56 protein-coding genes and 1 tRNA gene (2 of these 57 running past the window's edge) are annotated in these 55,473 nt (G+C 64.5%); 30 read left to right on the top strand and 27 right to left on the bottom strand.

The genetic code is table 11. From position 1 onward, the window contains the following. A protein-coding gene (locus AB7531_RS38750; protein WP_038935626.1) for a GFA family protein crosses the window boundary here: on the top strand, positions 1-171 show its final stretch. It extends 240 nt beyond the left edge of the window; 171 of the gene's 411 nt are visible here — the last part of the coding sequence; its start codon lies off the left edge, out of view; the stop codon is at positions 169-171. Positions 172-174: 3 nt separating this feature from the next. Here AB7531_RS38750 and AB7531_RS38745 read toward each other — a convergent pair whose 3' ends face one another. Beyond that, entirely contained in the window at positions 175-927 is a 753-nt protein-coding gene (locus AB7531_RS38745; RefSeq protein ID WP_028148087.1) for a sulfite exporter TauE/SafE family protein, read from the bottom strand. A gap of 92 nt (positions 928-1,019) precedes the next feature. Here AB7531_RS38745 and AB7531_RS38740 point away from each other — a divergent pair, with 92 nt between their 5' ends. Next, positions 1,020-1,910 (top strand): LysR substrate-binding domain-containing protein, encoded by an 891-nt coding sequence (locus AB7531_RS38740; protein WP_063986722.1) that lies wholly within the window; start codon positions 1,020-1,022, stop codon positions 1,908-1,910. Positions 1,911-2,130: 220 nt separating this feature from the next. On the opposite strand, the gene AB7531_RS38735 is transcribed toward AB7531_RS38740, so the two are convergent. From AB7531_RS38735 to AB7531_RS38725, 3 genes are all read right to left on the bottom strand, one after another. Next, positions 2,131-3,096, bottom strand: coding sequence for a Bug family tripartite tricarboxylate transporter substrate binding protein (locus AB7531_RS38735; RefSeq protein ID WP_441280258.1), 966 nt, complete (start codon positions 3,094-3,096; stop codon positions 2,131-2,133). A 33-nt stretch (positions 3,097-3,129) separates the two neighbouring features. Next, complete coding sequence (gene hisN, locus AB7531_RS38730; protein ID WP_014491808.1) at positions 3,130-3,912, bottom strand: histidinol-phosphatase; 783 nt, start codon at positions 3,910-3,912, stop codon at positions 3,130-3,132. Between the two features lie 547 nt (positions 3,913-4,459). After that, the gene (locus AB7531_RS38725; RefSeq protein WP_014491809.1) at positions 4,460-5,350 is read right to left on the bottom strand and encodes an N-formylglutamate amidohydrolase; all 891 of its coding nucleotides are present in this window, start codon (positions 5,348-5,350) and stop codon (positions 4,460-4,462) included. Positions 5,351-5,679: 329 nt separating this feature from the next. Here AB7531_RS38725 and cpdR point away from each other — a divergent pair, with 329 nt between their 5' ends. Together cpdR and AB7531_RS38715 are read left to right on the top strand one after the other, a co-directional pair. Further along, positions 5,680-6,039 carry a cell cycle two-component system response regulator CpdR gene (gene cpdR, locus AB7531_RS38720; RefSeq protein ID WP_007597092.1) on the top strand — a complete coding sequence of 120 codons (360 nt, stop codon included), beginning with the start codon at positions 5,680-5,682 and terminating at the stop codon, positions 6,037-6,039. A gap of 73 nt (positions 6,040-6,112) precedes the next feature. Then, positions 6,113-6,187 (top strand) — tRNA-Val (locus AB7531_RS38715). Between the two features lie 201 nt (positions 6,188-6,388). Here the strand turns inward: AB7531_RS38715 and AB7531_RS38710 are convergent. Together AB7531_RS38710 and AB7531_RS38705 are read right to left on the bottom strand one after the other, a co-directional pair. After that, entirely contained in the window at positions 6,389-6,913 is a 525-nt protein-coding gene (locus AB7531_RS38710) for a DUF4440 domain-containing protein (RefSeq protein ID WP_084795403.1), read from the bottom strand. Positions 6,914-7,072: 159 nt separating this feature from the next. Next, positions 7,073-8,371, bottom strand: a complete 1,299-nt coding sequence (locus AB7531_RS38705; RefSeq protein WP_063985693.1) for a heme-binding protein — start codon at positions 8,369-8,371, stop codon at positions 7,073-7,075. 472 nt (positions 8,372-8,843) lie between these two features. Between AB7531_RS38705 and AB7531_RS38700 the strand changes: the two genes are divergently transcribed. Further along, positions 8,844-9,329, top strand: a complete 486-nt coding sequence (locus tag AB7531_RS38700) for an L-2-amino-thiazoline-4-carboxylic acid hydrolase (RefSeq protein ID WP_063986719.1) — start codon at positions 8,844-8,846, stop codon at positions 9,327-9,329. Positions 9,330-9,340: 11 nt separating this feature from the next. Further along, positions 9,341-9,586, top strand: coding sequence for a hypothetical protein (locus AB7531_RS38695; RefSeq protein ID WP_063986720.1), 246 nt, complete (start codon positions 9,341-9,343; stop codon positions 9,584-9,586). A gap of 126 nt (positions 9,587-9,712) precedes the next feature. Here the strand turns inward: AB7531_RS38695 and AB7531_RS38690 are convergent, their stop codons facing one another. Beyond that, the gene (locus AB7531_RS38690) at positions 9,713-10,192 is read right to left on the bottom strand and encodes a tautomerase family protein (protein ID WP_071909434.1); all 480 of its coding nucleotides are present in this window, start codon (positions 10,190-10,192) and stop codon (positions 9,713-9,715) included. A gap of 343 nt (positions 10,193-10,535) precedes the next feature. Here AB7531_RS38690 and AB7531_RS38685 point away from each other — a divergent pair, with 343 nt between their 5' ends. After that, positions 10,536-10,778: a hypothetical protein gene (locus AB7531_RS38685; RefSeq protein ID WP_063985692.1), complete on the top strand. Its 243-nt coding sequence runs from the start codon at positions 10,536-10,538 to the stop codon at positions 10,776-10,778. Positions 10,779-10,802: 24 nt separating this feature from the next. On the opposite strand, the gene AB7531_RS38680 is transcribed toward AB7531_RS38685, so the two are convergent. Continuing rightward, entirely contained in the window at positions 10,803-11,276 is a 474-nt protein-coding gene (locus AB7531_RS38680) for an NUDIX hydrolase (protein WP_063985691.1), read from the bottom strand. Between the two features lie 231 nt (positions 11,277-11,507). Here AB7531_RS38680 and AB7531_RS38675 point away from each other — a divergent pair, with 231 nt between their 5' ends. Further along, the gene (locus AB7531_RS38675; RefSeq protein WP_063985690.1) at positions 11,508-11,930 is read left to right on the top strand and encodes a RidA family protein; all 423 of its coding nucleotides are present in this window, start codon (positions 11,508-11,510) and stop codon (positions 11,928-11,930) included. 12 nt (positions 11,931-11,942) lie between these two features. Here the strand turns inward: AB7531_RS38675 and AB7531_RS38670 are convergent, their stop codons facing one another. Beyond that, positions 11,943-13,031, bottom strand: coding sequence for an enolase C-terminal domain-like protein (locus AB7531_RS38670; RefSeq protein WP_231143652.1), 1,089 nt, complete (start codon positions 13,029-13,031; stop codon positions 11,943-11,945). A gap of 195 nt (positions 13,032-13,226) precedes the next feature. On the opposite strand from AB7531_RS38670, the gene AB7531_RS38665 reads away from it, so the two are divergent. Beyond that, on the top strand, positions 13,227-14,789 hold the full coding sequence (locus AB7531_RS38665; protein ID WP_063985689.1) for an adenylate/guanylate cyclase domain-containing protein: 1,563 nt from the start codon (positions 13,227-13,229) through the stop codon (positions 14,787-14,789). Between the two features lie 271 nt (positions 14,790-15,060). On the opposite strand, the gene AB7531_RS38660 is transcribed toward AB7531_RS38665, so the two are convergent. The 5 genes from AB7531_RS38660 to AB7531_RS38640 all read right to left on the bottom strand — a co-directional run bounded on the left by AB7531_RS38660 (position 15,061) and on the right by AB7531_RS38640 (position 20,801). Next, positions 15,061-16,284, bottom strand: coding sequence for an ABC transporter substrate-binding protein (locus AB7531_RS38660; RefSeq protein WP_166083309.1), 1,224 nt, complete (start codon positions 16,282-16,284; stop codon positions 15,061-15,063). Between the two features lie 385 nt (positions 16,285-16,669). Continuing rightward, positions 16,670-17,602, bottom strand: coding sequence for an alpha/beta hydrolase (locus tag AB7531_RS38655; RefSeq protein ID WP_063985688.1), 933 nt, complete (start codon positions 17,600-17,602; stop codon positions 16,670-16,672). Between the two features lie 143 nt (positions 17,603-17,745). After that, positions 17,746-18,261, bottom strand: coding sequence for a hypothetical protein (locus AB7531_RS38650; protein ID WP_063986717.1), 516 nt, complete (start codon positions 18,259-18,261; stop codon positions 17,746-17,748). 20 nt (positions 18,262-18,281) lie between these two features. Further along, positions 18,282-19,904: a flavin monoamine oxidase family protein gene (locus AB7531_RS38645; protein WP_441280257.1), complete on the bottom strand. Its 1,623-nt coding sequence runs from the start codon at positions 19,902-19,904 to the stop codon at positions 18,282-18,284. Between the two features lie 327 nt (positions 19,905-20,231). Next, positions 20,232-20,801, bottom strand: coding sequence for an alpha-ketoglutarate-dependent dioxygenase AlkB (locus AB7531_RS38640; protein WP_441280256.1), 570 nt, complete (start codon positions 20,799-20,801; stop codon positions 20,232-20,234). Positions 20,802-20,880: 79 nt separating this feature from the next. Here AB7531_RS38640 and AB7531_RS38635 point away from each other — a divergent pair, with 79 nt between their 5' ends. After that, a complete protein-coding gene (locus AB7531_RS38635; protein WP_007597071.1) occupies positions 20,881-21,021 on the top strand; it encodes a hypothetical protein in 141 nt (46 codons plus the stop codon). Here the strand turns inward: AB7531_RS38635 and AB7531_RS38630 are convergent. Genes AB7531_RS38630 through AB7531_RS38620 form a run of 3 tightly spaced genes read right to left on the bottom strand, consistent with a single transcriptional unit; the run spans position 21,018 to position 24,818 of the window. Beyond that, positions 21,018-22,604: an ATP-binding protein gene (locus AB7531_RS38630; RefSeq protein WP_231143651.1), complete on the bottom strand. Its 1,587-nt coding sequence runs from the start codon at positions 22,602-22,604 to the stop codon at positions 21,018-21,020. The genes AB7531_RS38635 and AB7531_RS38630 overlap by 4 nt on opposite strands. Further along, positions 22,601-23,305 (bottom strand): response regulator, encoded by a 705-nt coding sequence (locus AB7531_RS38625; RefSeq protein ID WP_063985684.1) that lies wholly within the window; start codon positions 23,303-23,305, stop codon positions 22,601-22,603. Before AB7531_RS38625 ends, AB7531_RS38630 begins: the two co-directional genes overlap by 4 nt. A gap of 16 nt (positions 23,306-23,321) precedes the next feature. Next, positions 23,322-24,818, bottom strand: coding sequence for a DUF4153 domain-containing protein (locus tag AB7531_RS38620; RefSeq protein ID WP_063985683.1), 1,497 nt, complete (start codon positions 24,816-24,818; stop codon positions 23,322-23,324). 189 nt (positions 24,819-25,007) lie between these two features. Here AB7531_RS38620 and AB7531_RS38615 point away from each other — a divergent pair, with 189 nt between their 5' ends. Further along, positions 25,008-26,351 (top strand): glycoside hydrolase family 3 N-terminal domain-containing protein, encoded by a 1,344-nt coding sequence (locus tag AB7531_RS38615; RefSeq protein ID WP_063985682.1) that lies wholly within the window; start codon positions 25,008-25,010, stop codon positions 26,349-26,351. Here AB7531_RS38615 and AB7531_RS38610 read toward each other — a convergent pair. Together AB7531_RS38610 and AB7531_RS38605 are read right to left on the bottom strand one after the other, a co-directional pair. Beyond that, complete coding sequence (locus AB7531_RS38610) at positions 26,348-27,970, bottom strand: ABC transporter substrate-binding protein (RefSeq protein ID WP_063985681.1); 1,623 nt, start codon at positions 27,968-27,970, stop codon at positions 26,348-26,350. The two genes, AB7531_RS38615 and AB7531_RS38610, sit on opposite strands and share 4 nt — an antisense overlap. A gap of 82 nt (positions 27,971-28,052) precedes the next feature. Continuing rightward, positions 28,053-28,934, bottom strand: coding sequence for a LysR family transcriptional regulator (locus tag AB7531_RS38605; protein ID WP_063985680.1), 882 nt, complete (start codon positions 28,932-28,934; stop codon positions 28,053-28,055). Between the two features lie 97 nt (positions 28,935-29,031). Here AB7531_RS38605 and AB7531_RS38600 point away from each other — a divergent pair, with 97 nt between their 5' ends. Then, on the top strand, positions 29,032-29,709 hold the full coding sequence (locus tag AB7531_RS38600) for a peroxiredoxin-like family protein (protein ID WP_063986716.1): 678 nt from the start codon (positions 29,032-29,034) through the stop codon (positions 29,707-29,709). Between the two features lie 104 nt (positions 29,710-29,813). Beyond that, entirely contained in the window at positions 29,814-30,563 is a 750-nt protein-coding gene (locus AB7531_RS38595) for an SDR family NAD(P)-dependent oxidoreductase (RefSeq protein ID WP_063985679.1), read from the top strand. A gap of 7 nt (positions 30,564-30,570) precedes the next feature. Here the strand turns inward: AB7531_RS38595 and hydA are convergent, their stop codons facing one another. Further along, the gene (gene hydA, locus AB7531_RS38590; RefSeq protein WP_063985678.1) at positions 30,571-32,025 is read right to left on the bottom strand and encodes a dihydropyrimidinase; all 1,455 of its coding nucleotides are present in this window, start codon (positions 32,023-32,025) and stop codon (positions 30,571-30,573) included. 102 nt (positions 32,026-32,127) lie between these two features. Continuing rightward, positions 32,128-32,736, bottom strand: a complete 609-nt coding sequence (locus tag AB7531_RS38585) for a TetR/AcrR family transcriptional regulator (RefSeq protein ID WP_084795310.1) — start codon at positions 32,734-32,736, stop codon at positions 32,128-32,130. A gap of 103 nt (positions 32,737-32,839) precedes the next feature. On the opposite strand from AB7531_RS38585, the gene AB7531_RS38580 reads away from it, so the two are divergent. The 6 genes from AB7531_RS38580 (at position 32,840) to AB7531_RS38555 (ending at position 37,072) form a co-directional block, all read left to right on the top strand. After that, a complete protein-coding gene (locus AB7531_RS38580; protein WP_063985677.1) occupies positions 32,840-33,535 on the top strand; it encodes a PspA/IM30 family protein in 696 nt (231 codons plus the stop codon). A gap of 39 nt (positions 33,536-33,574) precedes the next feature. Further along, positions 33,575-33,850: a YiaA/YiaB family inner membrane protein gene (locus AB7531_RS38575; RefSeq protein WP_014491840.1), complete on the top strand. Its 276-nt coding sequence runs from the start codon at positions 33,575-33,577 to the stop codon at positions 33,848-33,850. Positions 33,851-34,111: 261 nt separating this feature from the next. Continuing rightward, a complete protein-coding gene (locus AB7531_RS38570) occupies positions 34,112-35,173 on the top strand; it encodes an amidohydrolase family protein (protein ID WP_063985676.1) in 1,062 nt (353 codons plus the stop codon). 71 nt (positions 35,174-35,244) lie between these two features. Continuing rightward, complete coding sequence (locus tag AB7531_RS38565) at positions 35,245-36,357, top strand: amidohydrolase family protein (protein ID WP_063986714.1); 1,113 nt, start codon at positions 35,245-35,247, stop codon at positions 36,355-36,357. A gap of 21 nt (positions 36,358-36,378) precedes the next feature. Then, positions 36,379-36,792 (top strand): Rieske (2Fe-2S) protein, encoded by a 414-nt coding sequence (locus AB7531_RS38560; protein WP_014491843.1) that lies wholly within the window; start codon positions 36,379-36,381, stop codon positions 36,790-36,792. Between the two features lie 73 nt (positions 36,793-36,865). Continuing rightward, positions 36,866-37,072 carry a hypothetical protein gene (locus AB7531_RS38555; RefSeq protein ID WP_014491844.1) on the top strand — a complete coding sequence of 69 codons (207 nt, stop codon included), beginning with the start codon at positions 36,866-36,868 and terminating at the stop codon, positions 37,070-37,072. Between the two features lie 162 nt (positions 37,073-37,234). Here the strand turns inward: AB7531_RS38555 and AB7531_RS38550 are convergent, their stop codons facing one another. Continuing rightward, positions 37,235-38,080 (bottom strand): SDR family NAD(P)-dependent oxidoreductase, encoded by an 846-nt coding sequence (locus AB7531_RS38550; RefSeq protein WP_231143649.1) that lies wholly within the window; start codon positions 38,078-38,080, stop codon positions 37,235-37,237. 184 nt (positions 38,081-38,264) lie between these two features. Between AB7531_RS38550 and AB7531_RS38545 the strand changes: the two genes are divergently transcribed. The 3 genes from AB7531_RS38545 (at position 38,265) to AB7531_RS38535 (ending at position 41,741) form a co-directional block, all read left to right on the top strand. After that, positions 38,265-39,761, top strand: a complete 1,497-nt coding sequence (locus AB7531_RS38545; protein WP_063985674.1) for an aldehyde dehydrogenase family protein — start codon at positions 38,265-38,267, stop codon at positions 39,759-39,761. A gap of 119 nt (positions 39,762-39,880) precedes the next feature. Continuing rightward, positions 39,881-41,008, top strand: coding sequence for an alkene reductase (locus AB7531_RS38540; protein ID WP_063985673.1), 1,128 nt, complete (start codon positions 39,881-39,883; stop codon positions 41,006-41,008). Positions 41,009-41,234: 226 nt separating this feature from the next. Continuing rightward, entirely contained in the window at positions 41,235-41,741 is a 507-nt protein-coding gene (locus AB7531_RS38535) for a GFA family protein (protein WP_231143646.1), read from the top strand. Here AB7531_RS38535 and AB7531_RS38530 read toward each other — a convergent pair. Then, the gene (locus AB7531_RS38530) at positions 41,695-42,126 is read right to left on the bottom strand and encodes a TfoX/Sxy family protein (RefSeq protein WP_063985672.1); all 432 of its coding nucleotides are present in this window, start codon (positions 42,124-42,126) and stop codon (positions 41,695-41,697) included. The two genes, AB7531_RS38535 and AB7531_RS38530, sit on opposite strands and share 47 nt — an antisense overlap. A 151-nt stretch (positions 42,127-42,277) precedes the next feature. On the opposite strand from AB7531_RS38530, the gene AB7531_RS38525 reads away from it, so the two are divergent. After that, entirely contained in the window at positions 42,278-43,939 is a 1,662-nt protein-coding gene (locus AB7531_RS38525; protein WP_063985671.1) for a thiamine pyrophosphate-binding protein, read from the top strand. 226 nt (positions 43,940-44,165) lie between these two features. Here the strand turns inward: AB7531_RS38525 and AB7531_RS38520 are convergent, their stop codons facing one another. After that, positions 44,166-45,545: an LLM class flavin-dependent oxidoreductase gene (locus AB7531_RS38520; RefSeq protein ID WP_063985670.1), complete on the bottom strand. Its 1,380-nt coding sequence runs from the start codon at positions 45,543-45,545 to the stop codon at positions 44,166-44,168. Positions 45,546-45,841: 296 nt separating this feature from the next. Here AB7531_RS38520 and AB7531_RS38515 point away from each other — a divergent pair, with 296 nt between their 5' ends. The 6 genes from AB7531_RS38515 to AB7531_RS38490 all read left to right on the top strand — a co-directional run bounded on the left by AB7531_RS38515 (position 45,842) and on the right by AB7531_RS38490 (position 51,723). Beyond that, entirely contained in the window at positions 45,842-47,227 is a 1,386-nt protein-coding gene (locus AB7531_RS38515) for a M20 family metallopeptidase (protein ID WP_063985669.1), read from the top strand. 100 nt (positions 47,228-47,327) lie between these two features. Beyond that, positions 47,328-48,239: an amino acid ABC transporter substrate-binding protein gene (locus AB7531_RS38510; RefSeq protein ID WP_063985668.1), complete on the top strand. Its 912-nt coding sequence runs from the start codon at positions 47,328-47,330 to the stop codon at positions 48,237-48,239. Between the two features lie 245 nt (positions 48,240-48,484). Beyond that, positions 48,485-49,216 carry an amino acid ABC transporter permease gene (locus AB7531_RS38505; RefSeq protein ID WP_063985667.1) on the top strand — a complete coding sequence of 244 codons (732 nt, stop codon included), beginning with the start codon at positions 48,485-48,487 and terminating at the stop codon, positions 49,214-49,216. A 4-nt stretch (positions 49,217-49,220) separates the two neighbouring features. After that, positions 49,221-49,913, top strand: coding sequence for an amino acid ABC transporter permease (locus AB7531_RS38500; protein WP_063985666.1), 693 nt, complete (start codon positions 49,221-49,223; stop codon positions 49,911-49,913). Between the two features lie 12 nt (positions 49,914-49,925). Beyond that, positions 49,926-50,657 carry an amino acid ABC transporter ATP-binding protein gene (locus AB7531_RS38495; RefSeq protein ID WP_014491857.1) on the top strand — a complete coding sequence of 244 codons (732 nt, stop codon included), beginning with the start codon at positions 49,926-49,928 and terminating at the stop codon, positions 50,655-50,657. A 205-nt stretch (positions 50,658-50,862) separates the two neighbouring features. Further along, positions 50,863-51,723 (top strand): D-amino-acid transaminase, encoded by an 861-nt coding sequence (locus tag AB7531_RS38490; RefSeq protein ID WP_063985665.1) that lies wholly within the window; start codon positions 50,863-50,865, stop codon positions 51,721-51,723. A gap of 140 nt (positions 51,724-51,863) precedes the next feature. Here AB7531_RS38490 and AB7531_RS38485 read toward each other — a convergent pair whose 3' ends face one another. The 3 genes from AB7531_RS38485 to AB7531_RS38475 form a co-directional block, all read right to left on the bottom strand. Next, complete coding sequence (locus AB7531_RS38485; protein ID WP_007615070.1) at positions 51,864-52,325, bottom strand: carboxymuconolactone decarboxylase family protein; 462 nt, start codon at positions 52,323-52,325, stop codon at positions 51,864-51,866. Between the two features lie 40 nt (positions 52,326-52,365). Further along, on the bottom strand, positions 52,366-53,982 hold the full coding sequence (locus tag AB7531_RS38480) for an MDR family MFS transporter (RefSeq protein ID WP_063985664.1): 1,617 nt from the start codon (positions 53,980-53,982) through the stop codon (positions 52,366-52,368). Positions 53,983-54,098: 116 nt separating this feature from the next. Next, positions 54,099-55,250, bottom strand: a complete 1,152-nt coding sequence (locus AB7531_RS38475; RefSeq protein WP_063985663.1) for an HlyD family secretion protein — start codon at positions 55,248-55,250, stop codon at positions 54,099-54,101. Between the two features lie 141 nt (positions 55,251-55,391). Between AB7531_RS38475 and AB7531_RS38470 the strand changes: the two genes are divergently transcribed. Continuing rightward, positions 55,392-55,473 carry the beginning of a LysR family transcriptional regulator gene (locus tag AB7531_RS38470; protein ID WP_063985662.1) on the top strand. Its footprint extends 827 nt past the window's final position, so only the first 82 of its 909 coding nucleotides appear in the window; its start codon is at positions 55,392-55,394; the stop codon falls past the right edge of the window.

Genomic DNA, 55,473 nt, shown 5'->3' with positions numbered 1-55,473 from the left:
AAGGCGAGTTATCTGCCGACCGTCAGCATTCCCGCCGGCCTGCTCGATGACGATCCCGATGTCAGGCCCCGCCTCCACGTCTTCACCTCGTCGCGCGCACCATGGTGGACGATCCAGGACGATCTGCCCCAGCACGAAAAATGGGTGCCTGGCTACGAACCCAAATCGTAGGCCTCAGGCGAACTCCTTCAGCAGCGCGCTGCCCGCGAGATAAACGCCGAGCAGGATCATCGCGATCAGGAACCAGCGGCGAAACGCTTCCGCCGGCATCCGCGCCCGCACCGACTGGCCGACGAACATGCCGGCGAAGGCCATGGCCATGCCCACGGCGCCCGGCACTGCGTTCGCCGGCGTCAGCAATCCGCCGGCGGTGAGATTGAAGGCGAGCGCCAGCGTCGCCGTTGTGAAGAACACGCCGAGCGCCTGCACCAGTTCGTCCTTCTCCATGCCGATCGCCTGCATGAACGGCATCGAGGGGATCACCTGCACGCCTGTCGAGGCCGAGATCACGCCGGTGATCACGCCGACCACGCCGCCGACCCATTTCTCGTTCTGCGGCGCGACGTGGAACTTGAATTTGCTGAGCCCGATGATCGCGTAGATCACGAGCAGGATTCCGAGCACGATCGTGCCGTAACGGGCATGCGGGCCGGTCAGCGCGCCGGCATTGAGCCAGCATCCGATCACGGTGCCGATCATCAGCGGCCAGAGCCGCCTCAGGATGTCGCGCAGATAGGGGCCGGCGAAGGTCTGCCAGATATTGGTGACGATGGCGGGCACGATCACGATGGCGATCGCGCGGCTCGGCGCCATGTTCACCGCGAGCAGGCCCATGGACACGGTCGGCAGGCCGAGCCCGACCACGCCCTTGACGAATCCGGCGATCAGGAAGACGGCGGCGATGAGGATGAGGAGCGGGTCAATCATATCTTGCACATTGACCGAAGCCGCGCGCCGGCACAATCTGGAGGTTACGGAGACAGCCTTCGTTCTTGGCGGAGGCTGAGGAGAATCCGGCCATGCGCTTCGACCTCGTTGACCTCCAGCTCTTCATCGCGGTTGCCGACCAGCGCAGCATCACCCGCGGCGCCGAGCGATCAAATCTCGCCTTGGCCTCTGCCAGCGCGCGCATAAAGGGGCTCGAGGACGCGCTCGGCGTCGCGCTGCTCAAGCGCGGGCGGCGCGGTGTCGAGCTGACTGCGGCGGGCGAGAGCCTGCTCGATCATGCACGGGTCGTGATGCACCAGGTCGACGCCATGCGCGGCGATCTCGCCGGCTTTGCCAGCGGCGTGCGCGCGAGCGTGCATTTTCTCGTCAACACCTCGGGGCTGTCGGAGCATCTGCCGAAGGCGCTGGCGGGCTTCCTGCGCGAGCATCGCGACGTCGCCATCGACATCGAGGAGCGCGAGAGCACCGATATCGCGGCAGCAATCACCGCCGGTGCCGCCGATCTCGGCTTTGCCGCCGAGCACGCGCTGCCCGACCATATCGAGCGTTTCGTCTTCAGCGAGGACCACCTGACATTGGTGACGTCCAGGCGCGGTCCGTTCGCCGGCCGCCGCCAGATCGATTTCCAGGAGGCGCGGGATTGTGATTTCGTCGGGCTGACCAGCGCCACTGCGCTCCAGATGCACATTTCGAAGCACGCCGCCCGGCTCGGCATGCGTCCGCATTACCGTGCGCGTCTGCGCGATTTCGATGCGATCTGCCAGATGGTCGCCGCTGACGTCGGCATCGCCCTGGTGCCGATATCCGCCGCCCGCCGCTGCGCCAAGCTGATGCCGCTGGCCATGGTCCGCCTGCGCGATGCTTTCGCCAACCGCAAGCTCGTGATCTGCGCCCGCAGCTTCAAGGCGCTGCCAAGGCCGGCCAAGATGCTGGTGGAGCATTTGCGGGCGGCGGCGGTGTAAGAGGCCTGTTGATGTGAGCCTGCGCTGCGGCTGTGCGCACAACTGCGCTCCCTCCCCCCTTGCGGGGGAGGGCGGGGGAGAGGGGTGGCCCAGGAAAAGGTATCGCTGTCGCGAAGAAGAGAGATCGATGGAGTCCCCGTGTGGACCCCTCTCCCTAACCCTCCCCCGCAAGGGGGGGAACGCACCTACCTCGTGGCGGCGTCACGACTCAAGCCGTTGATCACTTCGCCGTCTCGACGCCGGCGTCCTTGATCACCTTCGCCCACTTCGCGGTCTTGTCCGCGATGAAGCTGCGAAAATGCTCCGGCTCGTCGCCGATCAGCGTCGCGCCTTGGGCGGCGAGCTTTTCCTTGACGGCCGGATCCGCCATGGCCTTCGTCGCCAGGCCATGCAGCGCGGTGACGATCTCCTTCGGCGTGCCCTTCGGCGCCACCATGCCGTACCAGTTCTCGATGCGAAGATCAGCAAAGCCCGCTTCCGCGGTGGTCGGCACGTCGGGCGCGGTCGCGGAGCGCTCGGCCGAGCCGACCGCGATCGGCTTCAACGCGCCCGCCTTGACCTGCGGCAGCAGCACCGGAAGATCCAGGAAGGTCATCTGCACCTGCTGGCCCAGGAGATCGTTCACCGCGGGAGCAGCGCCACGATAGGGCACGTGTACGATGTCGATCTTGGCCGTCAGCTTGAACAGCTCACCGGCGAGGTGCGGCAGGCTGCCGGGGCCGGAGGAGGCGAAGTTGAGCTTTCCGGGCTGCGCCTTGGCGAGCGCGATCAGCTCGCCGATGTCCTTTGCGGGCACGTTGGTGGCAACGACAAGCATTTCCGGCACGGTCGCAACCAGCGTCACCGGCGTGAGGTCGCTCGAGGTGTCGTAGGCGACCCGCTCCATGCTCGGGCTGATCGCGAGCGCGCCGGCCGAGGAGATGGCGATGGTGTAGCCGTCAGGCGCGGCCTTCGAGACCGCGTCGGTGCCGAGCACGCCGCCCTGGCCGCCGCGATTGTCGATCAGCACCGGCTGCCCTGACAGCTCCGACATGCGCTGGCCGATCACGCGGGCAATGATGTCGTTGGGCCCGCCGGCCGGGAACGGCACGATCAGCTTGATCGGTTTTGCGGGGAAATTCTGCGCGGAGGCGAGGGCGGGAAACAGGAGCAGGAATGCGAGGAGGAGCTTAGGCCAGTTGTTCATGCAGGCTCTTTTCATGCACGCTCCTTGGGGCGCTTATCCGTTGAGCAGTTTCAGTGCTTCTTCGTGAACTCTAGCGTCGCCGGCCGCGATGATGCGGCCGCCGCCCTGGGCCGGCTTGCCTTCCCAGGTGGTGACGACGCCGCCGGCGCCGGTCACGATCGGGATCAGGGCTGCGATGTCGTAAGGCTTCAGCTCGGTCTCGACCACGAGATCGACGTGACCGGCCGCCAGCATGCAATAGGAGTAGCAGTCGCCGCCATAGCGCGACAGCCGCGCGCCCTGTTCGATGCGGCTGAAAATGGCGCGGTCGCGTTCGTTCATCAGCAGCGGGCTGGTGGTATAGCTCGTTGCTTCCGACAGCGAGGCGCAGCGGCGGACCTGAAGCCGGCGCTCGCCGGACGGGCCCTTATAGGTGGCCGAGCCGTTGTCGCCGGAGAAGCGCTCGCCGATGAAGGGCTGGTGCATCATGCCGTACACCGGCGCGCCCTTGTGCAGCAGCGCGATCAGCGTGCCCCAGATCGGAAAGCCGCCGATGAAGGATTTCGTGCCGTCGATGGGGTCGAGCACCCAGACATAATCGGCGTCCTCGCGCTCATTGCCGAATTCTTCGCCGACGATGCCGTGCTGGGGGAAGCTCGCCTTGATCAGCCGGCGCATCACCGCCTCCGCGGCGCGGTCGGCCTCCGTCACGGGGTCGAAATCCTTGGTCTTGCTCTTGTCGTCGATTGACAGCGAGGTGCGGAAGAACGGCAGGATGGTTTCGCCGGAGGCGGTGGCGAGCCGTCCGATGAAGGCTGAGAAGTCGATCACCGTCACGGCGCATCCTCAAAACGAAAGTCGGGTGAAGCTCGCTCCTGCCTAGCTCAATTCGCTTCTCGCGTGCAGCGCTGAGTTGGTTTGCTCCCTGGTATTTTGGATGCCGCAACCGGCTGCCCCGTCCCAGTCATATGCTGGCCAAATATCGATCATATAGTTGAAAACTTAGTTCCGAGTATGCCTCGTTCGTATGCAAACGGTTATCAACCCATTGAATTTCCTTATCAAAGAAACTGAATCTGGGTTTCGCTATAAGCAATTGAGCCATGTGCATATTGCATGGGAAACGGCTCAAAAGCCCTTGCACTTTGTGCGTCGCGGCCGCATATTGTTGCGGTGCGGTAGCGCTCTGCGTTACCGCTGCCCTCCTTGGGCGTTTCCTCCCTAGACTTGGGCCGCTTCTTCATCAGAAGCGGCCCTTTTTTCTTTGAGCCTCGATCTTCACTTCGAGCGCGCGAAAACGCGAAGCGAAGATTCGGCGCACGATACGCTGGCAGCTTGATCTGATGTTTGATCGGCGACGCGATCGCGCGGCGACGGCTCGCGTCTATTCAGCCGCGGCCTGGAACGGGCCGAGATCGCCGAACGGGATCGTCGTCGCCAGCACGTCGGCGAGCACGCCGAAGTCGCTTGCCACTTGCGCAAAGCGCGGACTGCGCTCGCGCCGCCGCTCGTCCATGTAGATCGCGCGGTTGAGCTCGAGCTGCACCGCGTGCAGGCCGCTTGCGGGGTTGCCGTAATGCTCGGTGATGAAGCCGCCGGCATAGGGCTTGTTGCGGCCGATCGAATAGCCGAGCCCGCCCATGGTCTCCTCGACCCTGTCCGGAAGCAGCGGTGTGCAGCTCGTGCCGTAGCGGTCGCCGATCACGATGTCGGGCCGCCGCGGCTCGTCCCTGCTGACGCCGACCGAGGGCATCGAGTGGCAATCGACCAGCACCACGGTGCCGAACATCTGGTGCACCTTGTTGATCAGCCGGCGCAGCGCGCGATGATAGGGCTTGTAGAGCGTCTCGATCCGCGCCAGCGCATCGTCGACCAGGATGCGTTCGCGATAGATCTCCTGGCCGTCGCCGACCACGCGCGGGATGGTGCCTAACCCGCCGGCGACCCGCATCGAGCGGGTATTGGCAAAGCTCGGCAGCCGTCCGGTGAACATGCGGGGATCGAGCTCATAGGGCTCGCGATTGACGTCAACATAGGAGCGGGGAAAGTTGACCCGCACGGTCGGAAAGCCGCGCTCGCTCAAATGGCCGATCAGCTCGTCCATGAAGGAATCTTCGGACCGCCGCAGCGTCGTCAGGTCGATCCTGGAGGCGCTGAGGAATTCGTCCGGATAGGTCGAGCCGGAATGGGGCGAGTTGAAGATGACAGGCGCGCGCCATTGCGCGGGCTCCACGATCTCGAAGGCGGGCGACACGTCGCCGTCAAACCGGGTCATCTTCTCAGGCTTCGTCCCTTCGCGCCGCGGGATCCGGGTCTCGGATCGAATTGATTCGGCCGGTGGAGCGGCTCTTATGTGTCGTCATTGTCTGGAATCGCAACCATTCTGCCAAGCGAAAAGATGTGATCTGCGCTGGAACATGTCTTAACCGTGTGGGCAGGGAAGCGGGGATGCGCCGGCGCGGCTCGATTGATTCGTGCCGCATTCGGGTTCACAAGGGACCGGCAGCGCAGCCAGCCCAGGGTAAAGATTTTCACCCCAAATTTACCCTCTGTCGGGCTTAGTAACCTCTGCTGATATCCTCTGGGGATTTGACGTTTCCTGCCATGCCCAAAATCCTGCTCGCCGAAGACGACAACGACATGCGCCGTTTCCTGGTCAAGGCGCTGGAAAACGCTGGTTTTCAGGTCTCGTCCCATGACAACGGCATGGCCGCCTATCAGCGGCTCCGGGAAGAGCCGTTCGAGATGCTGCTGACCGACATCGTGATGCCGGAGATGGACGGTATCGAGCTCGCCCGCCGGGCCTCGGAACTCGACCCCGACATCAAGATCATGTTCATCACCGGCTTCGCCGCGGTCGCCCTGAACTCGGATTCGGACGCCCCCAAGAACGCCAAGGTGCTGTCCAAGCCCGTGCATCTGCGCGAATTGGTCAGCGAAGTGAACAAGATGCTGGCGGCCTAAATCGGCCCCCTTCGGTCCTTGCACCGGCTCCCCTGAGCCGTTATAGGGACCCGACCCGATCTAGAGACATCTAGGGCGCGTAGCTCAGCGGGAGAGCACTACCTTGACATGGTAGGGGTCACAGGTTCGATCCCTGTCGCGCCCACCATCCTTCGCTCGCGATAGCGAGAGAAGGATGCCACGCCGAAGCCCAAAGGGCACAGGCGGGCTGCCCGCCGCGAGCTTCGGCCAGGCAAGCCCAAACAATCCGCGATTGCGAAGCGTGCGTGTAGCCCGGATGGAGCGAAGCGCAATCCGGGATTTGCCCCGGTTCTGCAGCGAGCCACGCCCCGACAATACTCGATCGCAGCTATTTCAGTTCCGTGTTCGCGACCGGCAGGACGGAGGCGACGGACCAGCCGTTCGCATCCCGCACGTAGGTCTGGCTGATCAGAAACGTATTCTGTTGGGCTGGCTTGCCGGGAAGGCCGCGCGTGAAGACGATGGGAACGAGGACCTGCATGACCTCGTTCGAGATCACGGCGACGTGGAATTTCGACATGTCGGGTTCGAGGTGCCAGGTGCCCTCGTAGTAGCCCTTGAAGCGGTCCGCGACCGCATCACGGCCTCTCGTTTCGATGCCTCTCGCAAACAACAGCACGCCGGGCGAATTCCACAGCATGGCCTTCACATCGTCCGCGTTGTGCGCATTCTGCGCGGCAATGAATTTTTCGAAGATGGTTCGCGCCTGCGCATCATCTGCCGCGGCCAGCGCCGGCCCGGCCGACCAGGCTGTCGCGGCGAGAAACAGCGTTGCGGCAATTGCCGCAAGATGACCGCGCCGTACAAACGGTCGTAGCCTGATGGAGCCGCGAGACATCTTGGAAGGGGGCATGATCATCTCTCTTTTGGATGACAATGATCATACCATTGATCGCCGCGCCGGCCTTTCAGGATCGCGCGAGCGGCGGTCACCGTTGCATCACGGATGCGTTGGTTCACGCCACGTCCGATACCGCGGACGTGGCGCATCGTCGTCACACCGCCATCCGCCTTACGTCAGCGGCAACAGATGATCCGGGATCGGCACGGGTGCGGCCGGCACCAGCGATGCGACCGAGACGTGCGGCCAGGTCAGCCCGGCGAAATCCAGCATGACCTTCTGTGAATACTGGATCTGCGTCGTCGCCACCCTGACGTGGCCGCCCTTGAATCCCTTGTTGGGCACGAACGGGATCGCGGCGACGAAGCTCGGAACCAGCGGCACGTTGCTCCTCTGGCGCGGTTGCAGGATCACCGGCGGCGTTCCGGGCGGCAGGGCCGGCACGTCGATGTCGTAAACCACCGTCTCGATCCAGAACACCGCGTCCATCTGGAAGGCGTTGGCGTTCGAGCCATTGCCGCCCGGCGTCGGAACGGGCAAGCCCTGAAGGAACGCGATGTTCGCGGCGCCGCCGGCAAAGCTCGGCGCCTGCGGATGCGGGCCGGGCGAGGGGATGGCCGGCAACGGGCCGCCGGTCAGCGGCGTGCCAGGCTTCGTCGATGTCTCGATGACGATGGTCTGGGTGATGGTCTGATGCGCGATCTGATCGCGCAGCACCGTGTTTGGGTCGGTGATCATCGCCTGGGTGAGCTTGCCGGAAGCCATCAGTGCGGTCAGATCCTGAGGTAGCCTGCGAGTCGTCTTGTTGGTCGCGGTCTGGTTCTGGAATGTGATCTTGTTGCCCGGATTGCCGCCGATGAACGGTGTGATGTCGATGGCCGCGATGGTTGGCTTACCGGCGACCGGAGGCAGCGCGGTGCCTTGCGCAGTGATCGTCGTGCCGTGCGGGATCGACGCCATGCGCGCGACGGTGAACGGCTCGTGCGGATTGGTGGTGGCGGGCACCGCCAGCCAGATGCCGGGTTCGAAGTGAATGCCCACGGGCGTTCCCGTGGTGATGTCGTTGATGGTCTGGAGATACGGCACGCCGTTGAGGAATGCATCTGCCTGCTGCAGCGAGCCGCGATTGGGGATCGAGCCAAGATTGTTCGAGAACGACATCGTCTCGTCGGTGAGATTCAGCTCCAGCACGTTGTCGTCGGGGTCGGTGGTGCTGATCGGCCCCGGCATCGGCGTCGGCGTGATCTTGCTGTCGGGCCGGAAGATCGTATTGAATCCCTGTCCTGTGAAGGTGCCCGTGAAGGCCGACAGCGGACCGAGGATGGGCGGCAAGGTGACCGGCGGACGCGCAGCTCGCGCGGCGGCCCCCGCGGCGGGCTGCGCGGCGTCCCTGAACACCTCGTCGACCTCGTGGATGGAGAAATTCGCGGTCTTGGTGAATGCACTGGTGAGTGGTTTGGGCTCGTCCATGGTGATCCCTCGCGGTGCTGCAACTGTCGATGCCGGCATTTCCCCGGGCCGGTTGTCCGGGCAGGTGAGTCCTGCGCTATTGCGCCTCGTGATCCCGATCGCGTCTCGTGATCCGCCCGATGCCGGGCATGACAACATCGTTCACGCGCGCTCATGCGCGCGTGCCGACTACGAACATTGATCGGCCCTACGTTGTTGGCCGGGCCGGATACTGAACGGATCTGCGTGAATCGATCGTGATTTTCAACTTGCGGTTCGGGCAAATATGCGGTCGGGAAATCGGCGAGCCCTGCGAACTGAGCGAAGCATTGCTTCCTTCTTCGTGCTCGAAAATGAGATCATCAAAATGGATGTCGGGCGCCTGGCCGGCTTCGGTTATGCTGGGCTATCATACAACCTTAAGATGGTCGCAAATGTGTGCCAGGTCACAGGGCCAAAGAGTCGCAGCAACGAGAGACGAGCGAGGCTGCCCATGAGCGTTTCCGTCATCGAGCAAGCAAAGATCCAGGCGCAGGTGCTGGTGCCGCTGGTCAAGGCATTGCAGGCCGAGCTCGGCGAGGCGCGCGCCAACGCGCTGGTGCGCAAGGCGCTCGGCGATCTCTATCGCGGCTTCGGCGAGGAGTTCTGGAAAACGAAGAACGAGACCGAGAACAAGACCGATCTCGGCAAGGCCGTCTCGTCGGCGTTCAAGACCTATGCCCGCGACGACGCGCTCGCCTATGACATCGTCGAGCAGACGGCTGACACCTTCGCGTTCGACGTGACGCGATGCGCCTATGCCGAGTTCTACAAGGCACTGGGCGAACCGGAGCTCGGCTTCCTCCTGGTCTGCACTGCCGATTTCGCGACCGCGGAAGGGTTTGGTCCCGACGTCAGGCTCACGCGCACGCAGACGATCATGCAGGGCGCCAGCCATTGCGATTTTCGCTACCGGCGCGACGCCGGGGGATCACAGTGAAGGGAATGCAAATGATGCGGGCAAGCTGCCTTGCCATGGCAATGCTGGCGCTGATGGCGTCATGCGCCGACGCGGCGATCATCGACTGGCAGGCCGAGCTCCAGCGCTGCCGCGTGCTGCGGCAGAACGTGGCGCCGCTGCTTCAGGCCGGCGAGGGAATATCCGCCGTCGGCCGCTCCAACAGATCCGTCCGTCGCTGCGTCTGGATCCAGCGCATCGCGGTGCGAAAGAAAATCCCCGGCGCGGAGGCGTGGTAGCAGGCGCCCGTCAGGTGGACTGGCTCTTCTGCCGGAGCAGCAGGTCCTTCAGTCCTGTCGGATAGAGGCTCGGTCCGCCCTGCGGAGCGGCGTCTTGCGTCGATCGACAGTCTTGCGGGCGTCGCCTCAGCCGGCGGACACGCCCGGCTTGAACAGGGCTCCGACCGGCAGCTTTTCCTGGAGGTCATACGAACTCGGGCGGTTCTCCTTGACCCATCTTTTTTCGGCGTGGGATTCGAATGGCGGCGGAATTTGCCCCTGAATCGACCAAAGGTCGGCCGGTAGCTCGTCGATGGTGACCTCCCAGTCGTATCCCCGGTCCTTGACGTAGGGCGCGATCAACTTGTCGACTGCTTTCACCCACCATTCCCTGATGACGGGGCCGGGCATCGTCCTCGCCATGTGGTCGATCTTGAAGCGGACGAATTTCTCGTGCGAAGCTCCGCCGACATAGACCGAACCTGCGGCGACTTCCTCGAAGATCATCACGGCGTAGAATTTCGGGATGGGAATCCTCGCATACATTGCGGTGACCTTCTCTGCGAATTCCTTCTTGTCATGAGCCGAGTAGGCCCCGACGGGGTGATAGACTTTCCACAACGGCACTCGAGTTCTCCTTGACGTTGGCTGGTCCTTAGGGAAGCCCGCGCAGCATTTGGTATGATGGGGATAATATCACTGACTGCGCCGTCGACTCTTCAGGATCTGGCGATCCGCGGTAACCGCTGAATCACGTCTGCGTTGGCTCAGCCTTGTTGGGCCGCCACAGCTGGGCGAGCCGGAGCTCGGCTTTTCTCCTTTGTCTGCACTTCCGACTTTGCGACTGCGGAAGGGGCCGGCCCCGACGTCAAGCTGACGCGGGCGCAGACCATCATGCAAGGCGCGCGAGCCATTGCGACTTCCGCTACCGGCGCGACGCGGGGGGATCACAGTGAAAGGAATGCGAACGATGCGGGCGACCTGTCTTGCAATGGCTGTGCTGGCGCTGATGGCGTCATGCGCGGATGCAGCGGTGATCGACTGGCAGGCCGAGCTCCAGCGCTGCCGGGCGCTGCGCGCGAACATCGCGCCGCTGCTTCAGGCCGGCGAGGGGATATCCGCCGTCGGCCGCTCCAACAGATCCGTCCGTCGCTGCATCTGGATCCAGCGCATGGCGGTGCGCAAGAAAATCCCCGGCGCGGAGGTTTGGTAGCACGATGTGGAGACAGCGACGTCCTCAGGGTGACGGAGTAGAAACCTTCCGCCGGAGCAGCACATCCTTCAACCCGTTCGGATAGAGGTTCGGTCCGCCCTGCACGTCGAGATCGGCAAGGTCGAACCATCGCGCGACGATCTGCTCCCCGTTATCCTCGCGGAAATCGATGCGGTCCTGGCCGCTGAACGCGCCGTCTGGAAGCGCGACCTCCGCGATGAACATCACCTCATGCCCGGTCGATCCCTCGTGCATAAAAATGTTCTCCATCACCAGCGGCTCGCCCGTGATGGTGATGTCCACGCCGAGCTCTTCGCAAAATTCCCGCACGAGCGCCGCTCGCCAGCTCTCGCCGAACTCGATCTCGCCGCCGAGCGGGCGCACGCCCTTGATCCGCCCCGCATCGTCACGCACCTCGGCCGCCAGCAGCCGCCCGTCCCGCCAGTGCAGGCCGAGCGCGACGACGCGGATGTGAGGGTGGGGCCGCCATGTGGACATGGGGGCATCGTTATCGTGCCCGCCGCCGCTACGCAATGCGCGGTGGCGAGACCTTGTCGGGCCGGATGCGCACTGCCTTCGGCATGCAAATGCTTCGCAGCCTTGATCCGTGACTCGCCGCCTGCCATTGTCCGGTCCTCCATTAGGGCGACGAGCCTGGTGAGATACAATTTGCGGCGTTCGGCAAAACGTGTCGCTTCGCCGGACGTGACGAGAAGGCAGGTTTTCGAGATGAACAGCGTGAACAAGCCCGGCGGCAACTATTTGCCGGTGATCATCCATGGTGGAATTGCGTATGTCAGTGGTCAGCTGCCGCGTCGCGGTGAGGACCTGCTGTATGCGGGCAAGGTCGGCGCAAATGTCGATATCGCGGCCGCGCAGGAGGCCGCTGCTCTCTGCGCCGATCTCTGCATTTCGGCCATCAACCACGCAACAGGCGGAGAGGACAGGATCGTCCAGGTCCTGCAGCTCGTTGGATACATTGCTTCAGCGCCTGGATTTACCCAGCAGTCGCAAGTCATGAATGGGGCCTCCGACCGGCTGATCGAGCGCTTGGGCGATCGCGGTCGTCACACGCGCACGTCTGTCGGCGTCGCCGAGTTGCCGCGGGGCGCTCCCGTCGAGCTGAGTATGATTGCCGCTGTTCGGTCGTAAGAGGCGGTCTTATCAGACGAGATACTTCTTCACCGCCGCCTCGTCCCACGCGATCCCGTTGCCGGGCTCCTCGCCCGGCAGGGCAAAGCCGTCCTTGATTTGCAATCGTGTCGCCAGCACCGCGTCGGCCCAGTCGACATATTCCAGCCAGTGCGCGGTCGGCGTCACGCAGAGCAGGTGCGCGCTGACCTCCGAGAACAGGTGCGTCGACATCTCGATGCCGGCGGCCTGCGCGAGCGCGGCGGCGCGGAGCCAGCCGGTGACGCCGCCGATGCGCTGGACATCCGGCATCACGTAGTCGCAGGCTTCCGCGGACAGCGCTGATTGCATCGAGAAGGCACTGTCAAAATTCTCTCCGATCTGGACCGGCGTGCGCAGCGCATCCGCGATGCGGGCGTTGCCCTCGTAATCGTCGTGGCGGATCGGCTCCTCGATCCAGGTCAGCCCCTCGTCGTCGAGCATCTCGCCGCGGCGGATGGCTTCGGTGACCGTCAGGGCCTGGTTGTAGTCGCACATCAGCGTGACCTGATCGCCGACGGCCTTGCGCACCGCGCGTACCACGGCGAGATCCTCCCGCGCATCGGGCCGGCCGACGCGGATCTTTGCGGCGTGAAAACCTTCGGCCAGCAGCTTGTGGGCCTCGTCCACCGCGGCGCCCGCCGGCATGATGCCGAGCCCCTTCGAATTGTAGGCCCTGACCGGCTTCGGCGCACCGCCGAGCAGGCGCGCCAGCGGCAAGCCCTTGCTACGCGCCAGCGCGTCCCATGCCGCCATGTCGATGCCGGATTGCGCCAGCCGCTGCAGGCCGGCGAGGCCGAGCAGGGTGAAGCGCTGGGTCAGCTTGCGCTCGATCTCGAACGGCAGCAGCTCGTCGCCGGCGACGAGCTCAGACATTTCCGCGACCATCGTCGTCAGCGGCTTCAAGGCCGAAGGCGTGATCGAGAACAGATAGGCATGCCCCACCGCGCCCTGGTCGGTCTCGCAGTCGATCAGCACCAGCGGCGCCTTTGCGACCGTGCCGGTCGAGGTCTTGAGCGGCAAATTCATCGGCACGATCACGGGGCGCGCATTGAAGCGCGTGATGCGGATGGTCTCGGTCATATGGAGGATCTCCGGGCGGAGTGAATGCAGGTTAATGCCGATCTTAAACATTCGCCATGAAACGAAAAGCCATTTGCTGCGACCCACCATGAAATGGGGTTGCGCGGTCTCGCATTTGCGGGCTCTGTGCCGCCGCAAGCTCTTGCCGCGAATTCCCGGGGTTTGCGACAAGATCGCACACGACGGAGCCACAGGGTGAAACAAGAGATCTCCGAAGAACAGCGCAAGAGCGGCATCCTCACGGGGGCCGTGATCGCCTTGCTCCTGCTCGCTTTGCCGGTCGCGGTGTGGCTGGACCTGACCGACCTCAGCAAGACCGCGCTGCGCCGGCAGGCCGCCGACCTCAACTCGGTGATCACGAGCGTGCGCAGCTACTATGCGTCCAACGTCGTCGGCCGCATCCTGGCTAACCCAAACGGCACCACCAGGGTCGTGCACAATTACGAATCCGTCCCCGGTGCGATCCCGATCCCGGCGACGCTGTCGCTGGAGCTCGGACGGGTGATCGGCGCGCAGCAGGAGAACATCACCTACCGCTTCGTCTCGGACTTCCCGTTCCAGAACCGCGCCGCGCACCAGCTCGACAAGTTCGAGAAGGACGCGCTCGACGCGCTTCGGAAGGACCCCGAGCAGAAGATCGTCGAGACCGAGACCTCGCTGTTCTCCGACAAGGTCCGGCTGGTCGCGCCCGTCACGATGGGCCCGGCCTGCGTCAGCTGCCACAACAGCCACCCCGAGAGCCCGAAGAAGGACTGGAAGGTCGGCGACATCAGAGGCATCCAGGAGGTGATCATCGCGCAGCCGATCGCCGCCAACATCTTCTCGTTCAAGTTCCTGCTGGCCTATTTCCTGATCGCCGCGGGCTGCGGCCTGTCGTTCCTCTCGCTCCAGCGCCGCCAGGCCGGCCGCATCAAGGGCATGAACAAGGAGCTCGAATCCGCCAACGACTTCCTGGCTTCGCTGTCGATGAAGATCTCGCGCTACATCCCGCCGCAGGTCTACAAGAGCATCTTCAGCGGCCAGAAGGACGTCACCATCCACACCGAGCGCAAGAAGCTGACGATCTTCTTCTCCGACATCCAGAATTTTACGGCGACCGCCGAGCGGCTGCAGCCGGAGCTGCTGACCCAGCTCCTCAACGAATACTTCACCGAGATGTCGGCGATCGCCCATGAATATGGCGGCACCATCGACAAATTCATCGGCGATGCCATGCTGATCTTCTTCGGCGACCCCGAGACCAGGGGCGACCGTGCGGACGCTGAGGCCTGCCTCCAGATGGCCTGGCGGATGCAGCAGCGTCTTGCCGAGCTCAATGCGAAGTGGCGCGCCTCCGGCATCGAGCAGCCGTTCCGCTCGCGGATGGGCATCAATTCCGGCTATTGCAATGTCGGCAATTTCGGCAGCAGCGACCGCATGGATTATACGATCATCGGCGCCGAAGCGAACCTCGCCGCGCGCCTGCAATCGATCGCCGAGCCCGGCGGCATCGTGCTGAGCTACGAGACCTTTGCGTTGGTCAGCGACATCGTCCGCGCGCACGCGCTGCCCGCGATCACGATGAAGGGCATCAGCCGCGAAATCATTCCCTATTCGGTCGACGCGCTCAACGACGCGGCGGCGGAGAAGAGCGGTGTCATCACCGAGCGCGCGCCCGGCCTCGAGCTGTATCTCGACCCTGCCGTGGTGAAGTCAGGCGATGCCGCGCGCGTCCGCTCGCTGCTGGAAAACGCGCTGGCCGCGCTCAAGCCGGCGTGAGGGTGCTCTTACCCTCCCCTGGAGGGGGAGGGTCGATCGCGCGCAGCGCGAGCGGGGTGGGGTGATCTCTCCACGCGGGCAGTGTTCAATGAGGATAGACCGTCACCCCACCCCGTCTCATGTCTCGCTTCGCTCAACATGAGCCGACCCACGGGCGAGCTACGCTCGTCCCGGACCCCTCCAGGGGAGGGTAAGCGCCGACCTCTTACAACGCGAAAGGTGAAGTCCCGCGTCAGCGGGTAGGTGGGCCAGCAAAAGGTCCACGTGAAGCCTACCGCGCCGCCCCTTCCGTGAACGCGGTCTCGATCACATCGCCAAAAGGCTGCCAGGAACGGCCGTCGAACTGGACAAGCCGCATCTGCTTGATCGGCAGGTAGCTGTTGGGCGAGGTGCTCATCCTGATGTTGGGCAAGGCAACGGAGGGCTGCTGATCCCTCAGCGAAGCCGCCTGACGCATGATGTTCTCGCGCGACAGGTCGTCGCCGCATTGCTTCAGCACCTGTGTCAGCGCCTCGGCTGCGCCGTAGCCGTAGACCGCGGCGCTGTTGTTGGTGCTTTCGACGTGATGGTACTTGTCCATGAAGGCGAACCAGTCCTTCATGGCGGGGTCGTTCTTCCATGCGGGGTCGCTCGGATCCTTCAGGAAGGCCGCCGAGATCACGCCGGACGAATTCTCCAGGCCCGCGGGCGCCATCGCGTTGGCGATCGAGGCGGAGGCGTCGTTGACGATGATGACCGGGCGCCATTTGAGTGACGCCGCCAGCTTGATCACCTTGGACGCCGTCGACGGCACGCCGAGGAAGACGAAAATATCCGCGCCCGCGCGCTTGAGGATCGAGACATGCCCTTCGAGATGCTCATCGGCAATGTCGAAGGCGATGTCGACGAGCACGAGGCGGTTCAGGTCGCCAAGACCTTCCTGGATGCCCCTGTAGAGCATGCGTCCGAACTGGTCGTTCTGCCAGAGCACCACGATCTTCTTCTTGGGGTAATAGGCCTGGATATAGTTGGCATAGATGCGCCCCTCCGACCGGAATGAGGGCTGCCAACCCATGGTCCAGGGAAACGCCTTGGCCTGGCTCAGCTCCTCGTCGCCGGAGGCGACGAACAGCTGCGGGATTCTCTTCTCGTTCAGGTACCAGCGCGTGGCGATATTGCCGGGCGTGCCGAACGAGCCGAACATCAGGTGCACGTCGTCCTTCTCGACCAGGTTGCGCGTCAGCTCCAGCGCGGTGGCCGGATCGGAATTGTCGTCGCGCGTGATGAAGCGGATCTTGCGGCCGTTGATGCCGCCGCGCGCGTTGATCATGTCGAAATAGGCGGCCTCCGCCTGGCCGATGGCGCCGAACTCCGAGAGCGGTCCCGAATACGGCATGACATTGCCGATGCGGATTTCATCGCCGCTCGCGGGTTGTTCTGCGTGTTGCTGGGACATCGCGCCAAGCGACGCGATAGCGATCATCGAAACGAACAGCATCCTGCCGATGACGCGCATGCTCGATACCTTGATATTGGCCCCTCCAAGAGGTCGGCTCAATCCGCACCAAGTCCGCTTGATCTACGTCAAGCGTTTGTCAAAGCTGTGGCTTGATCGCCCGCTTCAAGGCGACGCATCGCGAACGAAACGACAGCCGTGTTGACGGGCCATCAATCGACAGAGCTTGCCATGTGGCACCCCTCTCCCTAACCCTCCCCCGCAAGGGGGGAGGGAACGCACCTTTCGTTTGGCGAGTGACTCCATTCATTAGCGCGTCGGCGATGAGGGCACAGCGTGGCCACGTGCTCCGCTGCGCTCCCTCCCCCCTTGCGGGGGAGGGCGGGGGAGAGGGGTAGCTCAGCAAAAGGTGCGAGTGGATCGGCACGCCGCCCGTAACGCACTGCTACGGCAGCTCCCGCGCCTCGAGCTGATGCACCAGCAGCAGGGTCGGTTCGGCGAGGCTGTCGCCGGAGCCGTCGAGGCCGAAGGCGGCGGCGATGCCGTCGCGGCTGCGCAGCAGCGTGCTGCGCGGGCAGTGGCCGGCGCCGCAGAGGGTCTTCTTCAAGGTCTCGCCCTGCGCCACGAGGTTCGCGGGATCGTTCGCGGCCCAGGCCAGCACGATCGGCGCGTCGACGTTGAGGATGCCGGGGAAGACCGACCGCTTGTCGTATTGGGTGGGGTCAGTGCCAAGATAGGCCTTCTCGCTGTCGCTCGCGTCCTTGCCCGCGCGGTAGATCCCGGACACCAGCACGACGGCGGCGACATCGGCGCGGTCGGTCTGGAATTCGGGATGCGCCAGCAAGGTGGCGACATGGAAGGCGCCGGCGCCGTAGCCGACCGCGACGATCTCGCGGGCATCGCCATTGAACAGGTCGATATTGCCGTGGACCCAGGATAGCGCCGCCGCGACGTCGGTTGCACCCATCGGCCAGGTCGCCGCAGGCGCAAAGCGATAGTTGACGCGCACGCCGATCATGCCGTTGCGCGCGGCAAAGCACATCGCCTGGTCCTGGATCTCGCGGGACAGGTCCGGCGCGCCGCGATCGCCGGTAAAGGTGTCGCCCCCCACGAACAGCAGCACGGGCCGGGGCGTATCCGCCTTGGTCTCGCTGCTGGTGGCGACGTCGAGCACATTGGCCTCGCTGTCGCCGTAGCGCAGCCCGCGCGAGAAGGAGATCTGCTCGCACAGGCGCGCGGTGCCGCCGGCGGTCGTGTCGTTGTCGGTGAGGCCCACCCGGACGAGATTGGACGGCCCCGTGAGCCGCGCGGGCGACGGACCGTGTGCGGAGGCTGCCGTCATGCCCAGGATGAGGAAGAAAGCGAGATAATTCTTCATGTTGGTATGTTGGTGCCGGCCCTGCGTGCCCGATATGGGTTCGCGCGTTTGACCTGTCTTTTCAATTCGCCTTATTAGTTAGTTCGTCTTGAGGCGATTTCACGGCACCCGGTTTCTTGCCCATGTTCTTGCCCATGCGCGGTTCAATTCCCCGGCTGGAACGTGCAGTCGGCTCCGCTGCCATCCTTGCGACGGATGGCATTGGGGTCGATCGTGCAGCTCAGCTTGCTCAGGCTCTCGAAGCTCGATCCCGCCGCACCATCGGGCGGAATGCCAGCGAGCGCTTCTGTCGCGAAAATTTCATTGGCCGTCGAGCCGTTCACGGTCCTGCTCTTCTTGCCGAAGGTCAGCTCGCAATTGCGTAGCGTGATGTCGACATTGCCGGTGCGGCAGACGATTCTGTCCACGGTCACCACGATCGGCTTCTTGTAGGGAATCTCGGCATTGGCGGCGAACAGCATCGCCACCGCCTTCCTCTCGGCGCCGGTCAGGTCCGGCGACAGCGGCGCGATCACGCCCGCGAGCGCCAGCGCCGTCGAGCCCGAGACTTTTGCAGGCGTTGCCCCCGAGGCTCCGGCGACGTTGAAGGCGCCGGCAAAAGCGAGCGCGGAGATGATGCGGGCCCAAATCCTGGATCGGGCCCTTCTCGTGAATGTCATTCGCGTCGCTTCCTCTCCGGTCACGGCTTCGCCGCCGCAAGGCGTCCCGAACCTATGACAGAATTGCTAGTCCGGGCAGAGCCATTCGCTTCAGGCTGCTTGTCGATGGCCTTGATGATCGCCGCCGCTGCCGTCTGGCCGGACTGGAGAGCGCCTTCCATGTAACCGAAATACGCAAAGCAGGTGTGCTCGCCGGCAAAGAACAGGCGGTCCTCGAAGCCCTTGGCCAGCAGCGGCCCGGCGAGGCACACCTCGCCGGGGGCGGGACAGGAGTAGCCGGCGGCGGTCCATTCGTCGCGCGGCCAGGCCATGAACTCCGGCTGATCGGCCAGATGGGCGACATAGCCCTTGTAGACGCTGCCGATCTGCTGCGCGTAGAACGCGTCGACCTGCGTCTGGTCACCGGGCTGGTAATGCTTGAGAGCTTCCGCAGCGACGTCGGCGCCGGCGAACAGGCTGAGCTCGACCGGATGATCCGGCGGGGCGATCTGGTTGTCCGTCCCTTCCCAGGTGACACCGAACTGGTTCGAGATGGCCGTCGGGACGAGGCCCTCGCCGATCCAGAAGCGCTTCTTGAGCGGGCTGAGATATTTCACCGCCGTCCCCATCGTGACGTAGTAGTCGTGCGGCAGGTGGGGCGTGATCGTGATCTTGGCGTTGGGCGAGTCCGGCCACAGGCTCGGGGGTATCGCGAGCACGGCATAATCGGCGGCGAAGGACGCGCGTGCCGTCCCGTTGCCGCAGGGGCTGAACTCCAGGGTCACGCCTTCGCTGTCGATGCGGATGGCGCGCACCGGCGTCGACAGGTGGGTGCTGGCGCCCTTGTCCTCGATGTCCTGCGCGAGACGAATGGCGAGCTCCTGATTGCCTTCCGAGCAGCGCAAAGTCTCGGTCTGGGTGAAGAAGGCGTCGATCTGGTCCTTCATCCGTCCGCCCGCGACGACGGCCAGATTAGCAAGAAGGCTCTGCTTGGTGGTCGGCTGGCCGGCGTCGTTGGAGAACTGCTCCTCCATGGCGTGCTTGGTGAGCTTCGAGCAGTCGAGGCTGGCGATCCACTCCGCAATCGTCCTGGCGTCGAGCTTCCTTGCGCCCTTGGCGCGCCAGGGCTTGTCAGGCTTGACCCTGCCGGCCCACCGACTGAGCTTGCCGAAAGCATCGTCCATCTCGTGATAGACCCGCTTCATCTGGCCGTCGGAGAGCTTGTGGCCGTCGAGAAACACCGGCATGTCGAGCTCGAGCGCGTCGAAATTGGTGTCCGAGGTGATGACGGAGAGGCCGAGCTCGAACCGCTTGGCATATTTCAGCCAGAGCGGATGATTGTAGCCGATCAGCTCGCCGCCGGCCTCGACGATCCCGCTCGGCTTCTTCTTGCTGAGAACCCGGCCGCCGAAGCGGTCGCGGGCCTCGAACAGCGTCACCTCGCAATGGGCGACGAGCTCGGAGGCCGCCATCAGGCCGGCGAAGCCGCCGCCGATGATCGCGACTTTCGGGCGTCGCACCGCCAGCGCGCGGAGCGCGGTGGGTGAGCGGATTGTGGGCGGGGTGGGCTGAAGGGCGAGCTTGTCCTTGACCCGCCGCTGGCGCTCCGCCCCCGAAATCCTGGGCCCGTAACGCCGGTGCAGCCGCGCAAACAGCGAACGCATCGCGAGCTTCCCTTGAAAATGTCTTCTGCCGGGAGGCGCCGTGCGGCGCCCTGAAATGCTGCAACATCGGCTAAAAATGGACCGGCCGATAGAAGCGAGATTAACTTACAATCTTGCGGAGAGTCGAGTGGCGGCTTCTCTTCCGCCCGACATCTTGCCCTTGGCCCGCAACTGAGGGGAAAATCCGCGAACCGCGCGGCGATTGCGCGGTGCGGCTGTTTTGGTCCGACGTGTCAAACGGTTGCGGCGCGCGACCGCGGCCGCATGCCGGCCGCGCGTTCTACTGTGCATGGGGTTGTTTTCGCAGTTTTAGTTTTGGACCGGCCGTTACACCCGCTTCATGGTCCGGAAGGTGATCGAATAGCGGCGTGCCTCGACCGGTGGGATGCTGTGCTCCCATCGCGACCGCGCCTCGCCGTCCATCAGGTAGAGCGAGCGCGGCAGGGCTTCGAGCGCGTGGCGCTCCCATTTGTCGCCGCTGCGGCGGCGGAAGCGGAATTTGCACGGCGAGCCCAGCGACAGGCCGAGGATCTCCTTGAAATGCGGCTTGTCGCGGTGCCAGCCGATGCCGACGCCGGTGTCATATTCGGTGCAGAGCACCTGCCGGACGCTGCCGGCGGCGAGGCCCGCCCAGGCCTCGACCTGCCGCGCGACGGGCAGGACCCAGTCCGGGATCGGCTCCGCCTCGGCCAGCCGTTGCAGCGAATAGTCATAGCGATAGCCGAACGACGCCACCCGGCGGTTGCCCTCGAAGGCACCAAACTGGAAGCGCTGCAGCGGCAATGCTGCGATGCGGCCGATGAAGTCCTGCTCGACGGCGGCCTCGACGAAGTCATCGGTATAGCGAAGCCCCGCAGGGCCGGCTTGCGGGTCGGCGAATAGACCTAGCTGCGTCATTGCTCGCATTTCCGTGATGGAACCTATTGGCGGCTGAAGCGACTTACATAGGACACGGAAAAAAACGTGCGAGGCTGTCATGGCAGAGAAGCATACCGCCGATCCGGCAGAGATCATGCGGGCGACTGGTCATCCTGAGCTGGAATATGCCGCCGGCTGGACCATCGCCGGTCTGGTCACCATCGGCACCATCGTCGCCGCCTGGGTGTTCGCGATCTAGGCGATCGGAAACTGGAGCTCGAAGGCCGCGCCCTCGTCGGTCGGCTTGAGCCTGATCGAGCCGCCATGGCTCGCCATCACCGCGCGCGCGATCGCCAGCCCCATCCCGGTGCCGCCCTGGTCGCGGCGGGTGGTGAAGAACGCATCAAATATCCTGTCGCGGTTCGGCGCCGAAATCGGCTCGCCGTCATTGCTGACCGTCACAAGCAGGGTCGTCCGCTCGTCCTCCGCCTCCAGCCTGATGGTCCTCGCTCTGTGCCGCATCGCGTTGTCGGCGAGATGCGACAGCACGATCAATGCCTTCTCGCCGGACATGCCGATCGCCCGGTCGAGGCGGCCGCTGGCCTCGATTGAGCTGGCCGGAAACCGGCTCCGGAGGTCGGCGATCACGGGCGCAAGCTCGGTGCGCTCGTTCTGCGGCAGGCTCTCGGCGCGGGCGAGTTCGCGCAGCCGCTGCGCCATCGCCTCCAGCCGCTGCGTGTCCGACAGGATGTTGGCGATGAACGTCTTCTGCTCGGCAGGGGTCAGGCCTTCCGGCTTTCCTTGAAACGAATCCTGCAACAGCTCGGCCGCGCCCTTGATCGAGGTCAGCGGCGATTTCAGCTCGTGGGTGAGGTGGGCCGAGAACGTCGCGATATAGTCGGAGCGCCGCGCCAACTGTTCCGCCATGCCGAGAAAGCTGTGCGAGAGCTGGGCGAACTCGCGGGTGCCGTAGTGCCGGAGCGGCCGAAACGCCTCGCGGTCGCCGCGGCCGATCCGCGCGGCGCGGTCGATCAGCTCGCGCATCGGCAGCGTGATGGTGCGCGAGAATACGAGGCCGATCGCGATGGTGCCCAGGATCACGGCGAGCCCCGCCAGCACGAACTTGGCCCGCTCCTGGTAGAGATGGTCAAAGATGTTGCTTGGCGTCCGCGTGGTGTAGATCACCCCGGCAACGCGGTTGTTGACGATGACGGGCATCGCCGAGAACACGTGCACGCCGAGGCCGCGACTGAAGGAATAGATTGGCGGCGGCGGCTTGTCCGGCACGCGGTTGCGCAAGGTGGCGCGGTATTGCCCGTGCAGCGCGTCCGCGACCTCCTCGATATGGGCGAGCGACTGCCCGACCTCCTGCCGCCCGGCGATCACCACGCCCTGCGGATCGAGGATGCGAAAGCCCGCCAGCGTCACCTTCTGGGTCTCGCGGATGATCGGCGTCAGTCTTGCGCCGATCTCGACATAGGCTGGCTGCGCTGCTTGCGGCGCGGCTTGCGCATCGGGTCGCCGCCGCAAGAGATCGTTGGCGGTGAGGTCGAGCGCGGGACGGATCGGGGTGACCTGGTCGCCGGGGTCGGGCAGCACGTTGGGCGGCACCTCGGCGCCGAGCGTCAGGCCGCTGTCGAGCCGCGCCGTGACCTCCTGCGCATAGATCGTCGCAAGCACGCGGCTCTGCGCGATCAGCTCGGCCTGGGTCTGGCGGATCAGCTGGTTGTCGTAGAGGCGGAAGAAGAACAGGCCGACCAGCGGCAGCACGCCGACGGTCGCCAGCACCGTGAAAATCACGAGGGTGAGCGACGGCCGCCATTTGTCGGGCGCTGCGCTCATGCCTCTTTCTCGCAGCGGCCGAGCTTGAAGCCGACGCCGTGGATGGTCTCGATCACGTTCTCGCAATTCAACGCCGCGAGCTTGGCGCGGATGTTGCGGATGTGGCTGTCGATGGTGCGGTCGGAGACCTGGATGTTGAGCTGATAGGCCGCCCGCATCAGCTGCTCGCGGTTGAACACCGAGGTCGGCCGGGTCAGGAACGCGCGCAAAATGCCGAACTCGATCGCGGTCAGCTTCAGCGGCGTGCCGGCGAAGGTCGCGACATGCTGCTCGGGATCGATCAGCAGGCCGCCTTGCGACAGCGCGGCCGGACTTGCTTTGGCCTCGCCACTGCGCGGGCTGAGGCGGCGCAGGATGACGTTGACCCGCGCCACCAATTCGCGCGGGCTGAACGGCTTCGTCACGTAATCGTCGCCGCCGATCTCGAGGCCGAGGATGCGGTCGATCTCCTCGTCGCGCGCCGACAGGAACAGGATCGGCGCGTCGGACGTCTTGCGCACCTCGCGGCAGACGTCGAGCCCGTCGAACTCGGGCATGCCGATGTCGAGCACGATCAGGTCGGGCCTGTCGGCGGCAAAGCGGGCGAGCGCCTCCTTGCCGTCGCGCGCCTCGATCACGTCCATGCCGGCCTTCTTCAGGGCGACGCGGATGACCTCGCGGATGTGGCCCTCGTCGTCGACGATGAGAATGCGATGCGCCAAGAACCTCTCCGCTTCCTCAGCCTGCCTGCTGAACCTTCGCCTGCGCGTCCAGCCTGCGCTGGAGCCGCCAGCTCCGAAAGCCCCAGCTCCGCCAGGCCAGATCCTGGCGCTGCTGTTCTACAAGGCGGTCGCGGCGCGACACAAGGCAGCTCTCGGGGGCGCCGGGCCGGAGCAAGATGGCCTTGTCGATGGCAGGCAGCGCCTGCGGCCCGAGCGTCAGGAGATAGTTGATGTCGATCTGCACGCCCTTGCCCGATGCTTCCCGGCTGTGGGCGACATTGTAGTCGGCAATGAACGCATCGAAGTTCACGAGCGAGCAGCCATAGAGCACGATCGCCAGCGCGATCAGATTGGCACCGACGAGCCACTGGTTGGACCGGTTGAGCGCGATGCGCGCCACGATCAGGACCAGCCCGAGCGCCACCAGACCCATCCAGATGAAGGCCGCGATCCGCCAATAGGTCAGCATGTAGATGTCGACATAGAGATCGAGGCGGAGGATGGAGGAGGCGACGAGCAGCACGTTCTGCCCGACCCAGAGATAGACCAGCGGCCGGATCACCTTCGATTTCTCGGCCGCCCCGCCCGGGCGCATCGCGACCAGCACGAAGGCAGCGGCGAGCAGCGCGGTCGCTATCAGCGGATAGGCGCCGCGATGGGCGTAGGCCGCATAGGTCAAATTGTCGGGCAGCGCCACATGGCCCCAGAGATAGATGCCGTCGAGGATGGACTGCGCGGCGAACAGCAGGTTGAACAGGATCAGCGAGCGCAGAATGGTGGAGGGGTTCAGAAATTCGGCCGAGACCAAGGGCGGGAGCGGGGGCGGCACGGGGCCGTCGGCAACGGCGGTGGTGACAATCGTCCTGCGCCGCCAGCGCACATGGATGAACGGCCAAACCAGCGCCAGCATCATGGCCCAGAACAGCAGGCGCGGGATGCTGATATATTCGAGGATGAGCTTCGGATTGAGCAGGGACACCCACTGCTCGATCACCGGATTGGCCGCAGCGAACAGCGCGATGAAGACGGTGCTCAGCACGGCAGGCATCAGCCAGAGCGTGAGGCCGCGGGTGAACGCCGACATGTTGAAGATCTGGAGCGCCTCAAGGAAAAACCTGAAGGGCCCGAACAGGACAAAGTTGCGCAGCGCGCGGGCTCGCTCAGCGAACCCGGTCGTTTCCGGATTGGTCGCGAGCAGCAGCGCGATCGTCAGCGATGCGACGAGGATCAGGAAGGACAGCATGTTGAGCTCCTCGACGGCCGGGACGAGGCCGGCGACAAGAATGGCCGTGCCGATCATGGTGCGCCGCAGATCCAGGGCCGCATGATTGAAGAGCACCGACACGCAGGCCATCGCGATCGCAAAGAGCGTCAGCGACAGCCCGATCCGCTGGCCGTAGAACAGCCAGTCGGCGAGCGCGGCCAGCACCAGCGCGAGGCCGACCTTGGCCGGGATCGAGGAATGTCTGATCGGCTGGATTTCCGCTGCTATCGTCGAAGCCAGGCTCGTCATGTCCAAATGACCTTTCGTGATGGGTGGCATCACGAAGTCTGAACGGCGCTTGTGCAGAAGGCGGGACCATCGTCTGCACGGTTTCAGGAGTCTTTTGCAGTTTTCGTGCAGGCGCGCGTTTGCCTCTCGCACAGCGTGATTCGCTTTGATAGGTGCGAAGCATTCGCCACTCATAGCGTGTGACGCATCATGCAATTCCTCGGTCGTATTGGTCTCATCCTGCTCTGGCTGGCCGCGCCGCTCGTCGCATTCGCGGCCGCCAACAAGAACGATCCCTATCTGGTCCCGCTGCGTGGCGCGGGAAACCTCGCGCTTGTCGTCGCAAGCCTCGCGATCGTCATCCTCCTGCTCCGCAGAGGGCGTTGGCGTACCGTCGCGGGCAAGCTGCTCGTCGTGCTCTGGTGCCTGCCGCCGGTGCTGATGTCGGCGGCGCATCTGAAGTTCGAGCTGCGCAAGCACGAGGTGCTTGCCGCGAGCGCCACCGAGACGCGTCAGCTCGGACCTCACTTCATGGTGGGCTATTCCTCCTTTCCCGAGGTTGCGCGCCTTGCCGAGCAGGGCTTGATCGGCGGCGTCTACGTGACCCGGCGCAACATCCGCGGCCGGACCGTCGAGACGTTGCGCACCGAGATTGCGGCGCTTCAGGACAAGCGGCGCGCCGCCGGCCTGCCGCCGCTGGTCGTTGCGGCAGACCAGGAGGGCGGCATCGTCGGACATCTCGCGCCGCCGCTGACGAAGCTGCCGGCGCTGGCGACGCTCAGCGGGCTCGCTCCCGACGAACAGCAGGCCAAGGCCGAAGAGTTCGGCCGCATCCACGGCCGCGAGCTCGCCGGGCTCGGCGTCAACCTCAACCTCGCGCCGGTGCTCGACCTCAAGCCGCCGGTCCGGCGCAATCGCCTTGATTTTCATACGCTGATCGGTCAGCGCGCGATTGCGACCGACCCTGCCGTCGTCAGCACGATCGCGAGCGCCTATGTGCGCGGGCTGGAAGAGTCAGGCGTCGGCGCTACGCTGAAGCATTTTCCCGGCATCGGCCGCGTCCGCACCGACACGCATCATTTCAGCGCCAAGCTCGATACGCCGGTTAGGGAATTGGAGGCAACCGACTGGCTGCCGTTCCGCGAGGTGCTGTCGCATTCGCGCAGCGCGCTCATGGTTGGGCATGTGACGCTCACGACCGTCGATCCCGATCGCGCGGCCTCGCATTCGAAACGCGTCGTCGAGGGGATCATCCGCGACAAGTGGGGTTACCAGGGCACGGTGATGACCGACGACCTCGTGATGGGTGCGATCTACCAGCACGACGTCTGCAAAGCCGTGGTTGAGGCGATTAACGCCGGCGTCGATGTGCTGCTGGTTGCCTATGACGGCGCGCAATTCTACCGGGTCTTCGCCTGCGCGCTGGATGGGGCGCGGCAGGGCAAGCTCGACGCCGCGATGCTGCGCACGAGCGCGGTACGGTTGGCGCGGGGCTTCCCGACCGAGCAGGCGCGAGCCGCCTCGGACGTCGTCCGCGTTGTCGAGCGGCATTAGCCCTTCGCGAACTGGCGGTAGTCGGGTTCGCGATGAAACCAGAACTCGTAGCCGGTGATGGCCTTCTGCATGGCGACGTCGTGGATCGGCTGGTTGAGCGGAACGACGGGGACGTCGCGCATGCAGAGCGTGATGAAATCCTTCACCGCTTTTTCGTATTCCGCCGCATTCGCCGTAAAGCGCGCCCTGTCGATCAGCGCGTCCATCGCCTTGTTCTGGTATGAGGAGATGTTGAAGATCGAATTGTTGCCGTGGAAATTCCAGTAGAAATAGTACTCGGGATAATCGAGCCATCCGCTGAAGCGGTTGAGCGCGAGCGGCAGCTCCTTCTTGTTCAGTGTCGTGCGCCAGTTCGCGCCTGGGATTTTTTCAATCGACGCCTTGATACCGATCTTGGCCAGACTTTCCTGGATCAGGATGGCGGTCGGCTCGCCGACGGTCGCAGTGCCTGTGTCGAGCGACAAGGTCGTCTCCAGGCCGGACTCAAAGCCCGCTTCCTTCATCAGCGCCTTGGCCTTGTCGAGATCGGTGACATAGGGAGAGGGCTGTGGCCACACCGGTTTTGAGACATCGGCGGCGCCGCCGTACATGGGAACGGCGCGGCCGAAGAACGCGCTGCTCTGGATCTGCTCATAAGGCATCGCCCAGGCGATGGCCTGCCGCAGCTTCACATTGTCGAACGGCGGCTTCGCCGTGTTCAGCGCGACGTACCAGAGCGCATTCGGGATCGGCACGCCTGATACCTTGACCTTGCCCTCCTTGATAATCTGCTCGAAATCGCGCGGGGCAAAGCCGCTGGAAATATCCGCATCGCCCCGCTCCAGCATCGCGCGGCGCGTGCCGGCCGAGGGGACGTCGCGCGCGATCACGCGCCTGATCTTCGGCAGCGGTCCGCTCTTCCAGTCGTCGAAACGGGCCAGCACGGTCTCGCTGCCTGGCTTCCAGCTTTCGATCCTGTAGGCGCCGCCACCGGCCTCGTTGGTCCTGAGCCAGGCGAGCGCCCATGGGTCTTCCGCCGTCGCGTTCTTCTTGGCGAGTTCGGAATTGATGATGAAGGGCACGACGACGGCCACGTTGAACAGCAGCATCTTGTCCTTGCGGACATAGTCGATGCGGAAGGTGTGGTCGTCGACCACCACGAACTGCTCGGGCTTCTCCAGCGAACCCGCCGACATCTGGAAGGTCGGAAAGCCGCCGACCTTCACGGCGCGGTCGAACGACCATTTGACGTCCTTGGCGGTAACAGGCGTGCCGTCGTGGAATTTCGCGTCCTTGCGAAGCTTGAAGGTGCAGGACATGCCGTCGGCGGCGACCTCCCAGCTCTCGGCGAGTTCGGGCTCGAGCTTCTCGCGATCATAGGACACGGTCCCGTCGGGCAGCGTCCTGGAGGCGTAGGTCAGCAGGCGGTCGTAACAGTTCCAGGACAGGCCGTTCACGGTCTGGTTGGAGCCGACGCCCTGCATGTCGAGCGAGTTCGGCCCGAGCTCCTGCACCACCAGCAACGTCTCGCTACGCCCCTGCGCCCTGGCGAAGGAGGGTGTGATCGCCGTCAGTCCGGCCGCGCCAAGGCCACCGAGCACCAAATCGCGGCGGTTGATGTCGAAAGGTGATGCGCTCATCGGTGCCTCTTTTGCCGGAGATCTGCAAAGAAGCAAGGCGCATGCCATCAGCGGCGCTTCATGACGTCGCATCCGCGCTGGCCTATCTCAATTCCTCCGCCAGGAAGTCGACCAGTGTGCGCACCTTGGTCGAGGGGCGCGGACCCGCCGGGAACACGGCGTACACCTCGACCGGCGCGAGCTTGTAGCTCTTCAACACCGGCACCAATGCGCCCGCCTCGATCTCGGGGCCGGCCATCACCGGCGACGTCATCGCGATGCCGAGCCCCGCCAGCACGCTCGCGAACACGCCGGGACCGGAATCGGTGGTGATGCGGCCGCGGACATCGACGGAGGTCTCCGCGCCGTTGCGGGTGAACGACCAGGTGGTACGGCCGAACAGGCCGGGGCCGAAGATGCAGTCGTGCGAGGCGAGGTCGGCCGGCGTCTTCGGTGTGCCGCGCTCGGCAAGATAGGATGGCGCTGCGACGAGAAAGCGCGACACGGTCGCAAGCTTGCGTGCGCCGAAGCCGGAATCGTCGAGGGGGCCGAGGCGAATGGCGACGTCGGTGCCTTCCACAACGAGGTTCTGCCGTTCGTCGGCGACGGACAGCTCGACGCGCAAGAGGGGATGGGCCTTAAGGAATTTCGGCAGGCGCGGAATGATGTTTCGCGTGCCGTAGACGATCGGCATCGTGATGCGCAGCGTTCCACGCAAGGAATCGACGCCGCGCGCGGCGTCCTCGGCATCCTCGATATCAGCCAGCACTTCGCGCGCACGCGTCAGGAACAGCGCACCGGCGTCCGTGACCGTGATGCTGCGCGTGGTCCGCAGCAACAGCTTGACGCCGAGCCGCGTCTCCAAGTCGCCGATGATGCGCGACACCGAGGGCTGCGACAGGCCGAGCTCGCGCGCGGCCTTCGAAAAGCTGCCGCTCTCTGCTGCGCGGACGAACACAGTCAATTCCTGCAATCGGTCACTCATTCAAAATCCGGATAAATGTTGTCCTAATTGACCATATACCCCTTCATTTTCGAATGATCCAGATAGGACGGGCCAACAGCAAAAGATGGAGCTACCCATGGCCCTTCAAGACAAACTCGATGCCTTCAAAGCCGACTTCGAAGCCGGCCGCTTCCCGCTCAAGCCCAACCAGGAGGCGCTCGACACCATGCAACGCGCCACCGCCGAACTGATCGCGAGCGGCCAGGCGCAGCGCGCCAAGAAGGCCGGCGACGCCGCGCCGGAATTCGTCCTCAGGGATCCCGACGGCAAGCAGGTCGCCTCGCGCGACCTGCTCGCGAAGGGTCCGCTGGTCGTGTCGTTCTATCGCGGCGTCTGGTGCCCGTATTGTAACCTCGAGCTCCAGGCGCTCCAGGAAGCGCTGCCGGAGATCGCCGCGCGTGGTGCGAGCCTCGTTGCGATCTCGCCGCAGACCGCGCCGAACAGCCGCAAGTCGGAGCGCGAGAACAAGCTGTCGTTCCCGATCCTGAGCGACGTCGCGAGCGGCCTCGCCGATGCCTTCGGCATCCGCTTTGCGCTGCCAGCCGACCTGGTCTCGCTCTACCAGTCCTTCAAGAACGACCTGCCGACGTTCAACGACAATCCGGCCTGGGTGCTACCGATGCCCGCGCGCTACGTCATCGGCCGCGACGGCATCATCGCCTATGCGGAGGTGAACCCGGATTACACGCATCGCCCCGATCCATCCGAGCTGTTGCCGGTGCTCGACCGGTTGCGGGCCGGCAAGGCGGCCTGATCAAGAACCGGCCGGCTCACGGGCCGGTCACTCTCTCTTCCTCAAAAGGTCAACGGCGTGCGCGTGCCGAACGCCCGCGCGCGCCCAAACCAAAGGACTGTGTCATGTCAAAGCTCGAAGGAAAGATTGGCGTCATCACCGGCGGCTCCAGTGGTATCGGTCTTGCTGCGGCGAAGACCTTTGTGGCCGAAGGCGCTTATGTTTTCATCGTTGGACGGCGTCAGGGCGAGCTCGACAAGGCCAAGGCCGAGATCGGGCGCAATGTCTCCGCGATCCAGGCCGACGTCGCCAATCTCGACGATCTCGACCGGCTCTACGCCCGGGTGAAGGATGAAAAGGGTGCGCTCGATATCATCGTCGCCAGTGCCGCGTTCGTCGAGCGTAAGCTCACGGTGGACGTCACTCCGGCGCATTTCGACACGACATTCGGTATCAATGCGCGTGGTGCCTATTTCACGGTACAGAAGGCGCTGCCGCTGATGCGCAAGGGTGGCTCGATCGTGCTGGTGTCGTCCGGTCTGCACCTGAAAGGCCTTCCCGAGCACGGCACCTACGCCGCCACCAAGGCCGCGCTGCGCTCGTTCTCGCGGACCTGGGCGATGGAGCTGAAGGATCGCGGCATCCGCGTGAACACGTTATCACCGGGCGCCATCGATACGCCGATCATCGACGGCCAGTTCAAGACCCCAAGGGAGGCCGAAGGTGCCCGCGCGTTCTTCGCCTCGATCACGCCGCTCGGCCGGATTGGTCGCCCGGAGGAAATGGCCTCCGCCATTTTATTTCTGGCCTCGGACGACAGCAGCTACAGCACGGGCATCGATCTCGCGGCCGATGGCGGTATTACGCAGGTTTGAGGTAACCCTACGGCGTGACCGCGCCGCGTGCGACCGCGCGCGGGGCGGTCAGTTGTTTCCATGTCGAGTTGGCGACGTGTACCGGCGAGAACGCCGGCCGCTCGATGTAGTGACCGTCGCCGGCCTCGGCGCGGAGATCGCCAGCCTTCCAGACGACGCGGCCACGCGACAGCGTCGCGGCCGGTCCGCCGGTGCAGGCAAAGCCTTCGAACACGTTGTAATCGATCCGGCTCATCTGCCGCTTCGCGCTGATGGTCTTGCTCGCCTTGGGGTCCCACACCACGACATCGGCATCCGAACCGACGGCGACGGCGCCCTTGCGCGGGTAGATGTTGAGGATGCGCGCGATGTTCGCCGAGGTCACGGCGACGAATTCTTCCTTAGTGAGCCGTCCCGTGGCGACGCCCGCGGTCCACAACAGTGCGAGCCGATCTTCGAGGCCGCCGGTGCCGTTCGGGATCTTCCTGAAATCGCCGAGCCCGAACCGCTTCTGCTCGGTGGTGAAGGCGCAATGGTCGGTTGCGACCACCTGGAGCGAGCCTGATTGCAGGCCGGCCCAAAGACTGTCCTGATGCGATCTGTCGCGGAAGGGCGGCGACATCACGCGCTGCGCGGAATGGTCCCAGTCCCTGTTCTGGTACTCGCCGGCATCCAGCAGCAGATGCTGGATCAGCGGCTCGCCATAGACGCGTTTCCCAGCAGCCCGTGCGCGGGCAATCGCCTCATGCGCTTCGCGGCAGCTCGTGTGCACGATGTAGACCGGCGTGCCCGTCATGTCGGCGATCATGATGGCGCGGTTGGTGGCTTCGCCCTCGACCTCCGGCGGCCGTGAGTAGGCGTGGCCCTCGGGGCCGGTGACGCCGCGCGCGATCAGCGCTTCCTGCATCAAGGCGACGACGTCGCCGTTTTCCGCATGCACCACCGGCATGGCGCCGAGATGGGCGCAGCGCGCGAACGAGTTGTAGAGCTCATCATCGTTCACCATCAGCGCGCCCTTGTAGGCCATGAAATGCTTGAAGGTGTTGATGCCGTAGGTTTTGACCACAATCTCCATCTCGTCATAGATCTGCTTCGACCACGACGTCACCGCCATGTGGAAGCCGTAGTCGGTCGCCGCCTTCTCGGATTTGTGCCGCCACTCCTGATAGGCCGCGAGCATCGACTGGCCGGGATCGGGCAAGCAGAAATCCACCACCATGGTGGTGCCGCCGGTCAACGCCGCCTTCGTTCCGGATTCGAAATCGTCGGCGGTCACCGTGCCCATGAACGGCATTTCGAGATGGGTGTGCGGATCGATCCCGCCCGGGATGATGTAGGCGCCGCCGGCATCGACGATCTCCGCGCCCGTCGGTGCATCGAGCGATGTTCCGATCGCGACGATGGTCTCGCCGTCGATCAGCACGTCCGCACGGCGCGAATGATCATGATTGACGACGGTGCCGCCGCGGATGAGGAGGGGCATGGGAGACTCCGGAGAGAGGACGAGACGCGGCGAAAGCTAAGCGTGCTGCCAGCGATGCGACAGGCGAAATTTTAGTCAGGCATCGCTGCGCTCTCTCGGCTTCTACGCCGCCCGCGCGATCAAGCCGTCGATCATCGCCCGCACCAGGCCCGCGATTTCCTTCCGCAGCGCCGGCAGCGGCACGGCGACCAGCCTCTGCTCGAGCCCCAGCGCCACCATGCCATGCACGGCCGAGAACAGGCTGCGTGCGGTGATGCCGAGCCCCTCTGTCCCTCTGTCTGGAAATAACGATGCCAGTGGCGCGTAGATGTGGCGGAACAGCTGCAACTGGTCGTCGACGGACCAGTCGGGGACTTCCTTGCCGGGCTCCATGCGATGCTCGAACATTGCGCGCCAGAGCTCGAGATTTTCTGCGGCGAAATCGCAATAGGCGATCGCGATGCGGACCAGCGTCTCCTGCGGCGATGGATTGCCCGCGCTCACCGCCGCGCTGAGCACCTTGTCGAGCCGGAGCAGCGTGCGCGAGCCGACGCGCAGGACCAACTCGTCCACGTCGGCGACGAGATTGTAGACCGCGCCGTTGGCGCAGCCGATCTCGCGGGCGAGATCGCGGGTTTTGAGACCCGCCAACCCTCGCTCAGCGATCATCCGCTCGGCCGCCTGAATCAGGTCGACCCGCAGTTTCTCTCGACGTTCCAAGGCTTTAGTCATCTATTAATCAAATTCTTGAGCGACGCTCAAATATTTATTGAACGATGTTCAAGGTCTCTGCTACAAACCATCTGTGAGCAACGCTCATAACAGGGAGCAGCAAATGTTCAAGACCGTATTGACACTTTTCCGCGGCAGCGTGGCGGCCGCGGGCGAGGAACTGGAAGACCGTACGGCCCTTCTGATCCTCGACCAGCAGATGCGCGATGCAGCCGCTGCCGTCGAGCGCAGCAAGCGGACGCTGGCGCTGGCGATCGCCCAGGACCAGCAGGAAGGCCGCAAGCTCGAGGCGACCGTCGCCCGCATCGCCGATCTCGAGACCCGCGCGGTTGCGGCGCTCGACGGTGGCCGCGAGGACCTCGCCAAGGATGCCGCCGGGGCCATCGCGGGCCTGGAGGCCGATCGCGATGCGGCGATGACCGCACGCGCATTGTTCGCGACCGAGATCATCCGGCTGAAGCGCCATGTCGCAAGCGCGCAGGCCCGCATCACCGAGCTCGATCGCGGCCGTCGTGTCGCCCGTGCCTCGGAAGCGGTGCGCTCGCTTCGCCGCAGCGGCATCGAGGCGGCACGCCCTTACGAATCCACGCTGCCGGAAGCGGAGAGCACCTTGAGGCGCCTGCGCGACCGGCAAATGGAAGCCCAGGCCGCTGACGACGCGCTGGTCGAGCTCGATGCGGCCAGCGGTCCGCTCGCCACCGCCGAACGGCTCGCCGAGCAGGGCTTTGGCCCCCGGCTCAAGACGACCACGGACGACGTGCTGGCGCGGTTGAAGTCCAAGCGCATGCCGACTGCCTGACCCCAAACCCATCATCATTCGAACCGACAGGAGACCATCATGAACCAGAACGGCCAGCCCCACAGCAGCGCCTGGGTGACCTTCACTTACGCGTCCTTCGCAGCCTCCGCGTTCCTCGTCGCCATCGGCATCTTCTTCCTGCCGATCGATCTCTGGATGAAGGGCTATCTCACCATGGGCATCGTGATGCTGATCCAGACCTGCATCACCCTGACCAAGACGGTGCGCGACAATCACGAGAGCAGCCGGCTGGTGAACCGCATCGAGGATGCCAAGGCCGAGCGCCTGCTGATGGAAGTGTCCAAGGCGGCCTGAGGCGAGAGCGCATATAAGCGCAAAGCTACCTGCAATATGGAGCGGAGGATGCCCCGGCATCCACCGCTCGCGCCGTGAGACCATCCACCCTCGAGCGGTCGCCCCGTTCGGCGATCGCGGATCTTCGTATCGCGCCTGCGAAATGCAACCGAGCCATGACGGATCGCGCGGGCGGGCGACCTTGCGCGCCAGCGCGGGCAGGGGCACTCTGCGCAAGCGGCGCACAAGAACACCGCCAATAAGATTGCGCGAGGAAGCTCCATGGCGGTGACGCGGATCGATTGCGACATCCACCCGGCGGTTGGTGGTACGCGCACGACGCTGCTTCCCTATCTCAGCGATCACTGGAAAGAGCAGGTCGTGAGCCGCGCCATCGACGGGCTCGATCTCACGTCCTATCCACCAAGCATGCCGCACACCGGCCGCGCCGACTGGCGGCCGGCCAATGGCGCCAAGCCCGGCTCCGACCTCGCCATGGTGCAGAAGGGCGCGTTCGAGCAGTTGGGTGCGAGCCACGCGATCCTCAACGTGCTCTACGGCGCGCAGGCCGTGTTCGATGCCTACATGGCGGCCGACTTCTGCAAGGCGATCAATGACTGGATCGCCGCCGAATGGCTGTCGCGCGATCCCCGCCTGCGTGCCTCCATCGTGGTGCCGATGCAGGACCCGGATCTGGCGATCGAGGAGATCGAGCGCCGCGCCGGCGACAATCGTTTCGTCTCCATCCTGGTGTTGGCGCAGGGCGAGACGCTGCTGGGACGGCGGCATTACTGGCCGGTGTACCGCCTCGCCGAGAAATACAAGCTGCCGCTCGCGATCCATGCCGGCACGCAATATCGCCAGGCGCCGAGCTCGGCCGGCTGGCCGTCGCACCGCTACGAATATTACTTCGTCGAGGCGCAGGCGTTTCAGGCGCAGATCCTGAGCCTCATTTATGAAGGCGTTTTCGGCAAGTTTCCCAACCTGAAGGTCGTGCTGATGGAATCCGGCGTGAGCTGGCTGCCGGCCTTCATGTGGCGCGCCAACAAGACCTGGCGCGGCGTGCGCGTCGAGGTTCCCTGGGTCGAGCGCGAGCCGGCAGCGATCATCCGCGACAATTTCCGCGTTACCATGCAGCCGTTCGATGCGCCGACTGATGCAAGAAGCGTCGAGGAGATCATCGACCAGATCGGCTCGGAAAAGATGTTTCTGTTCGCGTCCGACTATCCGCACTGGCAGTTCGACGGCAACGATCCGATCCCGCCGAACCTGCCGAAGAGCATCATCGCGAAGATGTGCGTCGACAATCCGCTGGAAACGTTTCCGCGGTTGTCGATCAACTGACGCATGATCCGGAAAAGTGGGTACCGGTTTTCCGATAAGATCATGCGCAAACAAAAAGTTTGGAGGATCGCATGAGTGACGTCATCGACCGCCCGCTGCTCGACGACGAGAAGCCTGCCGCCTCACGGCTGCGTATCGTCGATTGCGACGTGCATCCGAGCCTGCACTCGTTCGACGACCTCAACGAATTCCTGCCAAGACGCTGGCAGCAGCATCTGAAGGAGTATGGCAGCCATCTGCGCACGCCCTATCTCTTCACCACGCCCTATCCGCGCTCGTCCCCCCTGATCGCACGGCGCGATGCCTGGCCGCCGACCGGCGGGCCGCCGGGCTCCGATCTCGCTTTCATGCAGAAGCAGCATCTCGATCCGCTCGACGTCGAGTTCGGGATTTTGCAGGTGCTCGACCTCTTCATCTTCTCGCAGCAGAACCTGGAATTCGGCGCCGCGATCCAGCGCGCCATCAATGATTGGCAACTGGCGTTCTGGTCGCATCGTGATCCGCGCCTGAAGGCGTCGATCCTGGTCGGGCAGGACGGCACGGACCTGGCGATCGCCGAGATCGAGCGCTGCGCGAAGGTCGGTGAGTATATCCAGATCAACGTCTCGCCGCGCGCCAACGAGCCGCTCGGCCGCCGCCGCTACTGGCCGATCTACGAGCGTGCCGAGGCGCTGGACCTGCCGCTCGGCATCCATGTTGGCGGCTATGGCGGCCATGCGCCGACCGGTGGTGGCTGGCCGTCCTATTATGTCGAGGAGCACCAGTCCAACGCGCACACCATCGCGGCGCAGCTCGCGAGCCTCGTCATCGAAGGCGTGCCGGAGCGGTTTCCAAAGCTGAAGATCGTCTTCATCGAGGGCGGCTTCGGCTGGATCCCGTCGGCGGTGTGGCGAATGGACCAGCATTTCGAGCGGTTCCGCAGCGAGGTGCCTCATCTCAGGCGCAAGCCGTCGGAATATGTGCGCGAAAACTTCTGGTTCACGACGCAGCCGATCGACGAGCCCGACGAGGCGCGGCATCTGCGTTCGCTGATCGAATGGGTCGGCATCGACCGTCTTCTGTTTTCGTCGGACTATCCGCACTGGGATTTCGACGATCCGCGCTTCGCCTTCAAGACGCCGCTCTCTGAAGCCGAGCGGAAGAAGATCTTCAGCACCAATGCCCGCGCGGTCTACAAGTTCTGAGCAAAGAGGTTCTGAACGGATATGGCCCGTCACATCGTCGCGCGCACCTCGGAGATCCCGCCCGGCGGCAACAAGGTCGTCGATATCGCGGGCCGCGACATCGTCGTGTTCCACGTCAACGGCGAGTTCTTCGCGCTGTTGAACCGCTGCCCGCACGAGGGCGCGCCGCTGGAGAAGGCGGCCTGCGTAGCGCGGCTGACCTCGCCCGAGCCCGGAATCTATGAGCGCTCGCGCGTCGGCGAGATGCTGCGCTGTCCCTGGCACGGCTGGGAATTCGACATGCGCAACGGCCAGTCCTGGTTCGATCCGAAACGGGTCAAGATCCGGTCCTATCCGGTCGCGGTGGAACGTGGCGAAGAGTTGCAGAAGGGCCCGTATGTCGCCGAGACGTTTCCAGTGCATGTCGAAGACAGCTATGTGATTGTCGAGGTCTGAGCCGGCATTGCCGATTGAGATTCCAACGCAGGTGCGTTATGGCTCTCGCGCTTTCCAGAGGCGGAGATGAGCTTTGTCGAAACAATCCCTGCGTGAGGAGGCCGAGCGCCTGATCCGCGAATCGATGGAAAAGAAGACCATCGTCGTCAAGCAGGGCTCGACCCGCATCGAGGCCGTCTGCGGCAAGTGCGGTGCGCCGAACCGGGTGCAGGCGGAAAAGGGCCAGAGCCGGGTCAAGTTCGCCTGCAAGAATTGCGGGCATCAGCAGGAGACGCTGTAGGGCGCTTGCGCGGTATTGCCGCGCCGCGAGGCTCTAGCTCCTCCTCATCCTGAGGAGCCCGCTGAAAGCGGGCGTCTCGAAGGATCGAGGCCGAGCTGTCGCAGCGGGGCCTTCATGGTTCGAGACGCGCGTTCCGCGCTCCTTACCATGAGGGTCTGATAGTCACTCCCCCTTCACGAACTTCGCGAACGCGTCGGCATAGTCCGGGTGCCAGCGCGACAGCGGCGGGCGGTTCTCGACGATGTCTCCCGCCGCCCACAGCATCCGCTTCTCGTCGAGCGCGCGCGGCACGTCGTTGTCCGGGCACAGGATGTAGAAGTCGCCGGCTTCCAGCCGCGCCAGCATGAAATCCACGGTCTGCTCAGCCGTCCAGGCCCCGGCCGGCTTCTCGGTGCGGCCCTTCGCGGTCAGGCCGGTGAAGACGAAGCCGGGGATCAGCAGATGCGTGGTGATGCGGCAGTCCTTCGTGTTGCGCAACTCGTGCTGGAGCGCTTCCGTAAAGGCCTTCACGCCGGCCTTGGAGACGTTGTAGGCGGGATCGCCGGGCGGCGTGGTGATGCCCTGCTTCGAGCCGGTGTTGATGATGAGGCCGCGCCTGCCGCGCGCGATCATGCCGGGCGCGAAGATGCGCGAGCCGTTGATGATGCCCCACATGTTGACGCCGATGATCCGCTGCCAGTTGTCGGGCTCGCCGAACAGCGTGCTGCCGGGCTGGATGCCGGCATTGTTCATGAGGATGTCGGTGCCGCCGAAGCGCTCGCGCACGGCGCGTTCCAGTTCCGTCACGCTCTCGGCCTTGCTGACATCGACCGCGAACGTCATCACATGTGTGGCAGGCGTGACGGATGACAGTTTTGTTGCAGCTTCCGCCAGCCGCGCCTGATCCACATCTGCGATGCAGACCTTCAAGCCGGCGCGCGCGAAGGCCAGCGCGGCAGCCAATCCGATACCGGATGCGCCGCCCGTGATCACGGCGACATTGTCTTTGACGATGGCGGAATGTGGCATGTTTGGGTCTCCGGGGAAGGGCTCGGTCGAGCTATAACATGGCACTCGCGCGACCCTGCACAAGTCGGCATGGGAGGTCTTCGTTCCACGCCGCCTTTACGCCTTTCCGGCGGCGCTGTATTCTATTCGACCTAACGATCCCGCCCAGATCGAACCAATCAATCATTTGACAGGGAGTGCAGCCATGGCTGTGTCGCAGGCTATTCCGATCACGCGCCATCCGTTCGCCAACGGGTCCTACAAGCAGATGCTGATCGACGGGAAGTGGGTTGATGCTGCCTCAGGCAAGCGCTTCGAGACCCATAACCCCGCCACCGGCGAATTGCTGGCGACGGTCGCCGAGGGCGACAAGGAGGACATCGACCGTGCGGTCGCCGCCGCTCGCCGTGCCTTCGAAGGCCCCTGGAGCAAAGTCAAACCATTCGAGCGGCAGAACCTGCTGCTCAAGCTCGCCGACCTTGTCGAGAAGAATTTCGACGAATTGTCGCAGCTCGACACGCTCGACATGGGCGCGCCTCTCAGCCGCACCCGCGCCTATCGCCTGCGCGCCGTCGGCATGCTGCGCTATTACGCTGGCCAGACCACGGCGATCCATGGCGAGACCATCGAGAACTCGCTGCCCGGCGAAATCTTCTCCTACACGCTGAAGGAGCCGATCGGCGTCGTCGGCGCCATCATTCCCTGGAACGGCCCGCTGACCGCGACCATCTGGAAGATCGGCCCGGCGATCGCGACCGGCTGCACCGTGGTGCTGAAGCCCGCCGAAGAGGCGCCGCTCACCTCGCTGCGCATCGCCGAGCTCGCGATGGAGGCCGGCGTGCCGTCGGGCGTCATCAACGTCGTGCCCGGCTATGGCGAGACCGCGGGCGCTGCGCTTGCCTCGCATCATGATGTCGACAAGGTCGCCTTCACCGGCTCGCATGTCACGGGACAATCGATCATCCGCGCCTCGGCCGGCAACCTCAAGCGTGTCTCGCTCGAGCTCGGCGGCAAGTCGCCGGACATCGTGTTCGCCGATGCCGATCTCGATGCCGCCGTCCCCGGCGCCGCGATGGCGGTGTTCGCCAATTCCGGCCAGATCTGCAGCGCCGGCACGCGCCTGTTCGTCGAGCAGTCGATCTACGAGGAATTCGTCGGCCGCGTCGCCGAGTTCGGCAAGAAGCTGCAGGTCGGCAACGGCCTCGATCCCAATGTGCAGATCGGCCCGCTCGTGTCCGAGGAGCAACTCAAGCGCGTCACCGGCTATCTCGATATCGGCCAGAAGGAAGGCGCGCGCGCTCTCGCCGGCGGCGGCCGCGTCACCGAAGGCGCGCTGTCGAAGGGCTTCTTCGTCTCGCCGACGGTGTTCGCAGGCGTCCAGGACAACATGCGCATCGCGCAGGAGGAGATTTTTGGTCCCGTCATCTCCGCGATCGCGTTCAAGGACATGGACGAGCTGGTCAAGCGCGCCAACAACACCACCTTCGGCCTCGGCTCGGGCCTCTGGACGCGCGACGTCACCAAGGCGCATGCGGTCGCGAAGAGCCTGCGCGCCGGCTCGGTGTGGGTGAATTGCTACCAGGCGATGGACCCGGCCGTACCCTTCGGCGGCTACAAGATGAGCGGCTATGGCCGCGAGTCCGGCAAGCAGCACGTCGAGGAATATCTCAACGTGAAGGCCGTCTGGATCAAGACAGCGTAGGGCCTGCTCTCTCCGGCGTTCCGCGAGAGGGAATATCTGCTTTTAATGGGGCGGCGCCTTTTCCAGGGGCCGCCCCTCGCTATATGATCCGCATCCTTCCATAGCCGTCTGAGGCCCACATGAAATTCGAGGCGTTGTTCAAACCGTTGCAGGTCGGTCCGTACAAGCTGGCGCATCGCGTCGCGTTGGCGCCGCTGACGCGCATGCGCGCCGAGCGCGAGAGTTTTTCGCCGCGGCCGCTCAACGCCGAATATTACGGTCAGCGCGCCACGCAAGGCGGCTTGATTATCGCTGAAGCGTCCCCCGTGCTCTCGCACGGCCGCGGCAACCCCGCGACGCCCGGCATCTATTCGGAGGCGCAGATCGCCGGCTGGCGCAAGGTGACGGATGCCGTGCACGCCAAGGGCGGCATCATCTTCCTCCAGCTCTGGCATGTCGGCCGCGTCTCGCATTCGTCCTTCCACGGCGGTGAGCCGCCGGTCTCGGCTTCGGCGATTGCGATCAAGGCCGAAGGCATGAAGGCGATGACCGCAGACGGCAAGATCGCCGACTACGAATCGCCGCGCGCGCTGGAGACTGATGAAGTCAAGGGCATCGTCGAGGCCTTCCGGCAGGGCGCCAAGAACGCGCTCGCCGCCGGCTTCGACGGTGTCGAGATCCACGGCGCCAACGGCTATCTGCTCGAGCAGTTCCTGCAGTCGCGCAGCAACCAGCGCACCGATCAATATGGTGGCGGAATCGAGAACCGCGCGCGGCTTCTGCTCGAAGTCACGCAAGCGGCCATCGACGTCTGGGGCGCGAACCGCGTCGGCGTGCGGCTGTCGCCCCACGGCATCGCCAATGATTCCGGTGAGCCCGATCCGATGCCGCTTTACACGCACGTCGTGAAGGCGATCGACAAGCTCGGCCTTGCCTATCTTCACTTCATCGAGCCGCGCTCCAGCGGCGCCGGCCGTGCCGACGTCCACTGGGAGAACGTGCCCTCCGCAATGGTGCTGTTCCGCCCGCTCTACAGCGGCGTGCTGATGACCGCCGGCGGCTTCACCGGCGAGACCGCGAATGCGGCGATCGCCGACGGCCACGCCGACATCATCGCCTTCGGCCGCATCTTCATCTCCAACCCCGATCTGCCGCGCCGCCTTCGGCACGACTATCCGATCACGCCGTATAACCGCGCGACGTTCTACGGCGGCGAGGAGAAGGGGTATACGGATTACCCGGTGTATGACGAGCTCGCGACGGCGTAGAGACCTTCGTAGCCCGGATGGAGCGCAGCGAAATCCGGGTTTCTCACCTCGCCGATAGACTTACCCGGATTGCGCTTCGCTCCATCCGGGCTACAGGTCTATATTCGTAGCTCCGACGAGCCCACAAACTCCGTCATTGCGAGCGTAGCGAAGCAATCCAGAGTCTTTCCGCAGAGGCAGTCTGGATTGCTTCGCTGCGCTCGCAATGACGACGGAAGGACCTACCATGGCCAAAGCCGCAGTCGCCGCAGGAACCGCCACCGGCCAATGCCTCTGCGGCAAGGTCACCTTCGAGATCGACGTCCCCGCGCGTTGGGCCTGGCATGATCATTCGGCCGCTAGCCGCCGCGCGCACGGCGCGGCCTATGCGACCTATGTCGGAAGCTGGAAGAAGCGCTTTCGCATCACCTCGGGGAAAACCGCGCTCGCCCGCTACGAGGACAAGGCGACCAGGACCGCGCGCAGCTTCTGCGCCCATTGTGGCACGCCGATCGCGTACGAGCGGCCGCGCGGACCGCACATGGTCAACATCCCCCGGGCGCTGTTCAACGAGCGCACCGGCCGCCAGCCGCTCTATCACATCGCGATCGAAGAGCTCCAGGAATGGGCCTATACCGGCGAGCCGCTGGTGCCGCTGAAGGGCTTTCCCGGTGTGGTCTGGCAGCGCTCGAAAAAGAAGAAGCGCGCTAGCGGCGAAGACCCTTTCGAGCTCGGCCGCGAGGAGGTGCTTTAGCCTTGGCGGCGACCTTGGTCTTCGCCGCAACAGCCTTCCGCGGCGCCGCTTTGCGTCCCGTGGCATTCGCCGCCACGAAGTCGAGCCCGCGCTTGACCCATTTTTTCAGATCGGCATCGCTCTGATAGCCGTCCGGCGCGACGCGTACAAAGCCGGTCATGATGCGCCCGCGCATTTCCATCGGGCTTGTGTGCGGCTCCTGCAGCATGCGTGCATGCGCTTCCGGGCCGACACGGATCAGCATGCCGCCGCGCCCGCTTACGGTGCAGCACATGGTGTTGTTCACCATGAAGCAGAGGCCGCCCATCATCTTCTTTTCCGCGACGTCTCGCTGACCCGCCAGCAATTTGCGCACCCGCGCCGCGGTGTTCTCGTCATAGGCCATCGCGTCTCCCCGTGCAGGTTTACGCCCGAGCATGTTCCCAGCTTGCCCGCGCCGACGCAAGTCTGCCATGACGGCGCTTCCTTGCGTGCCTCGGCCAAGTTCGGCCATCATGCCTCACCTTGCGGCAGCGCCCGCGGGGCCTGGAGGAAACATGAAGAACAAGATTACCGGCCGCTCCGCTTTTCTCGCGCTGCTCAAGGACGAGGGCATCACCCATCTGTTCGGCAATCCCGGCACCACCGAGCTGCCGATCATGCATGCGCTGAAGGACCATCCTGATCTCACCTATGTGATGGCAATGCAGGAGAGCCTGGTGGTGGCGATCGCGGATGGCTACAGCCGCGCCTCCGGCAAGCTCGTCGCCTGCAACGTCCATGTCGCGCCGGGGCTCGGCAACGCGATGGGCTCGCTCTACAACGCCCAGTTCACGGGCACGCCGATGATCCTGACCGCCGGCCAGCAGGAGCAGGGCCACGGCCTGATGGAGCCGGTGCTTTATGGCCCGCTGGTGCGGATGGCCGAGCCGCTGGTGAAATGGGCGGTCGAGGTGACGCGGCTGGAAGATCTGCCGCGCATCGTGCGCCGCGCCGCGAAGGTCGCGATGACGCCACCGACCGGGCCGGTGTTCATCTCGCTGCCGGGCGACATCCTCAACAGCGAGGCCGGCATCGATCTCGGCCGCTCCACCCGGATCGACGCCCGCGTAAAGCCGTCGGACGAGGCGCTGAAGGCGTTTGCCGCGCGGCTGCTCAAGGCCGAACGTCCCGTCATCGTCACCATGGACGAGGTGGTCAAGAGCGATGCGCTGAAGGAGGCCGCCGAACTCGCCGAGCTGCTTGGTGCGGCCGCCTATCAGTCCTCGACGCCCTACGGCTCGCATTTCCTCTCGGAAAGCCCGAGCTTCCTCGGCACGCTGGCCCGCGTGCAGAAGGTCGCGCGCGACATGCTTGCGCCGTATGACCTCCTGGTCGCACTCGGTGGCGATCCCTTGCGGATGTCGGTCTATAGCGAGGTCGATGCGCTGCCTGACGGACTCGGCATCGTGCAGATCGGCCTGGTCGATTGGGAGATCGCCAAGAACTACGGGGCTGAAATCGCGCTGAAGGCGGATCTGAAGGAAACGCTGCGGGCGCTGATCCCGGTGCTGAAGGAGATGGGCGGCGCTGCGCTGGCAAGCCGTGCAAAGCAGCGCCTCGCCGAACTCGCGCCCAAGAACTGGACCGCGCGGCGTGCCGCGCTGGTCGAGCAGATCGGCAAGAGCGCCGGCCGCAGCCCGATCGATCCGGATTTCCTGGTGCTGCAAATGATCGAGGCCATGCCCGATCATGCGATCCTCGTCGACGAAGGGCTCACCTCGAGCCGCCAGATCACGGCGCTGCGTCCGCATCGCGACCGCTTCGGCTATCATGGGCTTGCCTCCGGCGGCATCGGCTGGGGCCTGCCGGCCTCCGTCGGCGCCAGCATCGCCAATCCGGATCGCCCGGTGGTGTGCTTCTCCGGCGACGGCAGCGCGATGTATTCGATCCAGTCGCTGTGGACGGCGGCGCATCACAAGCTGCCGCTCAACGTCGTCATCGCCAACAATGGCGGCTACCGCATCATCAAGCAGCGCCTGCTCGCCTTCCATGGTGACGACAATTACGTCGGCATGGATTTCGTCGATCCGCCGGTGGATTTCGCAGGGATCGCGAAGGCGCTCGGCTGCGAGGCGATCAAGGTGAGTGATCCCCGTGAGCTGAAGGCGACGCTGTCGTCGGCGTTCAACCGCCCCGGAACGAAGCTGATCGAGGTAATAGTGGACGGGAAGCTGTAGCGCAGCGCGCCATCGCGTCGGTGCTCGCCACGTTCTCAGCTGTCATCGCCCGACTTGATCGGGCGATCCAGTATTCCAGAGACGGCTGTGATTCCTCGATAGGCCGCGGCGTACTGGATGCCCCGGTCCCGGCTCCGCCAAGGCTACGCCGGGGCCACAAGGGTGCTCGGCCGCCGAAGCCTTTTGGCGAAGGCGGCAAGCCGGGGCATGACAGCGTACCTCGCGGCTAACCCTTCTTCCCCACCCGATACCCCGCAGCCGGATGCGGCGCACCGAGCCTTGCGCGGCCGTCGCCGAACAGCTTCTCCCGCAATGTGCCCTTTGCGTATTCCGGCTTGTAGCGGCCGCGCTTGGTCAGCTCCGGCACCAGCATGTCGGCGATGTCCTCGAAATCGCCGGGCGAGATCGCGAACGCGACATTCAGCCCGTCGACGTCGGTCTTCTCGAACCAATCCTCGATCTTGTCGGCGACGCTCTCGGGCGTGCCGACCACGACCGGGCCGGCGCCACCGATGCCGACATGCTCGATGACGTCGCGGACGGTCCAGACGCGGTCGGGGTCGCCGCGCGTGACGTTGTCGAGTGCGCTGCGGCCGGCATCGTTCTGGACGTGACGCACCTGCTGGTCGAGCTCGTAGCCGGAGAAGTCGATGCCGGTCCATCCCGACATCAGGGCCAGCGCGCCTTCCGGACTGATATGCGACCGGTAGTCGGCATACTTGGCCGCCGCTTCGGCTTCCGTGTTGCCGAGGATGATCGTCATCATGTTGAACATCAGGATCTCCGCCGGGTTTCGGCCGAGCGCGGCGGCTTCCTGGCGGATCGCGGAGACGCGCGGCGCAATGATCTTGGCCGACGGTCCCGACATGAACACGCATTCGGCATGCTTCGCCGCGAACTGCCGCCCGCGCGGCGAGGTGCCGGCCTGGTACAGCACCGGCGTCCGCTGCGGCGACGGCTCGCTGAGGTGGATGGTGTTGTTGATGCGGTAATTCGCGCTCTCATGATTGATGCGATGAACCTTGCTCGGATCGGTGAAGATGCCGCGCGCCCGGTCGCGCAGCACGGCGTCGTCCTCCCAGCTGCCTTCCCATAGCTTGTAGACCACCTCCATATATTCGTCGGCGATGTCGTAGCGGTCGTCGTGTCCGGTCTGCTTGTCCTTGCCGGCGCCGCGCGCGGCGCTGTCGAGATAGCCGGTGACGACGTTCCAGCCGATCCGTCCCTCGGTGAGATGGTCGAGTGTCGACATCCGCCGCGCGAACGGGTAGGGCGGCTCGAAGGACAGGTTGCTGGTAACGCCGAAGCCGAGATTTTTCGTCACCGCCGCCATCGCCGAGAGCAGCAGCAGCGGCTCGTTCGACGGCGTCTGCGCTGCATTGCGCAAGGCCGCGTCAGGGCTGCTGCCATAGACGTCGTAGACGCCGAGCACGTCGGCCAGGAACAACCCGTCGAAACGGCCGCGTTCCAGCGTCCTGGCGAGATCGATCCAGTAGGGCAGGCGGTTATATTCGGCGGTGCGATCGCGCGGGTGGGTCCACAGCCCGGGTGATTGATGCGCGACGCAATTCATCGCAAAGGCGTTGAGCCTGATCTGCTTGGCCATGATGATCCCCCGGCGCCCTGTACCGAGCGCTCTTCGAATGATAAACGTGCGCCTCAACTTGGCGAAGTTCTTGCATATTCTTGGCCCTTGGCAAGGGCCAAGAATAGAAAGGCTTGCGCTTGGCAAGGCCAAAATCAGCGGCGCTCCCGCTCTTGGCAAGCCAATCTCAAGAGAGCAAGAACGAAATCGCAAGAGAACTACAAGAGAACTCCAAGAACTGTCCAAGTCCCCGCCACTTTCGAAGGGCTACCTGTCTCAGGTAAGGTCCTTCGTCCCAACGCCTCGAAAAACCAGCCATGACCAGAGCCGACGCCATCTCCCGCGCCCGTGAGGATTTCAAATCCGGCGCGTTCCTCGCTGAACTCGACCGCCGCGTCGCCTTCAAGACCGAAAGCCAGAATCCGTCGCGCGGCGCCGAACTGCGTTCCTATCTGGAACAGGAGATGATCCCCTCCTTTGCTGCGCTCGACTTTACCAGCCGCATCGTCGAATCCCCGAGCGGCAAGGCGCCGTTCCTGTTCGCCGAGCATCATGAGAGCGCGTCAGCGCCAACCGTGCTGATCTACGGCCATGGTGACGTCGTCGACGGCATGGAGGGGGAGTGGCGCGACGGCCGCGATCCCTGGCGCACGACGGTTGCGGGCACGCGGCTCTATGGCCGTGGCACCGCCGACAACAAGGGCCAGCACAGCATCAACATGGCGGCACTCCGCGCGGTGCGCGAGGCCCGCGGCGGCAAGCTCGGCTTCAACGCAAAATTCATCGTCGAAATGGGCGAGGAGATCGGCTCGCCCGATCTCGGCAAGGTCTGCGACCTCAATCGCGATGCGCTCAAGGCCGATCTGTTCATGGCGTCCGACGGACCGCGCCTGTCGGCCGACCGGCCGACCTTGTTCCTGGGCTGCCGTGGCGGCATCCGCATTCATCTCGACGTCAATCTGCGCGACGGCGGCCATCATTCCGGCAATTGGGGCGGCGTGCTCGCCAACCCCGCGACCATTCTCGTCAACGCGATCTCGACGCTGGTCGACGGCCATGGCCGGCTTCAGCTCGACGCGCTGAAGCCGCCGCGGCTCACCAACCAGATCCGCAGCTATCTCGCCGACGTGCAGGTGGTGCCGACCGAGGACGAGCCGGCGCTCGCGGAGAACTGGGGCGAGGAAGGGCTGTCGGCCGCCGAGCGGCTCTATGCCTGGAACACGCTCGAAGTGCTGGCGATGTCGTCCGGTAATATCGAGAAGCCCGCGAATGCCATCCCCGGCCACGCCAATGCCGTGCTGCAACTGCGTTTCGTGGTCGGCACCAAGGTCGACGGCCTGATCGATGCCGTCCGCGCGCATCTGGTGCAAAAGGGTTTTCCGATGGTCGAGGTACGGGCCGCCCAGAGCTTTGCGGCGTCGCGCACCGATTTCGACAGCCCCTGGATCACATGGGCGGCGGATTCGGTGAAAGAGACCACCGGCAAGGCGCCGGCCGTTTTGCCGAATTTCGGCGGCTCGCTGCCCAACGACGTGTTTTCCGAGATCCTGGGCCTGCCGACGATCTGGGTCCCGCACTCCTATCCCGGCTGCTCCCAGCATGCGCCCAATGAGCACATCCTGCTGCCATTGACCGAAGAGGCCTTGACGGTGATGGCCGGGCTGTTCTGGGATCTCGGGGAATTGCCCAAGCCACTCGGCTGAGCCATTAACCTGAGCCGCAATCCAGCCGAAAGTCACATTCTAATCCGGCCCAATCTGTGCTTGCATCCGGGCCGCATCATCCTGAAAGGGGAATAAAAAAGTGAGACATTTCCGTAGCATCGGCCTCGCGCTCGCCGCGACCTTCGCCGTCAGCCAGGCCGGGGCCCAGGAGCTGACCGGCACGCTGAAGAACATCAAGGACACCGGCGCCATCACGCTCGGCTTCCGCGATTCCTCGATCCCGTTCTCCTATCTCGACGACAACCAGAAGCCCGTCGGGTTCGCGATGGACATCTGCTACAAGATCGTCGACGCCGTGAAGAAGGAGCTCAAGCTCGACAAGCTCGAGGTCAAGCTCAATCCGGTGACTTCGGCGACCCGTATTCCGCTGATGGCCAACGGCACGATCGACCTCGAATGCGGCTCGACCACCAACAATGCCGACCGCCAAAAGCAGGTGGCCTTCACCAACACGCACTATCTGACTGCCAGCCGCTACGTCTTCAAGAAGTCGAGCGGCCTGAAGTCGATCGACGATCTCAAGGGCAAGACGGTGGTCTCCACCGCCGGCACCACCAACATCAAGCAGCTCACCGAGGCCAATGTCGCGAAGAGCCTGGGTGCCAATATCATCCCGGCCAAAGACCATGCCGAGGCCTTCCTGATGGTCGAGACCGACCGCGCGGTCGCCTTCGTGATGGACGACGTTCTGCTCGCGAGCCTCGTTGCCGGCTCGAAGACGCCGGACGACTATGTCATCTCCAAGGACGCGTTCTCCAAGCCTGAGCCCTACGGCATCATGCTGCGCAAGGACGACGCGCCGTTCAAGAAGGTGGTCGATGCAGCAACCGCTGCGCTCTACACCTCCGGCGAGGGCCTGAAAATCTACGATAAGTGGTTCACGGCCAAGATCCCGCCGAAGGGCCTCAACCTCAACACCCCGATCTCGGCCGAGCTGAAGAACGAGTTCGCGAAACCTTCGGACTCGCCGAACCCGGACGACTATAAGTAAGATGCTGTTTGCCTCTCCCCGCGTGCGGGGAGAGGCCGGAATTCGCGCGGGACGCGCGGATTCCGGGTGAGGGGGACTCTCCACGAGTCCAACTATCACCTCCCTGGTGGAGAGCCCCCCTCACCCGAACCCTCTCCCCGCAAGCGGGGAGAGGGAAGATACTCCGGCCATTCTGGAGGGAGAGTGGCCGGACATTTGCATAGGCGCCGGGACATCCATAGCTGGCGCGTTCGCGCGGGGGACACGTGAACTACCACTGGAACTGGGGAATCTTCTTCGAGCCGAACCCGATGGGGACCGGCACCTATCTCGATATGCTGCTGTCGGGACTGGTGTTGACCCTCAAGACGGCGGCGCTCGCCTGGATCATCGCGCTGATCTTCGGCTCGCTCGTCGGCGTCATGCGCACGCTGCCGTCCAAGGGCGCCTACTGGTTCGGCTTCTGCTGGGTCGAGTTCTTCCGCAACATGCCGCTGCTGGTGCAGCTGTTCCTGTGGTTCTTCGTGCTGCCGGAATTGCTGCCGAAGGCCGCCGGCCTCTGGCTGAAGCAGCTGCCGAACGCGCCGTTCTGGACGGCCGCGATCGGCATCGGCTTCTTCATGTCGGCCCGCGTCGCGATACAATTGCAGGCCGGTATCGGCTCGCTGCCGCGCGGCCAAAAAATGGCGGCGACCGCGCTCGGGCTGACCACCGTGCAAGGCTATCGCTACGTGCTGCTGCCGATGGCGTTCCGCATCATCCTGCCGCCGCTGACCTCCGAGTTCCTCAACACCATCAAGAACACCGCTGTCGCCATCACGATCGGCCTGATCGAGTTGACTGGTCAGGCGCGCTCGATGCAGGAATTCTCGTTCCAGGTGTTCGAGGCTTTCACGGCCGCGACCTTGCTCTATCTCCTTGTCAACGCCATTGTCGTGACGGCGATGCGCTTCCTCGAGCGCTGGGTCGCGATCCCCGGCTACATTACGGGGAAATAGCACCATGTTCAGCAATCTCGATTTCGAGGTCATCCGCCGCTCGCTGCCCTATCTGTTCTACGAGGGCATGACCTTCACGGTGACGCTGACGGCGCTCGCCGCCTTCGGCGGCCTGATCTTCGGCACGGCGATCGCCCTGATGCGGCTGTCCGGCTACAAGACACTCGGGCGCATCGCGGGTGTCTATGTCGACTTCATGCGCTCGCTGCCGCTGGTGCTGGTGATCTTCTGGTTCTATTTCCTGGTGCCCTATATCGGGCAGTGGGTGACCGGCGCCTCGCGTCCGATCAGCGTCGGCGCGTTCGCATCCTCGCTCATCACCTTCATCATGTTCGAGGCGGCGTACTTCTCCGAGATCATGCGCGCCGGGATCCAGTCGATCTCGCGCGGCCAGCCGGCCGCCGCCAACGCGCTCGGCCTGACTTACGCGCAGACCATGCGCTACGTCGTGCTGCCGCAGGCGTTCCGCAACATGCTGCCGGTGCTGCTGACGCAGACCATCGTGCTGTTCCAGGACACCTCGCTGGTCTATGTGCTGTCGATCCCGGACTTCCTCGGCGCGGCCAGCAAGGTCGCGCAGCGCGATGGCCGTCTGGTCGAGATGTATCTGTTTGCCGCCGTCGTCTACTTCACCATTTCCTGCATCGCGTCTTTCGGCGTTCGCCGCCTCCAGTCGCGCATCGCCATCATTCGATAGAGCGCATCGGTCATGATCGAAATCAGCCACGTCAACAAATGGTACACCCCGACCTTCCAGGTGCTGACCGACTGCACCACCAGCGTGACCAAGGGCGAGGTCGTCGTGGTCTGCGGCCCCTCGGGCTCGGGCAAGTCGACGCTGATCAAATGCGTCAATGCGCTGGAGCCGTTCCAGGAGGGCGACATCAGCGTCGACGGCACCAAGGTCAATGACCCCAAGACCAATTTGCCGAAACTGCGTTCGCGCGTCGGCATGGTGTTCCAGCACTTCGAGCTGTTCCCGCACCTGAAGATCATCGACAACCTCTGCCTCGCGCAGCAGAAGGTGCTGGGACGGTCGTCCGACACGGCTGTGGCAAAGGGTATGCAGCTCCTGGACCGCGTCGGCTTGAAGGAGCAGGCGCAGAAATTTCCGGCGCAGCTCTCCGGCGGCCAGCAGCAGCGCGTCGCGATCGCCCGCGCGCTTGCCATGGACCCGATCGTCATGCTGTTCGATGAGCCGACCTCGGCGCTCGACCCCGAGATGGTGAGCGAGGTGCTCGACGTCATGGTCGATCTCGCCCGCGAAGGCATGACCATGATGGTCGTCACCCACGAGATGGGCTTTGCCCGCAAGGTCGCCAACCGCGTCATCTTCATGGACCGCGGCGAGATCGTCGAGGACGCGGCGAAGGAGGACTTCTTCGGCAAGCCGCGCAGCGACCGCGCGCAGAAGTTCCTGTCGAAGATTTTGTCGCATTAACCTCTGCTGTCGTTCCGGGACGCGCCTCGTGGCGCGGGTCCGGAATCCATAACCACCGGCCGGGGTTATGGATTCTCTGATGCGCAATTGCGCATCAAAGCTCGTCGCTTCGCGCCGCCCCGGAATGACGGGTTGAGGGTTTCGTGGCCCCAACAAATCCCGTATACGAACTGGCAAATTCCCCACTCCCGCCAGGAGACCTGCCTTGGACTCGATCGCCTACGTCAACGGCTCATTCGTCCCGCTCTCGGACGCCAAGATCTCGGTGCTTGATCGCGGCTTCCTGTTCGCCGACGGCATCTACGAGGTCTCGGCCGTGCTCGACGGCAAGCTGGTCGACAATGCTTCGCACCTGACGCGCCTGGAGCGCTCGGTCGGCGAGATCAAGCTGAAGTTGCCGGAGACGGTCGAGCGCATCACCGAGCTCCAGAAGGAGCTGATCGCGCGCAACAAGGTCGAGAACGGCCTCGTCTATCTGCAGGTCACGCGCGGCGCCGACAAGGGCCGCGACTTCGCCTTTCCCAAGGGCGACGTCAAGTCGAGCCTGGTGATGTTCACCTCCGAGAAGGACATCATCAACGCCGCCTCGGCCAAGACCGGCATCAACGTGATCACCGTGCCTGACATCCGCTGGGAGCGGCGCGACATCAAGAGCGTGGCACTGCTCGCGCAGGTTCTGGCGAAGCAGGCCGCGGCCGAAGCCGGCGCCGGCGAGGCCTGGATGCTGGAAGACGGCTACGTCACCGAGGGCGGCTCGTCCTCGGCGTTCATCCTGACCAAGGACGACGTCATCGTGACCCGCAAGAACTCCAACGCGATCCTGCCGGGCTGCACCCGCAAGGCCGTGGTGGCGCTCGCCGAAGAGCGGCAGCTCCGCGTCGAGGAACGTTCCTTCACGGTCGCCGAGGCGCTCGCCGCCAAGGAAGCCTTCGCCACCTCGGCGTCGCTGTTCGTCCAGCCGGTGGTTGCGATCGACGGCAAGAAGGTCGCCGACGGCAAGCCCGGCCCGATGGCCACGCGTCTGCGGGAGATCTATATCGAGTTCGCCAAGGCGACGGCGGTTTAGGCCGCAAACTCCGCTATCGTAGGGTGGGCAAAGCGAAGCGTGCCCACCACTCCTTCAGCGAAGGCGTCAGAAGACGTGGGCACGGCGCAAGTGCGCCTTTGCCCACCCTACGAGATTTGCGCGCAAGGCGGCGTTGCGGCCTACGCCACCGACGCCTTCACCTTCACCGGATGGACCGCGCGGAACGCGATCGCGATTCGGTTCCAGGCATTGATGGCCCCGATCAGCATCGTCAGGTTCACCGTCTCCGCATCGGAGAATTGCGCGCGGACCTGCTCGTAGACGTCGTCCGGCGCGTGGGTCTCGGAGATCAGCGTCACTGATTCCGTCCAGGCCAGCGCGGCACGCTCGCGATCGGTATAGAGCGGGGATTCCCGCCAGGCGTTGAGCAGATAGATGCGCTGTTCGGTCTCGCCGCGCTTGCGGGCGTCCTCGGTGTGCATGTTGATGCAGAAGGCGCAGCCGTTGATCTGCGACGCCCGGATCTTGACGAGCTCGATCAGCGATTTCTCGAGTCCCGTGGACTGGATCTGCTCCTCCAGCGCCATCAGCGCCTTCATCGTGTCGGGGGCGGCCTGGTAGAAGTTCATGCGGGGTTTCATGGTCGTTCTCCTTTGCTTGAGTTAGTCTCTTGGGTTGATCTCAGTGAGCTCCGCCAGCCGAGGTCTGGCCGGGTTTCTTCAGGAAGAATACGGCGATCAGGGCCACGATCAGCGCCATGCCGAGCAGATAGAAGGTGTCGCTGAAGGCGAAGATGTAAGCCTGCTTCTGCACGGTGTGGCCGATCGCGACATAGGCGCGATGCGCGGCGTCGGCGCGGTCGAGCACGCCGTGATTGATGAAGTACTGCGTGAGCTGCTCCAGCCGCGTCCGCGTCGCCTGCTCGAACACCGAGACCGACTGCATCAGCACGTTGGAGTGATATTGCTCGCGCTTGGTCAGCAAGGTCTGAAGCAGCGCGATGCCGACGGCGCCGCCGAGATTGCGCATCATGTTGAACAGGCCCGAGGCCGAGCCAGCATTCTCCGCTTCGATGCCGGCGGTCGCCACAGCCGACAACGGCGCCATCACGAGCGCTTGGCCGATCGCACGGACGACATTGGGCCACAACAGCTGGTCGGCAGCGTAATCGTTGGTCATATAAATGTTCAGGAAGTTCGAGGCCGCGAACAGGACGAAGCCGACGCCGATGATGATCCGCGCGTCGAACTTCTGCATCAGGCGCGGCACCAGCGGGATCAGCACGAGTTGCGGCAGTCCGGTCCAGGCCAGCACCATGCCGATCTGCTCGGCATTGTAGCCCTGGATGCGCGCCAGATATTGCGGGAGGATGAACACCGAACCGTAGAGCGCGACACCGAGCAGGAAGTTCGCGAGCATGCCGAAGCCGAAATTGCGGCGCACCAGCAGGCGCAAATTGAGCAGCGGCTTCTTCGCCGTGAGCTCGATGATCAGGAAGGCGGTCAGCGCAGCGGCCGCGATGACCGACAGCTTGACGATGAAAGGCGAGCCGAACCAGTCGTCCTTGTTGCCCTCTTCCAGCACGGTCTGAAGCGCCGACAGGCCGATCGCCATGGTGATGATGCCGGCCCAGTCGCCCTCGCGGAGCAGCGCAAGCTTCATGGGCTTGGCGTCGAGTGCGTACCAGAGCATGCCGACCATGATCGCGCCGGGCACGAGGTTGACGTAGAAGATGTACTGCCAGCCGAAATTCTCGGTGAGATAGCCGCCGATGGTCGGGCCGATCGCCGGTGCGAACGTCGCCGACAGCGCGAACAGCGCGAGGCCGACGGGCTGCTTCGCCCGAGGCAACAGCGTGATGATGAGCGTGAAGGCCATCGGGATCAGCACGCCGCCGGTGAAACCCTGCACCGCGCGCAGCACGATCATTTGCGGCAGGTCCTGCGCTAGCGCGCAGGCCGCGGACAGAACCAGGAACAGGACCGCATTGGTGAGCAGATAGATGCGGATCGAGAACACCTGCGCGAGCCAGCCGGAGAGCGGGATCACCACGATCTCGGCGATCAGATAAGAGGTCGAGATCCAGCCGCCATCGTCGATACCGGCGCCGATCGCGCCCTGAATGTCGGCGAGCGAAGCGTTGACGATCTGGATGTTCAGCACCGCCATGAAGGCGCCGAGAGTCGCGCCGATCACCGCGATCCAGGTCTTTGCGGAAACGGCCGGCGTCGCGGGCGCAGCAGGGGCGGGAATGCTGGCAGCGGAGGCGGCGTCGGCGGTCGGTTGGAGCGTGCTCATGGAAGCCTCGTCTCGGTCATGGAGACAGGATGCATTAGGCGGTTGGTTTCGATAATCGAGGAAGCGTGGGAAGGATCGTCCGGCAGGACTTGATAATCCTGCCGGTCTTCCTCGCCTCAGCCGCCGTTCGGGCGGGGTGTGTTGTCGGCGAGGCGCTTGGCCGTCTCGCGCTCGGCCAGCACAGTCGCCTTGGTGTCGATGGTCGGCACCGCCGACATGCCGGGCCTGAGCAGGCCGGTCAGGCTGTGGTCGTCGAGCACGATCTTCACCGGCACGCGTTGCACGATCTTGGTGAAATTTCCGGTGGCGTTATCGGGCGGCAGCAGCGCGAATTCAAGTCCGCTGGCCGGCGAAAGGCTGTCGACGTGACCGCGCAGCGTGCGGTTGCGAAAACTGTCGACCTGCAGCTCGACCGGCTGGCCCGCACGCACATGCGTGAGCTGCGTCTCCTTGAAGTTCGCGACGACATAGACCGCATCGAGCGGCACCACCGCCATCAATTGCGTGCCGGCCTGCACATACTGGCCGACGCGTAATGAGCGTGCACCGACCGTGCCGTCCACCGGTGCGGTGATCTCGGTGTAGGACAGGTTCAGCTCTGCCTGCTGTGCGACCGCGCGCGCCCGTTCGAGCTGCGCCGTGGCCTGGGCGCGCTGGGTGGTGAGCACATCGACCTTGCGCTGTGCGGCCACCAGGCCCGACTTGGCGTGCTGCAATTGGGCGTTGCTGGCGCGCAGCGCCGCATCGGTCTGTTGCGCACGCTGGATCGTGCCGGAGCCCGACTTCATCAGGTCGTCGTATCGGGCGCGTTCCTCCTGGGCGAATTTCAGATTGGCGTCGGCCGCGGCCACGTCGGCCGTGCTCTGCTCGATGATCGGCTGCTGCAGCTCGAGCTGGGCGTCGATGTTGCGCACCGAGGCTTCGCCGGCGGCGACGTCGGCGCGGGCCTGGTCGAGCGCGGCTTTGAAGTCGCGGTCGTCGATCTTGGCGAGGAGCTGGCCGGCCCGGACCTTCTCGTTGTCGCCAACCAGCACCTTCGCGATGTAGCCGGAAACCTTGGGGGCGACGATGGTGGAATCCGCCTTCACATAGGCGTCGTCGGTGGATTCGAGATAGCGGCCGGTGCTCAGGTAGTTATAGCCGAAGTCGCCGGCCGCGGCGATTCCGAGGGCCAGTGCCAAGCCGATGGCCGCCCGCTTGATCGCCTGCCGGGACGGGCGAAAGCTGATTTTCTGATTGGTTTCAGTGACATAAGAAGCGTTCGACATGGCATCCTCGGAATTCCAAACCGCCCCGGTCCGAACGGTGCGCCGTTGATGCCGGCAAGATGCGCTGTCTTCCCGCTTGTGATAATCCCGGAAGAAATGGAAGCATTATCCACCCATAGCGGATAATCCGGAGCCAGACCGATGGACCGCTTCACCAGTCTCACCGCCTTCGTCCGGGTGGTCGAAAATGGCGGATTTTCCGCCGCCGCCCGCCGGCTCAACA

The sequence above is a fragment of the Bradyrhizobium sp. 63_E2_N1_3 genome, from assembly GCF_052076005.1.
Taxonomy (GTDB): domain Bacteria; phylum Pseudomonadota; class Alphaproteobacteria; order Rhizobiales; family Xanthobacteraceae; genus Bradyrhizobium; species Bradyrhizobium barranii.
Note: the sequence above shows the minus strand (reverse complement) of the source record. Positions and strands in the feature narration are given on the sequence as shown.

Coding starts and splice junctions, on each gene's coding strand:
- AB7531_RS38600 (WP_063986716.1), top strand. CDS start 29,032: ATGGCCCTTCAAGACAAACTCGATGCCTTCAAAGCCGACTTCGAAGCC.
- AB7531_RS38645 (WP_441280257.1), bottom strand. CDS start 19,904: ATGCGTTCGCTGTTTGCGCGGCTGCACCGGCGTTACGGGCCCAGGATT.
- AB7531_RS38560 (WP_014491843.1), top strand. CDS start 36,379: ATGGCCCGTCACATCGTCGCGCGCACCTCGGAGATCCCGCCCGGCGGC.
- AB7531_RS38680 (WP_063985691.1), bottom strand. CDS start 11,276: ATGTCCACATGGCGGCCCCACCCTCACATCCGCGTCGTCGCGCTCGGC.
- AB7531_RS38585 (WP_084795310.1), bottom strand. CDS start 32,736: ATGACTAAAGCCTTGGAACGTCGAGAGAAACTGCGGGTCGACCTGATT.
- AB7531_RS38480 (WP_063985664.1), bottom strand. CDS start 53,982: ATGAGCACGCTCCAACCGACCGCCGACGCCGCCTCCGCTGCCAGCATT.
- AB7531_RS38705 (WP_063985693.1), bottom strand. CDS start 8,371: ATGGACGAGCCCAAACCACTCACCAGTGCATTCACCAAGACCGCGAAT.
- AB7531_RS38640 (WP_441280256.1), bottom strand. CDS start 20,801: ATGACGCAGCTAGGTCTATTCGCCGACCCGCAAGCCGGCCCTGCGGGG.
- AB7531_RS38500 (WP_063985666.1), top strand. CDS start 49,221: ATGTTCAGCAATCTCGATTTCGAGGTCATCCGCCGCTCGCTGCCCTAT.
- AB7531_RS38685 (WP_063985692.1), top strand. CDS start 10,536: ATGCGGGCGACCTGTCTTGCAATGGCTGTGCTGGCGCTGATGGCGTCA.
- AB7531_RS38595 (WP_063985679.1), top strand. CDS start 29,814: ATGTCAAAGCTCGAAGGAAAGATTGGCGTCATCACCGGCGGCTCCAGT.
- AB7531_RS38515 (WP_063985669.1), top strand. CDS start 45,842: ATGACCAGAGCCGACGCCATCTCCCGCGCCCGTGAGGATTTCAAATCC.
- AB7531_RS38615 (WP_063985682.1), top strand. CDS start 25,008: ATGCAATTCCTCGGTCGTATTGGTCTCATCCTGCTCTGGCTGGCCGCG.
- AB7531_RS38475 (WP_063985663.1), bottom strand. CDS start 55,250: ATGTCGAACGCTTCTTATGTCACTGAAACCAATCAGAAAATCAGCTTT.
- AB7531_RS38620 (WP_063985683.1), bottom strand. CDS start 24,818: ATGACGAGCCTGGCTTCGACGATAGCAGCGGAAATCCAGCCGATCAGA.
- AB7531_RS38635 (WP_007597071.1), top strand. CDS start 20,881: ATGGCAGAGAAGCATACCGCCGATCCGGCAGAGATCATGCGGGCGACT.
- AB7531_RS38495 (WP_014491857.1), top strand. CDS start 49,926: ATGATCGAAATCAGCCACGTCAACAAATGGTACACCCCGACCTTCCAG.
- AB7531_RS38530 (WP_063985672.1), bottom strand. CDS start 42,126: ATGGCCTATGACGAGAACACCGCGGCGCGGGTGCGCAAATTGCTGGCG.
- AB7531_RS38670 (WP_231143652.1), bottom strand. CDS start 13,031: ATGACCGAGACCATCCGCATCACGCGCTTCAATGCGCGCCCCGTGATC.
- AB7531_RS38580 (WP_063985677.1), top strand. CDS start 32,840: ATGTTCAAGACCGTATTGACACTTTTCCGCGGCAGCGTGGCGGCCGCG.
- AB7531_RS38695 (WP_063986720.1), top strand. CDS start 9,341: ATGATGCGGGCAAGCTGCCTTGCCATGGCAATGCTGGCGCTGATGGCG.
- AB7531_RS38605 (WP_063985680.1), bottom strand. CDS start 28,934: ATGAGTGACCGATTGCAGGAATTGACTGTGTTCGTCCGCGCAGCAGAG.
- AB7531_RS38675 (WP_063985690.1), top strand. CDS start 11,508: ATGAACAGCGTGAACAAGCCCGGCGGCAACTATTTGCCGGTGATCATC.
- AB7531_RS38575 (WP_014491840.1), top strand. CDS start 33,575: ATGAACCAGAACGGCCAGCCCCACAGCAGCGCCTGGGTGACCTTCACT.
- AB7531_RS38565 (WP_063986714.1), top strand. CDS start 35,245: ATGAGTGACGTCATCGACCGCCCGCTGCTCGACGACGAGAAGCCTGCC.
- AB7531_RS38520 (WP_063985670.1), bottom strand. CDS start 45,545: ATGGCCAAGCAGATCAGGCTCAACGCCTTTGCGATGAATTGCGTCGCG.
- AB7531_RS38545 (WP_063985674.1), top strand. CDS start 38,265: ATGGCTGTGTCGCAGGCTATTCCGATCACGCGCCATCCGTTCGCCAAC.
- AB7531_RS38740 (WP_063986722.1), top strand. CDS start 1,020: ATGCGCTTCGACCTCGTTGACCTCCAGCTCTTCATCGCGGTTGCCGAC.
- AB7531_RS38550 (WP_231143649.1), bottom strand. CDS start 38,080: ATGCCACATTCCGCCATCGTCAAAGACAATGTCGCCGTGATCACGGGC.
- AB7531_RS38610 (WP_063985681.1), bottom strand. CDS start 27,970: ATGAGCGCATCACCTTTCGACATCAACCGCCGCGATTTGGTGCTCGGT.
- AB7531_RS38570 (WP_063985676.1), top strand. CDS start 34,112: ATGGCGGTGACGCGGATCGATTGCGACATCCACCCGGCGGTTGGTGGT.
- AB7531_RS38735 (WP_441280258.1), bottom strand. CDS start 3,096: ATGAACAACTGGCCTAAGCTCCTCCTCGCATTCCTGCTCCTGTTTCCC.
- AB7531_RS38650 (WP_063986717.1), bottom strand. CDS start 18,261: ATGACATTCACGAGAAGGGCCCGATCCAGGATTTGGGCCCGCATCATC.
- AB7531_RS38660 (WP_166083309.1), bottom strand. CDS start 16,284: ATGCGCGTCATCGGCAGGATGCTGTTCGTTTCGATGATCGCTATCGCG.
- AB7531_RS38540 (WP_063985673.1), top strand. CDS start 39,881: ATGAAATTCGAGGCGTTGTTCAAACCGTTGCAGGTCGGTCCGTACAAG.
- AB7531_RS38535 (WP_231143646.1), top strand. CDS start 41,235: ATGGCCAAAGCCGCAGTCGCCGCAGGAACCGCCACCGGCCAATGCCTC.
- AB7531_RS38745 (WP_028148087.1), bottom strand. CDS start 927: ATGATTGACCCGCTCCTCATCCTCATCGCCGCCGTCTTCCTGATCGCC.
- AB7531_RS38485 (WP_007615070.1), bottom strand. CDS start 52,325: ATGAAACCCCGCATGAACTTCTACCAGGCCGCCCCCGACACGATGAAG.
- AB7531_RS38710 (WP_084795403.1), bottom strand. CDS start 6,913: ATGCCCCCTTCCAAGATGTCTCGCGGCTCCATCAGGCTACGACCGTTT.
- hydA (WP_063985678.1), bottom strand. CDS start 32,025: ATGCCCCTCCTCATCCGCGGCGGCACCGTCGTCAATCATGATCATTCG.
- cpdR (WP_007597092.1), top strand. CDS start 5,680: ATGCCCAAAATCCTGCTCGCCGAAGACGACAACGACATGCGCCGTTTC.
- AB7531_RS38525 (WP_063985671.1), top strand. CDS start 42,278: ATGAAGAACAAGATTACCGGCCGCTCCGCTTTTCTCGCGCTGCTCAAG.
- AB7531_RS38725 (WP_014491809.1), bottom strand. CDS start 5,350: ATGACCCGGTTTGACGGCGACGTGTCGCCCGCCTTCGAGATCGTGGAG.
- AB7531_RS38630 (WP_231143651.1), bottom strand. CDS start 22,604: ATGAGCGCAGCGCCCGACAAATGGCGGCCGTCGCTCACCCTCGTGATT.
- AB7531_RS38700 (WP_063986719.1), top strand. CDS start 8,844: ATGAGCGTTTCCGTCATCGAGCAAGCAAAGATCCAGGCGCAGGTGCTG.
- AB7531_RS38655 (WP_063985688.1), bottom strand. CDS start 17,602: ATGAAGAATTATCTCGCTTTCTTCCTCATCCTGGGCATGACGGCAGCC.